Source organism: Neorhizobium sp. R1-B (assembly GCF_004368875.1).
Lineage (GTDB): Bacteria > Pseudomonadota > Alphaproteobacteria > Rhizobiales > Rhizobiaceae > Neorhizobium > Neorhizobium huautlense.
On record NZ_SOEM01000009.1, the window covers coordinates 114,263 to 171,933 of the forward strand.

Here is a 57,671-nt window from a genome sequence, read left to right on the forward strand (position 1 = left end):
ATGCTGGTCGCTGGGATCAGCGCTGGCCGGTCAGCCGAGAGACTGTGACACCATGCCGTAGACGACGGCATCGCCATCCTCTCCAGTCCCGTAGCTGGCACCTTCCTGCTTCACCATCGTCGTTACAGTATCGAAAACGGCAAGCCCAGACTGCTGGATGAAACTGGCGAACGGGCCTGCCTCGAAATGCGTGTCGAGTCGTAGGAAGCCATCGATATGCGCCGCGACATGGGGATGGGTGACCCTGATCGCGTCCTCGTCGTTGCGCGCAATAACCGGACCGACGACAAATCCCTTTCCGAAGCGGCGACGCATGGAATAGGCGCGTAGCACGTCGCCGTTATAAAGGCCATAACAGACTGAACTTCCGAACAGCCGCAGCAGATGCGCCCGGCGATCGATGCCGAAGGCCGGTGCATCCAAGGCAATGAGGGTATCCAGATCGCTGGGGTCCAACCGTCGCAGCACAGTACCCTCCTCCAGTGGCGGTGGTGCCGCAGGCGTCACGGCAGTCCCCTGACACTGATAGACTGTACGCTTTGGTTTGAAGCCCAGCGAGAAATAGAGGCGCCTGGCCTCGCGCGTCGAGTTGAGGCGGATGCAGTCATGGCCACAATCCGCCATGATGCGCTGCATCAGCCATTTGGCCGCGCCCCTTGCTTGCAGCCTCGGAGACGTAATCAACATGCCGAAGGTCGCGAAACTTGGACCATGGGGAAACCACATGGCGGACGCGCCGACACGGCCTATCTCGTCGAGTGCGACAAAGCCTTTTCCGATGTCGAGAAGATGCTGCCAGTCCGCGGCGCGATGCGGCCAGCCTACCGAAATCGACAATGCGTGAAGTTGCGAAAGTTCGACATTCGCGACGTCGGCGAAGCGCATCTCGAAATTGTCGACATTAAGGGTTCTGAGTAATTCGCTATCCATCATTCATCCAGCCGGATGGCATACCCTCTTCCCGGGCGAGCCGCTCGTTGTCCCGCGGTTATGTTAATGGACATCGCGCGAAACATTTCACTGCCAAAGCAAGGTCGAACACAAGATTTGACCGCATCACACCGACTTTCGGCAGCCATTGGTGTTCCATGCCTCTAACCTTGATCGTCAGAATTGGTTCGCATGTTCCGCAGGAACGGATGGACACATGTGTAATGACGATTTTCAGAGGCAGGAAGTATGACGACGCGCGCCGTGGACATATTAGAGAAGCTGGTCGGCTTTCGGTCGGTCGTCGGCATGCCCAATGGCGACATCGTCGAATGGGTTGTCGCCTATCTGAAGTCTCTCGGCATCTCGGCGCATGTCCTTCCCGGACCGGAAGGCGACAGGGCAAATCTCTTCGCGACGATCGGCCCGGCCGACAAGGCCGGCTATATCCTTTCCGGCCATACGGATGTCGTACCGGCAGCCGAGGCGGGCTGGAATAGCGATCCCTTCGTGGCAAGCGCGGAAGGCGACAAGCTCTATGGCCGTGGTACAAGCGACATGAAGGGGTTTCTGGCGGCGGCTCTCGCTGCCGTGCCTGCGCTGCTTTCACGCCCTTTGTCCCGGCCCATCCACCTCGCCTTCTCCTATGACGAGGAAGCCGGATGTCGCGGGGTTCCACACCTCCTCGCCCACTTGCCCGATCTCTGCGCTCCGCCGCTCGGCGCAATCATTGGCGAGCCGAGCGGTATGCGGGCCATTCTTGCCCACAAGGGTAAAGCGGCAGCGCGCCTGACGCTGAAGGGCCGATCCGGTCATTCCTCGCGGCCGGATCTCGGCCTCAACGCCGTCCACGCCATGACTGAGGTGCAGCAGGCCGCTGTCGCAGCTTCCCTTGAGCTGTCGCATGGACTGTTCGAGACCGAATTCGACCCCCCCTATTCCTCACTCTCGATCGGCACGATCAGCGGCGGTCAGGCGGTTAACATCATTCCCGAGCTCTGCACGATGGAGCTGGAGGCACGTGCCATCTCGTCAGTAGATCCCCAGGCGCTTCTCGCGCCTGTCCGGACAGCAGCCGAAGCATTGGAGCAGAAGGGGTTCGGCGTCGATTGGCAGCTCCTCAGCAGTTATCCGGCGCTGAGGCTTTCACCGACCGCTCATCTCGCCGATCTGCTGAGGGACCTCACCGGGATCGAGCCGCTTGCCGCGGTCAGCTACGGAACGGAAGCCGGCCTTTACCAGCGCGCAGGTATCGATGCGATCATATGCGGACCCGGCGATATCGGGCGTGCCCATAAACCCAATGAATTCATCGCGGCGAGCGAGCTTGCTGCCTGCCAAGCGATGATCGAGGCGCTGGGTGACAGATGCCGGGCCGAAACCTGACGAGCGAGAGACATAGCCAATCATGACATTTCTCTTCAATTCCGATGCCGCTCGCGGCCAGGTCTTTCGCGACATCCTCGCCCGTGAACTGCCAGATCTGCCATTCTCGATGGATGCAGCCAGCGTCAATCCCGATGCGGTCCGCTACATCATCACCTGGACCGTGCCCACGGACCTGTCGCGCTATCGCAATCTCGAAGTCGTTTTTTCAATCGGCGCCGGCGTCGACCAATTTCAGGCAGCAAAGATTCCGGATCACTTGAAGATCGTCCGGATGATCGAGGACGGCATTATCCGTATGATGCAGGAATATGTGACGCTTGCGGTGCTTGCGTTGCACCGCAACTGGCCGACCTATATCCGCCAGAAGCAGTCGGAATTTTGGAACTCCTTGCCGCCGGTGCAGGCCGCCGATCGCCGTATCGGCATTTTAGGCCTAGGCAGTCTCGCCCAGGCGTCCTTCGTTCGGCTGCAACCCTTCGGCTTTCCGCTTTCGGGATGGAGCCGTTCGGCTCGCGAGATCGAGGGCGTGCGCTGTTTCCATGGCGAATCCGGCTTGAAAGCCATGCTTTCGGAGACAGACATCCTGATATGTCTCCTTCCCCTTACCGACGAGACCCGCGGTTTCCTCAATGCTGAAGTCTTCCACCAACTGCCCCAAGGGGCAGCTTTGGTGCAGGTTGGCCGCGGGCAGCATCTGGACCACGAGGCGCTTATCTCGGCCCTCAACAGCGGCCACCTTTCCGGTGCGGTGATCGACGTCACCGATCCACAGCCTCTGCCGGCCGGGCATCCGCTTTGGAAGCATGAGCGGATCATCATCACGCCCTATACCGCCAGCGTCACCCAACCCCAGACGGCCGCACTCGCGGTTGCCAACAATATCAAGCTGCTGCGTTGCGGACTCGACCCCATAGGCCTGGTCGATCGCCAGCGTGGCTATTGAAGCCTCCACCCCCCCGACAACCCCGAAACAGAAGTCCCTGCACAAAAGGAACAGCCATGTCGCTTCTCAAGACCATCGAGACCTATCCTTCATTCGCACCGCGCGAGGACAAGCCGACGGCGGAGCGGCTGATTTCCGGAAATCCGGAATTCAAGACATGGGCGCAGGATATGTCCCATGGCGAACTTGTCCGAACCGGCATATGGGAAGCCACGCCCGGCCTGACGCATTCGATCAAGGGCGAAACCTTCGAGTATTGCCATATCATTTCCGGCGTCGTGGAAATCACGCCGAAGGATGGCAAGCCCGTGATCTACAAGGCGGGCGACAGCTTTGTCATGAAACCCGGCTTCGTCGGCGTCTGGAAGACGATCGAGACCGTCCGCAAGATCTACATCGTCGTCACGCCGTGAGACGCGACCCTTTGGCGGATCGGCGTGGCCGCAGAATACACCGTGAAGCGGTGTCAAAACGGATGATTGCGCCGTAGCCCTTTCGTCTACCGGATCAAGCCATGCAGTTGATCCTGTAGAATTATCGCCAAGTGACCGGAGGTAAGCCGATGAGCCTGAGTTTCGATCCTGACAGCATCGCCCTACCGATGGGACATTTCATCGGCGATCGCTTGGTGGCAGCCGAAGGCGTGATTGCCATGCGCCGCCCTTCGGACGGCAAAGCCTATGCCGATTGTCCGGTCGCCAGCGCCGATCTTGTCGATCAGGCAGTGCAGACAGCAAAAAAGGCCCTGAAGGACAGCAACTGGAGCGGAATCCGTCCGCGTGAACGCCTGAAGGCGCTGCATCGCTGGGCGGATCTCATCGAGAAGAACGCCGTTGAACTGGCAAAGCTCGAAGCCCTCTCCTCGACCCGGCCGGTCGGCCATCTGGTCGACGGCGACATTGGCATCTCGGCCGAACAGATCCGCTTCTTCGCCGAATTCGCCGACAAGGAAGGCAGCGATCTCGTGCCGACCGACGACGGTAATCTCGGCATGATCATGACCGAGCCCTATGGTGTCGTCGGCGCGATCACGCCCTGGAATTTTCCCCTCAACATGGCTGCATGGAAACTCGGCCCGGCGCTTGCGGCCGGCAATGCGGTTGTGCTGAAACCGTCTGAATTGACTCCGTTCTCGACCATTCGGCTGGCGAAGCTTGCAGTCCAGGCGGGCATACCGGCCGGTCTGATCAACATCGTGCTCGGCGACGGCATGACGACCGGCAGCGCGATCACCGGCCATCCCGATATCGCCAAGGTGAGCTTTACCGGCTCCACCCGTGCCGGCTCCGCGATCATGGAAAACATCGCCCGCAACGGCATTAAGCCGATGACGCTGGAGCTCGGCGGCAAGAGCCCGCAGTTGGTCTTCGCGGATGCCGATATTGACAAGGCGGCAGCAGCGGTGACGGCGAGCATCACCAGCAATGCGGGCCAGGCCTGCGTCGCCGGCTCGCGCCTGATCGTCGAAAAGGGCATCGCCCCGATGCTGATCGACGCAATCCGCAAGAGGATGGCAGCCATCCTTCCCGGCCCGACCTGGGATGCGGCAAGCCAGTATTCCCCGATCATTTCGGAAAAACAGCGCCAGCGTATCGACGACATCATCGCAGCCTCGGTCTCTGAGGGTGCGGAATGCCTGACCGGTGGACGCTCCATGGACATGCCGGGATACTTCTACGCGCCGACGTTGGTGGCCGGCATCGACCAGAACTCGCCTGCCATCGTCGAGGAGATTTTTGGACCTGTCCTGACGCTACAAACCTTCGAGGATGAAGAGGAGGCCATGAGCCTGGCCGATCATCCCAGCTACGGGCTGGCGGCGGGCCTCTTTACCAACGATCTTTCGCGCGCCATCCGCCTCACCCGCCGGCTGCAGGCCGGCACAATCTGGGTCAACCGCTACGGTCGCTCTCGTGACCACATCCTGCCGACCGGCGGCTACAAGCAGTCCGGCATCGGCAAGGATCTCGGCCGGGATGCTTTCCAAGCCAATCGCAAGAGCAAGAGCGTCCTTATCAGCCTCTGAGGATTTTTATGAACATGACAACATACAAGGTTGCCCTGATCCCCGGCGACGGCATCGGCCGTGACATGGTTGCCGCTGCATGGCTTGTGCTGCAAAAGGCGGCCGGTCCTCACGGCTTTGGTCTCGAGGGCGCGGATTTCCCTTGGTCCTGCGCCTTCTACAAGGAAACCGGCGCGATGATGCCGGCCGATGGCATCGAGACGCTACGCGGCTTCGACGCCATCCTCCTCGGCGCGGTCGGCTGGCCGGCGGAAGTGCCGGATTCAGTCTCGCTGCATGGCCTCCTTCTACCGATCCGCAAGAGTTTCGTGCAATATGCCAATATCCGCCCGCACCGGCTGCTCGCCGGCGTCGAGGGCCCGCTGAAGGCGACAGCCTTCGATATTCTCTGCATCCGCGAAAACACCGAGGGTGAGTATTCCGGCGCCGGCGGCCGCATCCATCAGGGCACGGCGGACGAAGTCGCTGTCGAAACCTCGATCTTCACCCGCAAGGGCGTCGAGCGCATCCTTCGCTTCGCCTTCGAACAGGCGCGCGGACGGCGCAAGAAGCTTGCTTCAGTTACCAAGTCAAACGCCCAGAAATATTCGATGGTCTTCTGGGATGATGTGACGAAACAGCTTTCGGCCGAATATCCGGATGTGGAGGTGACGAGCTACCATATCGACGCCATGGCGGCGCGGATGGTGATGGCGCCCGAGATGCTGGACGTCGTGGTCGCCTCAAACCTGTTCGGCGATATCCTGACCGATCTCGGCGCTGCCATCCAGGGCGGCCTGGGTTTTGCCGCCTCGGCCAATATCAATCCGGAGCGAAATGCGCCGTCGATGTTCGAGCCGGTACATGGCTCGGCGCCGGATATTGCCCATCTCGGTATCGCCAACCCGATCGCCACCGTCTGGTCCGGCGCCATGATGCTCGAGCATCTCGGCGAAAAGGACGCAGCGGCGGCCGTCATGAAGGCGATCGAGACGGTTACCGCAAGTGGTATCGGCACGGTCCCGGGCAAGCACAAGACGGACACCATTACCGCAGCACTGCTCGCTGCACTCTGAACCCAAGGACCGGATTCATGCAGAATTTGAAACTCCCCTCCCTGTTTCGGCAACAAGGCCTGATCGGCGGCAGTTGGGTCGCCGCAGGCTCCGGTAAGACAGTCGATGTTTTCGATCCGGCAAGCCAGGCCGTGATCGGCACCGTTCCGGACATGGGCGGCGACGAGACCCGTGCAGCGATTGAAGCTGCAAACAAGGCCTATCCGGCGTGGAAGAAAAAGACCCATGCCGAGCGCGCCACGCTGCTGGAAACCTGGTACGCCCTGATGCACGAGCATCTTGAGGATCTGGCACTGATCCTGACCACCGAGCAGGGCAAGCCACTAGACGAGGCGCGCGGCGAGATCCGCTATGGCGCATCCTTCGTGAAATGGTTCGCCGAAGAGGCGCGGCGCATCGGCGGTTCGACCATCCCCTCTCCGACGCGAGATCGCCGCATCATCGTGTTGAAGGAACCGGTCGGTGTTTGTGGTATCATCACGCCCTGGAATTTTCCGAATGCGATGATTACCCGCAAGATCGCGCCGGCACTCGCGGCCGGCTGCACGGTTGTGGTAAAGCCTTCGGAATTCACGCCCTATTCGGCGCTGGCGCTCGGCGTCCTTGCCGAAATGGCGGGTATTCCAGCGGGTGTCATCAATATCGTCACCGGCATGCCGACGGAGATCGGCAACGAAATCATGGCCAACACGACGGTGCGCAAAATCTCGTTCACCGGCTCGACTCCCGTCGGTTCGCTTCTGATGCGCGGGGCTGCCGACAGCATCAAGCGGCTCTCGCTCGAACTCGGCGGCAATGCACCCTTCATCGTCTTCGATGATGCGGATCTCGATCTCGCCGTTGAAGGCGCGATCATCTCGAAATTCCGCAATGGCGGCCAGACTTGCGTCTGCGCCAACCGCATCCTGGTGCAGTCCGGCATTTACGATCGGTTTGCCGAGAAGCTGACGGCACAGGTCGATGCGATGAAGGTCGGCCCTGGCACGGAGGCAGGCGTGTCGATCGGCCCGATGATCAACGGTGCGGCGCTCGCCAAGATCAACCGCCATGTCGAGGACGCACTTTCCAAGGGCGCCAAGATCGTGACGGCAAAGGCGAACCTGCCGGCGGGCAGGCAGTACACGGCTCCGGTGGTTCTGACCGGCGCCACCACCGACATGCAGCTTGCAAGCGAAGAGACATTCGGTCCCGTCGCCCCCCTCTTCCGCTTCGAAACCGAGGAAGAAGCGATCGCGATCGCCAACGGTACGCCGTTCGGCCTCGCCGCCTATTTTTACACGGAAAACCTAAAGCGCGCATGGCGGGTCGGCGAGGCGCTGGAATTCGGCATGGTCGGACTGAATACCGGCCTCATCTCGACCGAGGTCGCTCCGTTTGGTGGTGTCAAGCAATCCGGTCTCGGCCGAGAAGGCTCGCAGCTCGGGATCGACGAGTATCTGGAAGTAAAGACGTTCCATATGGGCGGGCTCAACTGAGCCTGCCTTCCTGATCTCAAAGCCAGCAAAAAGGGTGGCCTGCGATTGCAGCCCACCCTTTTTCCGATGCTTAGAAGGAGACGTCTTACTGGATCTTGTCCAGCATCTTGTAATACATGCCGACGAAAGGCAGGAACCATGGTTTGCCAAAATGGCCGGGGACTGCCGGCCATTCCAGCCCCTTGACCGGATTTCTGTCCGGCCGGCCGAGGATCGCATCGGCGATCGTCATTCCGAGATGAGTGGACAGCTGGGCACCATGACCGGAATATCCCATCGCGTACCATAGGCCGTCGTGGAAACCTGCACGCGGATAACGGTCCTTGGTGATATCCACCAGACCACCCCAGCAGTAGTCGATTTCGACACGGGCAAGCTGCGGGAAGATCCGGGTCAGGCTTTCACGCAGGATGGCGCCGCTCCTTGCGTCCGAACGCTGGTCCGACGTTGCCGAGAAGCGTGCCCGACCACCGAAAATCAGCCGGTTATCCGGCGAAAGACGCCAGTAGTTGCCGATATTCATGCTGTTGACGCAGGTCCGGTTGCCCGGCATCGTCGCGGCGATTTCCTGATCGGTCAGCGGCCGAGTGGCAATGATGAAACTGCCAACGGCCATGATGCGGCGGCGGAAATAGCCGAAATTCGGCGTCGTATAGGCGCCACTCGCCATCAGTACGCTGTCGGCAGTGACAATTCCGTTGGCCGTCTTGAGCACATTGCGGCCGCCCGACTTCGAAATATCGGTGACGGTTGCCTTCTCGACAATGAGGGCACCGCGACGCTTTGCAGCTTCCGCGAGGCCGACGACATAACGCCCCATATGCATCATGGCGCTCTTTTTGGACAGCATGGCGCCGTGGAAAGGCGAGCCGATCTCGCTTTTCAAGTCGTCGGGCGACAGCAAGGCCGTATCCGGATCGACTTCCGCATGAACTGCTGCAAAATTCTTCGCAAGCCCCTCGAAATGCTGGGGCTTGGAGGCAAGTTTCAGCTTGCCGGCACGGCGGAAATTGCAGTCGATGCCTTCCTCGGCGATGATCGCTTCCAGCGTGTCAATGGAAGCGTCCAGCGCCTTGTAGAGGGCGATCGCCCGCTCCTTGCCAAGCTCCTGCTTGGCCGAGAGGTAGCTGTGGGCGAGACCATTGTTCAGATGACCACCGTTGCGGCCGGAGGCGCCGTAACCCACCGTTTCCGCCTCCAGCACGATGACCTTGGCGCCGGCCATGGCGAGCTGCCTTGCTGCGCCAAGCCCGGTGAAGCCGCCGCCGACCACGGCAACATCGTAGTGACCTTCGATCGGGCCCTCCACGGCGCCTACAAAACGAGGCGCCGTATCATGCCAATAGGAGACGTATTTCATCGGCTCTCGCCTTTCCGTTAGAGGCCGACCACGCCTTGCAGGCCGGAAATGTCGGCGATTTCTGTATAACCATAGAAAGGGTTGGCCGGCTCATGGCCGCGGTTGACCCAGACCTTGTTCTTGATCCCGAGATCGTGCGCAGACATCAGATCGTAACGGAAGGACGAGGAGCAATGAAGGATATCTTCGGGGCCACAGCCAAGCATGTCGAACATGTATTCGAAGGCCTGGAAGCGCGGCTTGTAGGCATTGGCCTGCTGCGCCGTATAAACGGCGTGGAAAGGTGCGCCGAGCCTGGCGACGTTGGACGGGATCTGGTCGTCCATGGCGTTCGACAGGATGACGAGCGGGATTTCCTTGGCTACTTTGGCGAGACCTGCCGGAACATCGGCATGCGGACCCCAGGTCGGTACACGCTCATAGACCATCTTGGCGTCCTCGTCCTTGAAGGAAACGCCGTTTGCCTTGCAGCTGCGCTCCAGCGAGTTGTAGACGACGTCCGCATAGGGTTTCCAGTCACCCATGATCTCGTCCAGCCGATAGGCGGCAAAATTCTTGATGAACTTCTGCATGGCCGGCTCTGCGAGACGGTCACCGTAAAGATCGCGGGCAGCTTCGGCCATCTGGAAGTTGATAAGCGTGCCGTGGCAATCGAAGGTGATATATTTCGGGCGGAATGTCGTCATGCGCTTCGTCCTTGCGTGATGGGCCCTCGAGCCTTTCGGTTGATGACACGATCATAAGACCGCCTCCGGCATCATCGCCGACTGATTTGCCGGAATCCGAAGCAGAAAGTTCCGTATCACGGCGCTCGTTTGGCATTTGTTTGCGTATCGCGCCGTTTCCTATGGCCGTCTGAGGGAGGTGTTCCTGTCTTGCCGGCCATCGCACGGCATAAGATGCGGTCCCGCCCTGATGCTTTGGCGAAAGATACCGCCGCCGACACCGCCTTCGGATAAACGTCCGGCCTCTTCGCCTCGAAACTTGAAGCGGAAACGGAGAATATCTTCCATGCAGGCCGGTGCGATCGAAACCAGAGCTTTTGAAGTGGAACACGTGGATGGCGCGGTGCAGTTGTCGCAGCAAGCGGGTTGGCCGCATCGGATCGAGGATTGGCGGGTTGCGCAGCATCTGAGCCAAGGTGTCGTGGCTGTTGACGATACCGGCAAGGTCGTTGGCACCGCCTTGATGACCCCCTATGGAAAAGACTACGCTACGATCAATATGGTCATCGTCGACGCCAGCCTGCGCGGCCACGGTCTTGGGCGGCGGCTGATGGACGAGGCGGTGAACCTCGGAGGTGAGCGAGCTCTTCGACTTATCGCCACGGCGGACGGCCTGCCGCTCTACGAGAAAATCGGATTTCGCGAGACCGGGCAGGTATTCCAGCATCAGGGGGCCGTGGGCCAAGTTTCGGCACCGGCTGAGACTGAGGCGGCAACAGCAGCCGACCTGCTTGCGATAAGGACCATGGATCGGGATGCCTTCGGAGCAGACCGTTCCTCACTGATGACGAAGCTTGCCGAGATCGGCGAGTTTGCCGTCATTCGCCGCGACAGCAGGATCTGGGGCTTTGGCTGCATCCGAACCTTCGGCCGCGGTCAGGTCGTGGGGCCTATCGTTGCCACCACTCTCGAGGATGCGAAAGCCCTCGTCGCACATTTCATGAGCAGCAGGACCGGCGCGTTTCTCAGGGTCGACACCAGCAATGCCGACCTTGCCTCCTGGCTTTCAGAACATTCGCTCGCTCATGTCGGCGGCGGCGTCGCCATGGCGCGTCCTGCTGCAGCACGCCCAAGGACCTCGACCTTCACCACTTTCGCACTGGCCAACCAGGCCTTCGGCTGATCCGGAGAACATCAATGCTCAGCAATTCGCTTATCGAACTCGATCGCGCCCATCTGGTTCATCCCGTCTCGTCATTTCGCGGCCATGAACAGCAAGGCGTACGGGTTTTGACCTCCGCTAAGGGCGCAACCGTCACCGACGCGCAGGGGCGCCAGCTGGTCGACGGTTTTGCCGGCCTCTGGTGCGTCAATGCGGGTTACGGCCACGATTCCATTGTCGAAGCTGCGGCGCGTCAGATGCGCGAGCTTCCCTATGCGACCGCCTATTTCGGTATGGGTTCACAATCAGCCATCCGGCTTGCGGCAGAACTTGCAGAACGGGCGCCGGGCGATCTGGACCACGTCTACTTCACGCTCGGCGGCTCGGATGCCGTCGACAGCACGGTCCGTTTCATCCGCTACTATTGGTTTGCAAAAGGTCAGCCGCAACGCGATCAGTTCATTTCGGTCGAACAGGGGTATCACGGTTCGTCGACCGTCGGTGCAGGCCTGACCGCCCTGCCGAATTTCCATGCCGGCTTCGGCATTCCCTTCGACTGGCAGCACAAGATTCCGTCACCCTACCCTTACCGAAACCCGGTCGGCCAGGATCCGCAGACGATCATCAATGCTTCGCTTGCTGCACTGAAGGCTAAAATCGAAGAGGTCGGCGCAGATCGTATCGCCGCCTTCTACATGGAGCCTATCCAGGGATCCGGCGGCGTCATCGTCCCGCCCAAGGGCTGGATGAAGGCCATCCGCAATCTCTGCACGGAATATGGCATCCTGTTCGTGGCTGACGAAGTGATCACCGGATTCGGCCGCACCGGGCCACTATTTGCCTGCACCGAAGACGACGTTGTTCCTGATTTCATGACGACGGCCAAGGGCCTGACCTCGGGTTATGTGCCGATGGGCGCCGTGTTCATGGCCGACCATGTCTACCAGGTGATCGCCGATGGCGCCGGCGCTTCGGCGGTCGGCCACGGCTACACTTATTCGGCTCATCCGGTCAGCGCAGCCGTCGGTCTGGAAGTTTTGAAGCTTTACGAGGGCGGATTGCTGGAAAACGGCGTCAAGGCCGGAGCGCGGCTAATGGCAGGTCTCGAAAGCCTGAAGGACCACCCTCTTGTCGGCGAGGTGCGCGGTCGCGGCATGTTGGCGGCAGTCGAACTTGTGACCGACAAGGCCGCCAAGACGCCGCTTCCGGCCGAAGCCGCACCAGCCCGCCGGGTCTTCGACCGTGCCTGGAACAATGGTCTGATCATCCGTGCCTTTGCCAATGGTATCCTCGGTTACGCGCCACCACTCTGCTGCACGGAAGCCGATATCGACGCGATCATAGAGCGAACAAAGAAGACGCTGGACCAGACGCTGGAAGATTCAGATGTCCGCAAGGCGGTGAAGGCCTGATTTCCTGCCCCGGTGCTGCTGGCCGAAATATCGCCGGCAGCCCGATTTCGAAATTTTGTGCCGGTCCACCTACCCGATTCGGCGAAAACCGTTCCGCCGAACTGTCAGTATTCTCTCTAATAAGACCTTAAAGCCCGAAAAAAACGGGATTTTTGATAAAAGAAACCAGGGTCCGGAACAGCATATTCTTTCGCTCGCGCTCCATGGAGTCGCATGGCGATATCAACTGGGGAATATGGAATTGACGAAATCTCTACCCGAATTCAAGTACATGAGCTTCGACGTGGTCGGCACGCTGATCGATTTCGAAGGCGGTCTCACGACGTGCCTGCAAGCGATCGCCGCTGAAGCGAGTGTGACGATCGACAGCGAAGAGGCGCTTTCCCTCTATCGCGCCGCCCGTTATTCCGAAAAGGCCGACCTTTTCCCCGACGATCTGGTGCGTGTCTATCTCGCGATTGCGCCGAAGCTCGGCCTGCCGGGGGAAGAAGCCAATGGCATTCGCCTCAAGGAATCGGCCAAGGCCTGGAAGGCGTTCCCGGACAGTGCGGCCGCCATGGCCGAACTTGCAAAGAACTACCGCCTGATCGCGATGACGAATGCGCGCCGCTGGGCTTTCGACTACTTTTCGGCAGCGCTCGGCAATCCGTTTTATGCCGCTTTTACGGCCGATGATACCGGCACAGAAAAGCCCAATCCGGCCTTCTTCCACCAGGTGTTTGACTTCGTTGCCAAGGACGGCGGTGACAAGGCCGATATCCTGCATGTCGCCCAGAGCCAGTATCACGACATCGGTGTTTCCCGCGAACTCGGCATGACCAATTGCTGGATCGAGCGCCGACACGCGCAGAAGGGCTATGGCGGCACGATCGAACCGGTGCAGTTCACCAAGCCTGACTATCACTTCACCTCCATGGCCGGCCTGGCCGAAGCTGTGAGGACTGCCCGCGGGAACTGAATGAATTCGAGACTTTCAAACCATCGGGCCAAACCACTGAAGATGGGTTGCCCGCCAACCAGCGAAAAAGGGGAATGACATGAACGACAAGATCACGAACTGGACCGCGTCGGACGACGCTATGATCGAGAATGCCATTCGCCGGGGCGCAAGCCGCCGTGAACTGTTGACGATGATGTTGGCAGGCGGTGTCGCGGCTTCCATGGGCGGCCTCATCCTCGGCCGCGCCTCGAACGCAGTGGCTGCAACCCCGAAATCCGGCGGCAATCTCAAGGCGGCCGGCTGGTCGTCTTCCACTGCCGATACGCTCGACCCGGCCAAGGCATCGCTATCGACCGATTATGTCCGTTGCTGCGCCCTCTACAACCGCCTGACCTTTCTTGATCAGGCCGGCACAGTGCAGATGGAACTTGCCGAAAGCGTCAAGAGCGGCGATGCCAAGGTCTGGACCGTCAAGCTGCGCTCCGGCGTCACCTTCCACGACGGCAAGCAACTGACGGCCAAGGACGTCGTCTTCTCACTGAAGCGGCATCTCGATCCGGCCGTCGGCTCCAAGGTTAACGCAATTGCCAAGCAGATCACCGAGGTCAAGGATCTCGATTCCCTGACGGTCGAGATCACGCTCGCCAACCCGAATGCCGACCTGCCGACCATCCTGTCGCAGCATCATTTCATGATCGTCCAGGACGGCACGACAGACTTTTCAAAGGGTATCGGCACCGGTGCCTTCAAGATGGAAACCTTCCAGCCGGGCGTGAAGTCGATCTTTACCAAGAACCCGAATTACTTCAAGGGCGGCGCGCATGTGGACTCGTTTGAGTTCTTTGCCATCAGCGACGATAATGCCCGCGTCAACGCACTGCTCTCCGGTGACATCCATCTTGCTGCATCGATCAAGCCGCGCTCGATGAAGCTCGTCGAAAGCCAACCGGGCTTTGCCCTATCGCAGACCACGTCGGGCAACTATACCGACCTCAACATCCGTCTCGACCTTGCGCCGGGCGACAAGGCCGACTTCGTTACCGGCATGAAATACCTGATCAACCGCCAGCAAATCCAGAAGTCGGTCTTGCGCGGCCTTGCCGAAATCGCAAACGACCAGCCGGTTTCTCCGGCCAGCCACTATCACAATGCCGACCTGAAGCCTAAGGGCTACGATCCGGACAAGGCAAAGTTCCATTTCCAGAAGGCAGGCCTCATCGGTCAATCAATTCCGATGATCACTTCGGAGGCCCCGACCTCGGCTGTGGAAATGGCGACCATCGTCCAGCAGTCCGGTTCCGAGATCGGCATGAAGTTCGACGTCCAGCGCGTACCGTCCGATGGCTACTGGTCGAACTACTGGCTGAAGGCGCCGGTTCACTTTGGCAACATCAACCCGCGTCCGACGCCGGACATCCTTTTCTCGCTCCTCTACGCGTCCAACGCGCCGTGGAACGAAAGCCAGTACAAGTCGGAAAAATTCGATAAGATGCTGGTCGAAGCACGCGGCCTTCTCGACGAGAACAAGCGCAAGGAGATCTACAACCAGATGCAGGTGATGATTTCCGAAGAAGCCGGCACCGTCATCCCGGTCTACATATCGAACGTGGATGCGATATCGGCAAAACTGAAGGGCCTTGAGGCCAATCCGCTTGGCGGCATGATGGGTTATGCCTTCGCCGAATATGTCTGGCTCGACGCCTGAGGCTGATGCCTGGCGGCAGGGGACGTTTCCCTTGCCGCCAAGACTGCGCCTGACGACGCCAGACCGGTTCGTCCGGAAAGGGCGCTGGCATTCTTGAACTTTTCAGGCAGGGAAACTCCATTGCGCACCTATATCCTCGGACTCATCACCAACAGGCTCGGCAGCGCCGCCCTTACTCTGCTGATCGTCTCCTTCGCGGTCTTTTTCGCTACGGCCATGCTGCCGGGCGATACTGCAACGATCCTGCTCGGCCAGGCTGCGACGCCTGAAGCCGTTGCCGGTCTCAGAGCCGCCATGCACCTGGATGAGCCCGCCTTTTTCCGTTTCGCGCGCTGGCTCTTTGGCCTGCTGCAGGGCGATCTCGGAACCTCCTATGTCAACAATGTCCCGGTGGCGGAGCTGATCGGCGCGCGTTTCGTCAACACGATGCGCCTTGCCGGTATCGTCACGCTGTTTGCCGTCCCCCTGTCCCTGACGCTCGGCATCACGGCGGCCATGTTCCGCGGTTCTGTGTACGACCGCGTTGTTACGGTTCTGACGATCGGCGTCATCTCGGTGCCGGAATTCATGATCGCGACCTCGGCAGTGCTTCTGTTTTCCGTCTATCTGAAATGGCTGCCGGCCCTCTCTTTCACAACCGATGTGGCCTCCTTCTGGCAGGTGTTGAAGATCTACGCCATGCCGGTTATCACGCTGACCTTCGTCGTTTCAGCCCAGATGATCCGCATGACCCGCGCTGCGGTCATCGATACGATCAACACACCCTATGTTGAGGCCGCTATCCTCAAGGGCGCGTCGCGCCGGCGCGCTGTCCTGGTTCACGCCCTTCCGAACGCGGTCGGCCCGATCGCCAATGCGATCGCGCTCTCGCTCTCCTATCTCGTCGGCGGCGTCATCATCGTTGAGACGATCTTCAACTATCCCGGCATTGCCAAGCTGATGGTCGACGGTGTTTCCACGCGCGACCTGCCGCTGATCCAATCGTGTGCCATCATCTTCTGTGTCGGTTATCTCGCCCTTATCACCTTTGCCGATATCGTTGCAATCCTGGCCAATCCGAGGGTGCGCTGATCATGACCACATCCACGACCATGCCCCGCGGTGCCAGATACCGGTTCAGCTGGATCGGAATGATCGGTTTTGCCATCATTCTCTTCTGGGCAATCATCGCCTTCCTGGCCCCGCATATCATCCCCTATCCGGTGGGCGAGATCGTCGATGAGGACTATTTCGGCCCGATGAGCAGCAAGGTCCTGCTCGGCTCCGACTATCTCGGCCGTGACATGCTTTCCCGCATCATCATGGGCGCCCGCTATACGGTCGGCATCTCGCTTGCCGCCGTCTGCCTCGCCTGTTTTTCCGGTGCGGCACTCGGCATGGCGGCTGCCGTGATCGGCGGCTGGTTTGACACGATACTGAGCCGGTTCCTCGATGCGCTCAATTCCATTCCGAGCAAGCTGTCGGGCCTCGTGATCGCTGCCGCGGTCGGGTCGTCGTTGCCCGTGCTGATCATCATGCTGGGCGTGATCTATATTCCCGGTGCTTATCGTTTTGCCCGGGCGCTCGCCGTCAACGTCAACACGATGGACTATATTACCGTCGCCCGCACCCGGGGTGAGGGCATTCCTTATGTCGTCTTTTCGGAAATCCTGCCGAATATCATCGGCCCGCTTCTGGCTGATTTCGGTATCCGTTTCGTATTCATCGTCCTGCTTCTTTCCGGTCTCTCCTTCCTCGGGCTCGGTGTGCAGCCACCCTATGCGGACTGGGGCGCGCTGGTTCACGAAAATATCGGAGGCCTGCCTTTTGGCGCACCCGCGGTCATCGTTCCATCACTCGCCATTGCGAGCCTCACCATCAGCGTCAACCTGCTGATCGATAATCTGCCCAAGAAGATCAGAGATCGGAGCGCGTGAATGGAAAATCTCGTCGAAATCCGAAATCTCAAGGTGGAGGCAACGACCGATTCAGGCCGCAGCATCGACATTATCAAGGGTGTCGATATCGACATCGCGCCGGGAGAAATCGTCGCCCTGATCGGCGAAAGCGGATCGGGCAAGACGACGATCGCCTTGACGATCATGGGCTACGCTCGCCCCGGCTGCAAGATAACGGGCGGCAGTGTCACGGTTGCCGGCAAGGACATGGTGGCGCTCAGCGAACGCCAGCGCGCCAATGTCCGTGGTCTCGAAGTCTCCTATGTGCCGCAATCGGCGGCCGCCGCCTTCAATCCTTCCAAGCGCATCATCGAGCAGGTGATCGAGGTCACCCGCATTCACCAGCTGATGCCGCCGGCAGAGGCGCGCGAGAAGGCGGTCTCGCTGTTCAGGGCGCTGTCACTGCCAGATCCGGACGAGATCGGCAGCCGCTACCCGCATCAAGTTTCCGGTGGCCAGCTGCAACGTCTTGCTGCCGCGATGGCGCTGATCTCGGATCCGAAACTCGTCATTTTCGACGAGCCGACCACGGCGCTTGACGTCACGACCCAGATCGAAGTGCTACGTGCCTTCAAGGCAGTAATGAAGAAGAGCGGCATCGCCGGCGTCTACGTATCCCACGACCTCGCCGTCGTTGCCCAGATCGCCGATCGTATCGTCGTCTTGCGCGGTGGTGAGGTTCAGGAAGTCGCCGGCACCAACGATATCTTGGCCGATGCCAAGCACCCCTATACGCGTGAGCTGCTCTCGGCCTTCGAACCAAAACCGCGGGCCGGAAGCATTGTTGCTGCTCTCGAACGCAAGCCGCTCCTGCAGGTCGATGGCCTGATTGCCGGTTACGGCCCGGTTCAGGCCGATGGCCTGCCGCTCGTGAAGGCGGTGCAGGAAGCAAGCCTTTCGCTCGAGCGTGGCCGCAATCTCGGAATCATCGGCGAATCCGGCTGCGGCAAGTCTACACTTGCCCGCTCGATTGCCGGGATACTGCCGGCCTCTGCCGGTCAGCTGACGCTCGATGGACGCAAACTTGCTCCTTCGGCCCGCCAGAGAAGCCGCGAACAGTTGCGCGAGCTACAGATCGTTTTTCAACATGCTGATACATCCCTCAATCCGGCAAAGTCGATTGAGGAAATCCTCGGACGGCCGCTGAAGTTTTATCACGGCATGAAAGGCAAGGCGCGCGACACGCGGATCGACCAGCTCATGGATATGGTGCGCCTGCCGAAGGCGCTGCGCAGCCGCACACCGGCCGAGCTTTCAGGCGGACAGAAACAGCGCGTCAACTTTGCCCGCGCCCTCGCCGCCGAGCCGAAACTGATCGTCTGCGACGAGATCACCTCTGCCCTTGATACGGTCGTGGCGGCTGCCGTGATCGATCTCCTGAAGGAAATGCAGCGGGAGCTTTCGCTGTCCTACATCTTCATCAGCCATGATCTGTCGGTCGTGGAAGCAATCTGCGACGAGATCGTCGTGATGTATAACGGCCGCAAGATCGAAGAGATCACGCCGGCAATTTCGAAAGTGCCGCAGCATCCCTATTCGAAACTGCTGTTTTCATCCGTTCCGAAACTCGATTCCGGCTGGCTCGACCGGCTGGAACGCGATCCCGAACTGGTCAAGACCTACGTACGGGGCTGAGGCAATGCGGGCTGCCTCACGTTTCTGCCAGACAAGAGATGTCAGACCAGGAACAGGCTGGTCAGCGGCATATGCGCCTTGACGATCGGCGACTTCAAAACCACGAAGCTGAAATACTTGTCGATGCCGATATCCATGTCAGTCAGGCGTTCCATGATCGTCTGATATTCGCCAATTCCCGCGGTGACGAATTTGAGCATGTAGTCGTAACCGCCCGAAACCAAGTGGCATTCGATCACCTGATCGACCCGTTCCACCGCCGCAAGAAAGCGCGCAAAATCAATCTGCCGGTGGTTCTTGAGGGTGACTTCGGTAAAAACGGTGAGGGTCTGGCCCAGCTTGCCGATGTTGATCTGGGCCGAATACCCCTCGATATACCCCTCCTGCTGCAGCTTCTTGACACGCATCAGGCAGGGGCTCGGCGACAGGTTGACCAGCTCGGCCAGCTCGACATTGGTGATACGGCCATTCTTCTGCAATTCGTAGAGGATCTTGATGTCGATGCGATCGAGCTTCACGTCTGGACACCTTTCGCGCTATCCGGCAATCGCAGCATTTTATGCTGCTGATTTCCAGGATCAATTTTAACACCTTGGCTTTTCTTGTCTATTTCATTCTGCAAAAAGATCATCGGCACAATAAGCTGCATCCTAAACGGCGCGCAGAATCTTGTGCTGTTCGGCTGAAATGTGCGGTCACCACCGCGCAGACTGCAGCGCTATGTTGCGATATCGATCGAGTTGCGCCGAGGAGATTGGTCGTCATGCCAGCACCGCTCACGTTCATGAAAACTGATGGCGAATTGCCGCACTCCGCTGACGCGGTCGTCATCGGAGCCGGCATCGTCGGCGTCTTCACGGCCTATTATCTCGTCAGACGCGGCTGAAGGTCGCGCTGATCGAGAAGGGACGTGTCGGCGCCGAGCAATCGAGCCGCAACTGGGGCTGGTGCCGTCAGCAGAACCGCGACGCGCGCGAACTCCCGATGGCGACGAAAAGCCTCGATCTCTGGGAAAGCTTTGCCGCTGAAAGCGGCGAGGACACCGGCTTTCGGCGTTGCGGCCTGCTTTATCTCAGCGACAGCGAGGAGGAGCTGGCAGGCTGGGCGCGCTGGCGTGATTTTGCCCGAACGGTTGGCGTCACCACCCACATGCTCGACAGCGCCGAGGCAAGCGAACGCGGCAAGGCGACCCGCCGAATCTGGAAGGGTGGCGTCTTCTCGCCGACCGACGGAACGGCGGACCCCGCCAGTGCCGCTCCCGCCGTCGCCCGTGCGGTCGTGAAGCTTGGCGGAACCGTGTTGCAGAACTGCGCCGCGCGCGGCATCGAAATGGAAAGCGGCAGGCTGACGGCGATCGTTACCGAACATGGTACGATCAGGACCAAGGTCGCGATCCTTTCGGGCGGCGCTTGGGCGTCCTCTTTCTGCCGCCAGCTCGGCATTCGGTTTCCCCAGGCGTCCACCCGCTCCTCCATTCTCTCTATCGGTCCCGGTGAAGGCGATTTGCCGGATGCCCTGCATACAGCACGTGTTTCGGTGACGCGGCGCGGCGACGGCGGCCATACGCTTGCCATCAGCGGCCGTGGCCGGGTCGATGTGACCGCCCAGAACATGCGTTTTGCAACGCAGTTTCTGCCGATGTTCATGCGCCGTTGGCGCAGCCTTTCTCCAGGCGGGCTCGAAGGCATACGCAGCGGCCATGAAAGCCTTGCCCGGTGGCGGCTCGATCGCCCGACGCCAATGGAACATATGCGCATCCTCGACCCCGCCGTTGATGCTGGCACGATCAAGCTGACCTATGACCGTGCCGTTGAACTTCTGCCGGCAATCGGCAAGCGGCGCATCACAGCAAGTTGGGCCGGGTATATCGATTCCACACCAGACGGCGTTCCGGCCATCGGCGAAGTGGCAAGCGTTCCCGGCTTCATCCTTGCTGCCGGTTTCAGTGGCCACGGCTTTGGCATTGGCCCGGGCGCCGGTCACCTCATCGCCGACATCGTTACCGCCAGCACCCCGATCGTCGATCCGATCCCCTATCACCCGAAGCGGTTCGAAACCTCGTCATGGGGAAAGGTCGCCGACTTCTGAATCGTCCCGTCGCGCGATAAGATGTCTAAAACCCCAGTCACGCATTCAAAGGATTTTCAATGCAGGCACGCCAGCTCGAAGTCTTTTGCATGCTGATGCGAACCGGAACGGTGACCGGCGCCGCCGCATTGCTGAACATATCGCAGCCGGCGCTCAGCCAGATCCTTCTGCATGCCGAGGATCAACTGGGTTTCAAGCTTTTCAACCGCGTGCGCGGCAAGCTGGTTCCGACGCGGGAAGCCGAGGAGCTTTATCCGGAATGCGAACGCATCTTTTCCGAGCTCAGCGCCCTTCGCCGCCGCACGACGGACATGCGCTTCGGCCGTACCGGGCTGATCCGGGTCGCGGCTTCCGCGCCGCCAGCCATGTCGATCGTGCCGAAGGCGCTGGTCGCGTTTCGCGCCTCCCATCCGGACATCGTCGTCCGATCGCTGATCGCACCGCTCGTCAATGTCGTCGACATGATCCGCGACGGCGATGCGCCGCTCGGCATTGTCATGAACAATTTCGCCCGGCCCGGCATCGACGTTGAGACGCTCGGGCACGCGGAACTGATCTGCATCATTCCCGAACATCACCGGCTTGCCGAACTGGAACAAATCGGTTTTGCCGATCTTCAGAACGAGATGTTGATCTCCTACCGCGCCGGCACGCTTCCCGGCCGATTGCTGGTGAGCGCCGCGGCTGCCGAAAAACAGATCTTCAATCCGGCGATCGAGATCGATATTTCCATCACCGCCCTGCCCTTCGTCCGCGACGGTTTCGGTGTCGCCATTGTCGATGGACTTCTGCCCTGGGAACAATTCGCGGGCCTCGTCCGGCGCCCGCTTCAGCAGAAGATTTCCGTGCCGATCGCGTTGCTGACTAGCCGAGACCGACCGCTCACGGGAAGTCATATTGCCATGCGTGACAATCTGCGAGAGGCCTGTGCCGCGGTTTTGAATGCTGGCAATACCACCACCTGAGCCGGCTGGTCAGGCCTCGCGAACCCAGTCACCGATAGGCAGCGGCCTGACAGGCGCCTGTTCGCGCAACCGACCCGCATCGCAGACCTTTAAACCGGCCTTTTCGGCAATCAGCTCGACGCTGGCAAGCTGGCAGTAACGCCCCTGACAGCGCCCCATACCGACACGCGCAAGTGATTTGACCCGATTGGCTTCGGCACCGCCATAGACGACGCTTTCACGCAACTGACCGGCGGTCACACCTTCACAGCGACAGACAACGGTCTCGTCGGGAACGGCGCGGACGATATCACGCGGCCAGGGAAAGGCGCGGGCCATGGCGCGGGCGAAACGCTCGAGCCGCTCCAGCCGGCGCAAGTCCGGTCGCGCATCCGGGAAGGGCCAACCCATATCCGCAAGGCAGGCGATCGCGGCGAGACGGCCGGTGACCTCCGCACCATCGGCGCCGAGGATTCTCAGCCCATCGCCAGCAAGATAGAGCCTTTCGCCCGCCCGCCCCATGCGATCGGTGCGGGGCAGCCATTGCAACCAGCTTTCGTCATAGTCGAACGAGCAGCCGGCCAGACCCGCCAGCTGGGTTTCGGCACGCAGATGCCAGCCAAGACCCACCACGTCGCAGGACGCGACACGGCTTTTGCCGCGGGCATCGCGCCAGTGCATGGCGACAGGGCCCCGCTCATCGGTCTCGATCCGCTCCAGCGTCACACCGGCATGGTAAAGCCGGCCGAGCTTCGACCGCATCAAGATGCCCCTCAAAACCAGGGTGGGCCTCGCCAGCATGCCAGGCAATCCCGACACTTGGTTCCGAGACGAGGATGTGTCGAGGACTGCCGCGATATTCGCGCCAGCCTTCAGCAGCTGGGTGGCGATCAGCGTGAGCAATGGCCCCGAACCGGCAAGGACGGTCTGGCCACCAAGCGCGATCCCCTGTGCCTTCAGCGCGATCTGCGTTGCACCGAGGCTATAAACGCCTGGCGACTGCCAGCCAGGAACGGGCGCTAGGCGGTCCATGGCGCCGGTTGCAAGGATCAGGCGGGAATACGTGAAGTCCTGGCGTCCGGCAGGTGTCAGTGCCTGCAGAAGATTGCCTGCCGTCGAAAGCACGGAGCTTTGGGGGTGATAGTCGATCGCTCCGACCGCGACCATGCGGTCGAACAGGGAGTGGAGTGCGACGGCCTTGTGGGCTTCCGATCCGTAAAGCTGCTTCGGCGATCTCGTAAAACCCTCTGGCGACCGACGATAGATCTGGCCGCCGCCCTTGAGCCCCTCATCGATGACGACGGGTCTTATCCCCGCCTGAACCAGAACCTCGGCGGCGCGGATACCCGCGGGACCGGCGCCGACGATAACCACCTTTTCTCCGCTCCCGTCGGTCATGGCCAGATCTCCGGAGGCGCGGTTCGCAATTGCATGCCTTCGGCAATCAGGGTCGAACAGGCCCGAAGCCGCCGACCATCCTCCTGCCAGAGCCAGCAGTCCTGGCAGGCTCCCATCAGACAGAAGCCGGCCCGTTTTTCCGGCCCGAACTCCGATTGCCGCACGGCAGGTGCGGAGACGAGCACCGCGGTCAGCACCGTGTCCCCGGAAAGCGCCTTACAATCGACACCGTCCAGTCTGAACCGGACCTGCGGCCTGCCCTTTTCGGCAAGGCGCCTTATTCGCCCTGCAGGCCGGGCAGATTGCAATCCGGATGTCATTCCGCAGCCTCTTTCCGCTCGACGACGGGTTCCGGCATATCCTTGAAGCGTGCCTGGACATCCGCAAACGCCGCCGCCACGCCGTCTGCTCCGACACGACCCTTCATCCGGCGAAAGATCTCCGTCTTGGTGAAGAAGCGCCAGTGAATCGGAAGGCCCTGCAGGATTTCGGTCAGCAGATCATAGGCTTCTCGAGTCCATTGTGCCTCATATCCATCGCGCTCGGGGCCATAGTGGAAATGCTCATCCGGCACCGCGCGGGCGGCCCTCAGCTTTTCCGTTCCCGCCTCGTCCACCACGCCATCCTTGATGACAACGCCATAGTCACGTTCGGCAGCCTCGGCCGAGACGTAACCGCGAGCGACATCTTGTGCCACGCGCCAGACTTCGCGTTCGATCGGATTGCCGCGTCCACCGCCACCGGCAGACCGGATTTCCAGCACATCGCCGGGCTGCAGGATGGCGGTGTCGATATTGCCAAGCCGCTTGAATTCGTTGCTGCCGGGGTTCAGCACCATGTCGGAAAGGCCCGCCGCTTTGCCACCCAGTGTGCCCCAGGGGCGGAAGAAGCTGCGATCGCGGTTGCGGGCGGTGATGCGGCTATCCGGTGAAAAGACCCGGAAGGCCATTTCGGTTGCGAGACCACCGCGCCAGCGCCCCGCACCGCCGCTATCCCTGGCGAGCCCATATTTGACGAACTCGATCGGCACTTCCGTTTCAGTGATCTCTATCGGCGTGTTTTTGAGATAAGCCGCATCGGCGCCGGAACCATTGGTGCCGTCCCCATAGGGCATGCCTCCACCGCCGCCGACCACGGGATTGACTGCGGCGATAACCGTTCGGCCATTGCGTTCATCCGTTGTCATCACGTTGACGATGCAATTGTTGCCGGCCGGCGCTGCCGGCAACCTATCGGGCACCGCCTGATTGAAGGCGCCGAAGACGACGGAGCGAAGACGCGCGCAGGTGAGCGAGCGCATACCAACGGCTGCCGGCGCAATTGGGTTCAGCACGCTGCCCTTCGGTGTGATGCAGGTGAATGGCCGCGTCAGGCCGGTATTGAGCAGGATCTTCGGATTGAGCGTGTAGAGAATGTAATAGACACCGACCAGAAGCATGGTATGGCGCGGGTCGCCACCGGAGGGAACGTTGAGAGAGGAGCCGAGCTGCGGATCCGAGCCCGTGAAATCGAGGATTGCCTCGTCACCGCGGATCGTCAGCGTCAACTTCAGCCGGCAAGGATTGGCCTCGACGGAATCCTCGTCGGCATAATCGACGAATTCCCAGGTACCGTCCGGCATCGAGCGCAGAATATTGCGCGCTTGCGCCTCGGCATGGTCTAGCAAGACCTCGGTGCCTTCGAGAAAGACTTGCTTGCCAAATTTCTCGACCATAGCGAGGATCTTGCGTTCGCCCGTGTTGAGCGCCCCGACGAGAGCCTTCATGTCGCCGATATTGAGGTCGGGCTTGCGGACATTGGTCGTCATGATCCTCAGGATCTGCTCGTCGAAGACGCCTTCGTTGACCAGTTTCATCGGCGGAAATCGGATACCTTCCTGATGAACTTCCGTCAGTGCCCGCGATAGCGAGGCGGGCACGGCGCCGCCCATGTCGGTATTGTGGATATGGCCGCCCGTCCAGGCGATGATCTCGCCCTCGTAGAAGACCGGCTTCCAGAGATGCGTGTCCGGCGCATGGGTGGCGACGAAGCAGGAATAGGGATCGTTGGTGAAGGCGACGTCGCCGGGCTTGTAATCGGCGATCATGTCGATCGCACGGGTATAGGTGAGGCCAGGATACCATGTGGCGCCAAGCCCCATCGGTACGCCAAAAGTCTCGCCCTTGCGGTTGACGAGCATGACAGTGAAATCCTCCGTCTCCTTGACGAAGGCTGAATGGGCCGTACGCTGCAGCGTATAGGCCATGTTTTCGGCAGCAGCACGGGTGTGGTTGGCGAACACCTGAAGGTTCAAGGGATCGAACATGAGCTGTTACTCCGAAAAGGTGAGGTGCAGATTCAGGTGGCTGTCGACTTCGACATGCGTCCCACCCGGAATGGCGAAAGTCGTGTCCTCCTGGGCAACGACGGCCGGCCCGGAAAAATGGCTGCCGGGGCGCAGGCGGTCTCGCCGGTGGAGGCCTATCCACTCGATGGTCTTGCCGGTAAAGACCGGGATCTCACGCTCGGCATTGGCCGCTTCGCCGCCTTCACGAGTGTCGACCGGGAATTCCAGAACTGGGCCCGCGCCGATTGCCGAAAGACGCAAGTTGACGATCTCGATCGCACCATCAGGATCATCGAAATCGTAGAGCCGTGCATGCATGGCGTGAAATGCTTCCTTAATCGAAGCCAATCTGCCTTCGGCAATCCAGGCTGCCTGGATCGGCACTTCGATCTCGAAGCTCTGGCCGAGATAACGCATGTCGGCGGAGATATTCAGCGCCGCGGCCCCGGCATGGCCCTGCTTCGCCAGCCAGTTACGCCCTTCAAGGGCAAGCTCTTCAAGAGCGCCGCGCAGCTGCGGCGCGGCCTCTTCGGAAAGATGGGTAAAGACGGTGCGGATGAAATCGCCACGCAAGTCGGCGACCAGACCACCAAGCGCGGAGACGACGCCGGGCCGCGGCGGGCCGATGACCTTGGCCATCTTGAATTCGCGAGCCAGAAAGGCGCCGAGCATAGGACCACCGCCGCCAAACGGCATCAGCGTGAACTCGCGCAGATCGACGCCGGCACGCGATGCCAGCTTTTCGACTTCGACGAACATTTCCGAAATGGCGATGTCGAGAATGGCCTGGGCTGCCTCTTCTGCCGTTCGGCCGATCTTCTCTGCCAGCCGGGTTAGGGCCGCGCGAGCAAGGCCAACATCGATCTGCAGTTGCCCGTAGGCCATCTGGCTATGGCCGAGCCAGCCGCAAACGGCCATGGCGTCGGTGACGGTCGCCTGTGCTCCGCCGCGACCGTAACAGGCTGGGCCGGGTGTCGAACCCGCCGATTCCGGGCCGACACGCAGAACGCCCTGCGCATCGACACTTGCGATCGAACCACCCCCGATGCCAATCGAGCTGACGGAGACGGAGGGAATATGTAGCGGGAATTCGCCGATCAGCTCACCGGTTCCGAATTGCGGCTCGCCATCGATGATCAGCGCGAAATCCGCCGAAGTGCCGCCGATGTCGAGGGTAAGAATATGCTTTTCACCGGCGCGCCGGGCAAGCCAGGCGGCACCGATGACGCCGGACGCGGTGCCTGACAGCAGCATCTGAACGCAGGAACGCTTGCCTTCGTCGGCATTCATGACGCCGCCGTTCGACTTGGTCAGAAGTGCCGGCGCCGTCACGCCACGCGACAGCAGCTTTTCTTCGAGCGCTGTCAGATAACCGGAAACACGCGGATGGACGTAACCATTTAGGATGGCGGTCGTCGTCCGCTCGTATTCACGGATCACCGGCCAGACCTCGCAGGACGTGAATACGAAGAGCTCAGGCGCGATACGGGCGATCTCCTGCTTTACGGCCGCCTCATGCGCATCGTTACGCCAGGAATGCAGGAAGGAAATGATGATGCCAGCCGCACCATTCGCCTTTGCCCTGGCGACCGCTGTCGCGACGACCGAAAGATCCGGCGCCTGCGCTTCGCTGCCATCTGCCCGCAGGCGGGCCGGAATGCCAAAGATCATGTCGCGGGCAATCAGCTGGTCCGGGCGGGCACAAAAGAGCGAATAGACGTCGGGCATCCTGAGTCGCGCCAGCTCGATCACATCTTCGAAGCCTGCATTGGTCATCAGCGCCAGCGATACGCCACGACGCTGGATCACCGTATTGATGCCGACCGTCGTCCCATGAACGAAACGGCTGACGGAAGAAGGCTCAAGTCCTTCCCGTTCAGCAAGAAGCGACAGTCCCGTCATCAGTTCAGCACCCGGATCATCGGGCGTCGTCAGGACTTTGAGGGAGGCAACGCGGCCAGAGCGTGTTTCAAGAGCACAGAAATCGATGAAGGTGCCGCCGATATCAACGCCGATTTTCCAGTCCTGCTGGTCGAAGGCGCCTTTGCCGGGCGTGGCCGAATTGTCCATTTCCAGGGTCCTTTCCTGCTGCTTGTCATGAAGCTGACACGGATTGGCGAAGCTGGTCCAAGAGCGAAAAAGCCACGTCCCATAAGTCGAGCTTATGTTTTGGTTTCCGCTGCCCATAGGCCCGACTTATGGGAGGCCGAGAAGCTCGACTTTGACACCGTTGGCTGCTCCCGAAATGGTGAAGGGCATGGAAGAGACAATGGAAACGGCTTCATGGATGTGATCGTTCTGGGAGGCGGCTTGATGGGGGCCGCATCAACCTATTTTCTCGCCCGGCGCGGCCTGCGGGTAACGGTGATCGAGAGAAACCGGGTCGGCAGCGGCGCGACCGTCGCCTCCTTCGGCAATATTCGCCGCAGCGGCCGTTACCTGCCCCAGCTTCCCCTCGCCCGGCGTTCGCTGACACTTTGGGGAAAGGCAGCTGAAATGCTGGGGCGGGACGTCGAGTTTCGCGCGACTGGGCATGTCCGGCTCGTTTTCAGCGAAAACGGGCTCAAGGAAATGCGCAACTTCACCGAGGCTGCGAGGCCCTGGGGCCTTGATCTTGAGGAGCTTGCACCAACAGAACTCCATTCAAGGTTCCCCGGCCTTGGTCCGGAAGCGATCGCCGCATCATTTTCGCCGGAAGACGGTAGCGGCAATCCGCGGTTGATTGCACCTGCATTCGCGGATGCCGCAAGCCGGATCGGCGCCAATATCGTCGAAAATGTCGATGTGCGGGCCATTCGCAGGACAGCCTTCGGTTTCGAGGTCGAGACATCGGCTGGCACCTATTCGGCCGAAGCCCTACTCAATACGGCCGGCGCTTGGGGAGCCAGCATCTCCGCCCAATTCCGCGAACCCGTCCCGATCGTCGCAAAAGGCCCGCAAATGGGCGTGACCGAACCCTTGCCGCACCGCGTTCTGCCGGTCGTCGGTGTCTGGGCGCATGACCATGGCGGGGGCTATCTGCGGCAGGTCGAGCGGGGAAACATTATATTTGGCGGTGGCGCGGAAAGGACAGATGTTTCGCTCGACAGCGGCCACGCCAAGGCGGATCCAGCTCGCCTGCCGCCGCAATTGCGCGCGCTCCTGCCGATCTTGCCGGCGCTGGCTAATGTCTCCGTCATCCGCACATGGTCCGGCTGCGAAGGATATGTCGCCGACGGTCTTCCTGTCATGGGACCGTCGGCCACGACACCCGGGCTCTTCCATGCCTTTGGCTTTTGCGGTCACGGGTTTCAGCTGGGGCCAGGCGTCGGTGACGTCATGGCGGAACTAATCGCGACAGGTGAGACGGAAACGCCCCTGTATGAGTTCCGTATTCAACGGTTCAGCTAGCCGAACATGGCACTCCAGGGTACTGAACCAATTCGAGCCATCGACCCGTGCCGTGGATTCGCTAAGCCTCTGGAAAACGACTCACTCACACGGAAATGTCGGTCATGACCACCAAGCCTCGCAGTAAGGACCTCGTAGCGGTGGCCAGAAGCCTGGCCGCGGAGGTCGCGCCCTGCTATCCGGCATGCTGACCTGTCCGGTGCGGCCGAGGGCTGCCGGTTGTGTACGCAGGTCTCGCGCCGGGCCGTCCGGCCTCGGCGATGGTGCCCTAACACAACCGGGCGCTCTTCGTCGGCGACGAGCCGGTCTCAGCGCTCGACCTCTTGGTTCAGGCACAGGTCGTCAATCTGCTCGTGAGCTGAGGTGCGAGCGTGATCCAGCGATGCTTGTCGTCGCGCACGACCTTGCCATAGTGCGGCACGTCTTAGATCGTGGGATGGTCATGTATCTCGATAAGTTCAACGAGACTGGGCCGAAGCAACCGATCTTCGGTGTGCAGGCAAACCAAGAACTTGCCTTGGGAGGGACTGACTGATTTGGAGCCGAGTATGGGACGGCTATCCATCGGCGCGGGGTTGGTTCGGCTTTTGCGGGTGCTGGTTGGGTCCGACCGTATATCCAACTTGTAGGTGCGGCCTTATATATGCCGTTAACCATAATGTTGTTCGCGCGGCTCAAGGCCCGATCTGTGAAAAAGAAGCCGTCCTCCCTCAAGATAAAGGGGATGATAGCAAGCCTGTGAGATGCCTGGGACGGACTCAGGTCCGTTTCTCAACGCTGCCCTTGCCCCCAGTTCTGCTACCCTCTAAGCTTGTTACCGGTGGACAAGGGGACGGGCGCTATGATCAACCCCCGAGAGCAAGTTATTAGCTGCTTTAACGAGAGGGGTTCCGTGGTGACAATTATCAAAGCCACGCGTAAGCCCGATCCAGATGCTGTCGATGAGGCGCCTTTAACGGTGATTTATTATACGGTGGACGGATACCTCGTAGAGCTTCTGCCCGACGGAAACTTTGAAATCGTTCTCACCCGCGAAAAACTCACGCGCGCTAAATAGCGAAGGACGTGGGATCATTCCTGGGCACCTTGTGACCAGCTGATCTCAGTCGTTTACGGTACTGGCCCGTCCCCAGAACAGATGCCAAGAAATTGAAGGAAATTGATAGGCGATGTGCAGAATGCTGGAATCGCTAGATCGCTTCCGTGTGTTGCGGCAGCAGCGGCCGGAGACTTGGTCAATGGGTTCTTTTTGGGATAATGCATTCTGATCAGTTGAAAGCAATGCTCAAGCCATTGGCGTAAGCGCTAACTCCGGCTTGCATTGAGAATGGTCGCATAGAGGCGCCCGCGCCGCCTAGAACTGATCTCAGCCGGCCGTTATGGCACGCGGATCAATCAGGCTTGGGCTGCGTGCCGCCGCCTGAAGGCGATGGTTACCGCCATGCCCTTACCTAGCTCGGACTCCACATCGATCTCGGCGTTGGCGTTATGTTTGACTGACTGGACGATCATGGCGCTGAGCTTGCCTCGTCGAGGCCAATCGGCCTTGTTGGAAAGCCCGACCCCGTCGTCAGCCACGATGACCTTGCATCCTTCGTCGTCAACAGTGCAACGGACCTTGACCTCACCACCGTCGCGACCGGCGAAGGCATATTTCAGGGCATTGGTCATAAGCTCATTGACCACAAGACCCACGGGCATGGCGACATTGACCGAAACTGGCCAAGTGTCGACTTTCATATCCAGGCGGATGCCTTCGATCGCATGTGCCGCCATCACGGATGAAGCGATCTGGCTGACATAAGTCCCAAGATCGACAGTTTCGGTTTCGCTGCCGGCATAAAGCGAGCGATAGAGGATAGACAGGGCTTCGATCCTGCCCGCCAGTTTGTTGAAGCGATCTGTCTCTTCGAGGCGTTGCGCGTTACGTGCCTCCATCCGGATCAACGCGGTGATCATCTGCAGGTTGTTTTTGACCCGATGCTGAAGCTCTTTCAGCAGAACGTCCTTTTCAGCAAGCGCTTCCGTCAAAACTGACGCCTCGTCCGGACGTTCGCGCTCTGACATCGCCAGCAATCGAAAGAGAGGCTGCCCGGCATCTCCAACAATGGTATTTGACCAGGCATCAACGACCCGCTTCTCCGCGCCCGCCGGCAGACTGAAAGCCCCGAGATATTCTTCGTTTTCGAGCAATGCCGCAGCGAGTTCAGGTCCACCCGCCAAAGCAGGGGCCGGAGGGAGGATAGACCAGGATTTCCCTTGCAGTTGTTCTGCCGAAACACCAGTCAGACGTTCGAATTCGATATTGCCGTAGACAAGGGTTTCATCGTCCCCCAGTTCGGAGACCGCGACGGCGAAGGGGACATGGTCAAGAAATTGCCGGAAGCGATTGTCATCGAGCGCTTCTGCCAGATGCGGAAGATCGGAAACGGTTGGAGGTGGTGGCGGGTTTGGTTCTTCAGGATTTGTCATTGGACATCCGCGCTGACAGCACGCAAGAGTCCATATCATGGCATTGAAAGGGACGGCTAGCTATTTTGTCGATGGTCGATGCAGCCCTTCACGAAATCACGCGCCTGATCGCTTCAATGACAGCTTGATGAGTGTAGGGTTTCGGGAAAAACAGCGAACTGTCGGGCGCCTCGGTCCGCTCTATTCTTCGCTTGCCGGAGGTGATGATGATTTTGACAGCCGGCCATCGATCTTGGACCGTCCAAGCGAGCTTCAAACCGTCAACCTTCCCACGCAGATCAATATCGGTAAAGATCGCAGCTATCGAGGCCTCAGCAGCAAGAATTTCGAGAGCATCTTCGGCGTTGGCTGCTTCCAAGGTGTGGAAGCCTGCATCGCGCAAGTCGTCTGCCACAGCCATGCGGATCAACGGCTCATCCTCAATGACCAGAATGCTTGTCTGCGGCATGAATTGTACCGATCTCGTTTGCTCAGACGAAAAACTCGTCGGATCCCCAACATGTTCCTACCGGCGCGGCGCCGGTATCAGCTTCAACACCTACGGCCCCCCCGGAGGGCCAGATAGGGAACAATCTCGCGTACGAGGCCGGTCAACCGCGACCGGATCCACAGAACGTCTTCATGAGGATCGCCATCTTTGTAACAAACCGATCTCTCCAGTTCTCGCATCAGGGCCGATTTAGTCCAAAGGATTATAGACTAGGCGGATCAGAGTTCCGCCGCTTGCCGCGGCACTGATTGCCGTCTCGATCAGCCGAAGTGGCCCCTCGGCGACGAGTGCCTGCGGCAAGGGCCGCCGTCCTGGACCCGGATCGACAAAAGCCGAGCACTCATGATCTGAGTTCGCGATCGCCATGAAGGACGTAGCAACAACGTGCTCGCCGCAGGCGGCACATCGCAGAATGTACGAGCCAATGAACGACAGGTTCGGTATCATCCGATCCGCAAGAAGTGCAGGCCAGCATATTGTTCATGCGTCGGTTGTCCCACACTGTTCTGACGGCGAGCCTATGAGGCGATGGCCAGAACGATTGCGATGGTGAGCAGTAATGGCCCCATCCACTTGAAGTGACGGGCCATCGGCACCCGGTTCGCCGGATTTCTGGATAAGGTCAGATAACCAAAGCCGACCGAAGTCATCCATAAGCCGGCACAAAACATGATAAATTCATCAATATAAGCGGCGATCATGACTTTCCTACTTCGGAGGCATTGCCCCAGCTCTTTAATTCCGTCAGCACCGTCGTAGCGGCAATTAGCTTTAGTTATCAAGCCGGCGGCGCGCCGCCGCTTGGGCACGATCGGGCTGCTCCCGCGGCCTCATGCACGTAATTCCCATAAGCCTTTCATGATGATGCTGCTCATACCAATCAGACAGAGACCCATCAACATATCGTGGAGGCTCATAGATATCGTCCTGCTTGCGCCACCGACCGTGTGTGCTCCCTCGCCCATGTTGCCAGCGCGCGTAAGATCCGGATGATGGAACAGCATTAACAGCGCCATATTCGGCCTACGTCGGCTTTAACCACGGAAGCAATCGCTGCCTCAATGTGTGTCCTTGAGAAACTTTGTGACCCGATGAAACAATTAGCGAGTTTGCGCGTTGGGGCATGTTGCTGTTGGCTCGGTGGGATCAGCGGATGGTGGACGAGGTGGATTCTCGCTCCAAGCCGCAATTGCTTCGAACGCGACGAGAAGATTAAAAGCGTTAAGGTCGTAGATGTCGAATATCGAGGAATTCCCACTCCCCGCCCGTAGGTCAAATGAATACGATGCGCTTATTGCGGCGGCCCCGAGCTTGCTCGACGCGATCCCCGGCGCCGTCTACCTTTGCGATCACGACGGCTGGCTTGTGCGGTATAACAGGGAAGCTGCAGAACTCTGGGGAAGAACGCCGCCAATCGAAGACAGGCGCGAGCGTTTCTGCGGTTCCCAAGCTCTTTTCCTACTGGACGGCACGCCGTTGGCACACGAAGTCTGTCCGATGGCGACGGCTGTACGTACTGGCAAGGAGGCCCGCAACGAGGAGGTTGTCATTGAAAGACCGGACGGATCGCGGCTTGTCGCACTCGTGAACATCCGCCCGCTGAAAGACCATGACGGCAGGATCCAAGGAGCAATAAACTGCTTTCAGGACATCTCAGCGCATAAGGCCATTGAGGAAGAGGTCGTTCGGAAGAACGAGGACCTTGAAGATTTCTTCGAAAACAGCGCCATAGGCCTCCACATCGTTGGTGGTGACGGCATCATCCAGCGCGCCAACAAAGCAGAACTGGCTCTTCTCGGTTATACTGCCGAAGAGTATGTTGGACGGCACATCGCCGAATTTCATGCGGATGCGCCGGTGATCGGCGATATCCTCCAGAAATTGTCGTGCGGGGAGAAGCTGGATCGTTATCCCGCGCGCCTGCGCGCCAAGGACGGTTCTCTCAAGCATGTGCTGATCACGTCCAACAGTCGGTTTGAGGCTGGGAAGTTCATCAGCACACGCTGCTTCACGACTGATGTGACGGAGCTCCACGAAGCGGAGAAAGCGCGCCGAGACAGTGAGGATCGCCTGGCGGCGACATACGAAGCGGCGAACATCGGAATCGCGGAAGCTGGCTCCGCCGGGCGCCTGCTACGCGTGAACGACGCGCTGTGTCAGATGCTTGGACGCTCTCGCGAAGAGCTGCTCAACATGACCTTCCTCGATTATACCCATGCTGATGACCAAGAGAGGGATGCCGCGCTCTACGCACGACAAATCAGCGGAGAACTCGATACTTATGTGCTGCGCAAACGCGCTACAAAACCAGACGGGAGCATCGTCTATCTCGATATCCATAGCTCGTCAGTACGGGATAAGGCCGGCGGCTTCCGTTACGGCGTGCGCGTGATCCAGGATGTAACCGTTGCGAAGCAGATGGAGGACCAGATCCGCGCAAGCGAACAGCACATGCGCGATCTACTTGAAGCGCTACCAGCTGCCGTTTACACGACCGACCGGACGGGGCGGATTACATTCTATAACAAGGCAGCCGTGGAGATGTCCGGGCGAACGCCACAGCCGGGCGACATGTGGTGTGTTACCTGGCGGCTATTCAACCCCGACGGCACTCCGCTACCGCACGACCAATGTCCTATGGCGGTCGCGCTAAAGGAAGACCGTCCGATTCGAGGAGCTGAGGCGATCGCCGAGCGGCCGGATGGCAGCAGAGTTCCCTTCATACCCTATCCTACGCCGCTTCACGACGCCGATGGCCACCTCATCGGAGCCATAAACATGCTCGTCGACATCACAGAGCGCAAACAGGCCGAAAGCAGACAGAAGGCTCTCATTGATGAGCTCAATCATCGGGTGAAGAATACGCTCGCGACCGTGCAGTCATTGTCTGGACAAACCGCAAGGTACGCTGGCGATCTGGATGACTTCCTGCATCGCTTCGAAGACCGACTGCTGGCTCTCTCTCGCGCCCATGATCTTTTGACTAGGCGGCATTGGCAGGATGCTCCCCTGGATTCGCTCATCCGGGAAGTGCTGGTACCGCTCGCCGGCGAAGCAGCCGGGCGCATCAAGGTTGACGGGCCTCCTGCTGCTTTAGACTCGCGGACGGCACTCAGCCTGACAATGACTATCAATGAACTCGCTACAAATGCGATCAAATATGGAGCGCTGTCGTCGGGCGGCGGCGCGCTCTCCCTCGTCTGGCGTGTTGAAGGCGAGGCAGTGGCTAAACCGACCCTGATCCTCGAGTGGCGTGAACAGGACGGACCACCAGTCATGCCGCCGACCCGCCGCGGGTTCGGCACCCGGCTAATGGAGCGCTGCATCGAGCGCGATCTCGGGGGTGAGTTTGACCTTGCCTTTGAGCAAGCAGGCATTATCTGCCGCATCTCGGTCCCCGTAAAGTTGCTTAGGACATGAAACAAGTCGCCGGCCTGAAGGTTCTCGTCGTCGAGGATGAGGGGCTGGTGGCTCTCATGATTGAGGGCATGCTGGAGGACCTCGGTTTCGAGGTCGTCGCTTCCGTATCGCGGCTTGCTGATGCGCGAACGATCGCAGCCAAAGCGGATGTGGATCTTGCAGTGCTGGATGTCAACCTTGCTGGCGAGCCCAGCTTTTCGATCGCTGAGGTCCTCCGCGGCCGTCAAATCCCATTCATATTCAGCACAGGATATGGATTGAGTGGATTGCCTGACGAATTTGCTCACCAGCCGCTAATTGGCAAGCCCTTTTCCAAGGAAGAGCTTCAGCAGACGATCGCAGCCGCACTGAGTTCTTGAACCGGTACCCTGTTCGACTTCATTGAAAATGCAATCGACATGCTTTCGCCGACCAGGCCGTGACAGGACTGTCGGCTACTCGTAAGTTCGCCATGAACGCGGACGTTCAACCACTCCTGTGTTGTCGCTTGTTCAGAAAGCATGTCAGAATCCGGCTGAAGCCGCGCTCTGTGCCAGGCTGAATTCCGGGACGTCTCGATAAAGGCCAGGAGCGGCGCCGAGGCCTAACGGCTCGGATAATGCAGGTGCGGTCCCTCCTGCTCGGGCCAACAACCCAACCAACTCAAATCTGCGCGAAGAGCGCACAAACACAAGGCTGACGCACGGCCAAGCACCCGCCGAATGCCTGTCCCGCGAAGCCAATCATATCCCTGATACTGCCGTCTTGCCGGCAATCGGCTCATTTTAGAAAGCCGAATCATAAGGCTACAGGAACGCGCTTCCACCAGAGACACCGATTGTATGACCGTCTCTTTTGGGTCGCTCTTCAGACAGCGCCGCCGTAATTGATTTGTAAAGCGGATTGGCCGGCAAGTCCTCTATCAAGATCTTCAGCTTCAGCTGCCAATTGGGATACTCACTCGAAGTACCGGGGATGTTTGTGGGAAGACTTTCTCCCAGCAAGTCGGATAGGCGCACCGTCACCAACATGCTTGATACCCTCGCCAGTAAGCGGTGTAGACCGATCGCGACGTCTAGGACGATCGCGTCACCTTCAGCGGTGATAGCCATGTCGGGCGGTAGAAGACCGGTCTGCACCAATCCTTGAAGCAGCGCCCGTTTCCGCTTCTGCCGCTCGGAACGCAAGTGAGCGGCGGCCTCGTGATCGATACGCCCGAGGTTTAGCTCTAAGGAGATATCGTCACAGCGCCACCAGCCGACCAGCGGTGGAAGATCGTGGGTCGAGAGACAAGCAAGCGAATACCGGGGAAGAGCTTTCGGCGCAAAGCAATCATCATCGGAATCCTCGAAATAGAGAACCCGGTAGCCCAATACACCCGCTTCCTCGATTGCAGGTCGAAACCCTTCCGGTACATTTCCGAGATCTTCCCCGACGATGATCGTTTTTAGGGCTTGGGAGATTTCCGCGAGGCTTTGGATCATCTGCGGAAACGGGTAGCGCAAATAGGCCCCGACAGCTGGCCTTTCTCCCTCGGGGATAAGAAAGAGCTGCCACAGGCCCATAGCATGGTCGAGCCGCAGTGCTCCTGCATATGCCATCGAGGCGCCAATCAGTTTCTTGTAGGGGGATGTAGCCCGGTCCATCAACGGCGCAGGCGATAATGGCACCAGGCCCCAGTCTTGCCCAGCGGAGCTAAAAGCATCGGGGGGCGCGCCAATATGCACTCCTCGAAGAACCTGGTCCGGCCTCGACCAGGTCGAGGATCCGTCCGGGACTTCTCCCACGGCGAAGTCGAAATAGAGACCGATGCTGAGGCCGGCAGCCCTGGCATCGGCTGCGACTTCTTCGATCTGCAGGGTCGCCAGCCACTGAAGCCATGCGTGAAAATCGACCTGATCCTCGTTTGCCGCAGCAAAATCCTGGACCACTGAGCTTCGGGGGTCACGGAACGATGGAGGCCAGTTCAACCAGCCGCTGCCGTGACCTTGCTCCGTCATCTGCCCTGAAATGGCTTCGAACAGGCAATGTCCATAAAGGTCACTGCCGCCAGTGGCTTTGAAATGTTCAAAAGCGACGCTGCTGAAGCTGGGGCTTTGCCGATCACCCGATTTCCAGCGTTGCCAAAGGATCTTGAGCGTCGCGAGCTTGACATGGGTCACCCCCACATAGTCCACGGTTTCAGAATATCTCAGTTTTGCAATCATTTTTTGGTCGACCATATTCTCGGAAAACCCCGAAACGCGGTCGACGGCTATGTAGAGAGGGTTAAAAAACAGGCGGTTGGACGGTGAATAAGGGCTGCAGCGACTTGGATCTGACAAAAAGAGCGCATGGAGCGGGTTGAGCCCTATGAAGTCTGCGCCGGACATTGCAGCGATCTGACAAAAGTTCTTCAGATCCTCAAAGTCGCCTATTCCGTGATTGCGGGAAGACCGAAGCTCATAAAGCTGGAGAGAAATCCCCCAGACACCATTCTCCTGAAGCAGCTTCGGAATATAACATCTCGCGCCTTCCGGCACTTCCAGGCGAGGCGGTGGTCTTTTTCCAACTGATTCAAACGAGCTTCGATCTAAAAATCCCATCGCTCGTAGGAGCCGAAGCCTCGTTGTGCGCGGAACCTCCTGCACGACACCCTGAAGATCCTTATAGCTGGCCTGTATTCCGAGCGCCTCAGCCAGCTCATCAATCGCGATCTCGTTTTTTTCTGGTGTATCTATCATCCAGATGGCCCTTGCTGCCCACGCGTATGTGGCGAAGCAAACAGGCTTCTCCTCCCAAGGTTCCCGATCTTCATAAATGATGATGCGTCCGTTAGCTTGTCGCGACCTCAAGAAGCATCAGAATTTGTATCCCACAAAAAGAGAAACGGAGGGCTGCAATTGCTTCTCCACGATTGGGCTGTCAGCCGCGTCTCCGGTCAATATCCCGAGTTCAGCCTGCCCCCGCACAAGCCAATGCTCATCGAGAAGATAGGTGGCCGAAGCGGAAACATCGACGCGTTTCAGGCCCGCTTTTGCCTTGTATTCGGGCAATCCGGAGGCTGCCGACTGGGCGGCATTCACACCAAAATAGGCTTCCATGTGTTTATCGTTGGCGACAATCGCCTCGGCCTTGGCGCCGAGAATGAGTTTTTCCGTCACAGGCTGGGAATAGCCGATGCCGAACGTACCGATAAGGCTCTCGCTGCCTTCGATCGTTTGCTCCATCTCGGCGTAGAATTCAACGGGACCTAGTTCATATGCCGCTTTGACGCCGACTGTTGCCGCGAAATCGATGTCGCCCAGGCCTCGAAGCCGATCATGATCACCGTCGTCCCGGCCTGATTCATAGCCAATCTTTCCCGAGAGCGAGAAGCCGCCGTAGCGAAAGGGCGTGACGGCGACGCCTGAAGGATCAATCTCCAACCAGTCGTCATACGTGAAAAGGACCAAGGGGATGGGGCTGATCTTTAGGTCACCGCTACCCTCATATTCCGGCTCGTATTGAGCGCCACCGCCGACAATCAGGCTCCACTGCCGCTCAGGTAGCTTCTGATCGAACCTCCTTTGATCAAATTCCTCCTGGGGGACAGGTATCTGCTCTTCGGCCGCAGCGTCGGCGGCGAGCACGCCCGGCGCAATTCCGACAACGCCCATTGTGGCCCCAAGAGCCCATAAGGAAACACGCCTGCTGTCTGGCTTTGTGAAAAACATGAGGGCTCCAACGAGTTACTTTGCCGCCGGATCTGTCGCGACGACATGCGGATTCCTCTTTCCAGATCGGGCACCCTTCGAACATGTCATTGTGTTAAGGTATGTTACGGTCAGGCTCGCGAACGACTTCCGACCTGCGGCAGGACTCATAGCCAGCCTGTGACGCTCTTAACGTGTCGGTGCTTCTTGTTTTCAAGCAGGCGCTTTGGCTATGGGATAGCAATCCGGCCGCAACAAAATGTAACATCATATATGGACAGGCATTTTTTGGTTCATGTTACATGGAGACAGCCTGATTTGAGAACGGAAGATCATGAGAGTGCGTGTCCCACCGGGCCTGAGGACTATCCAAGGGCAGATCACCGCTCTTGCCATACTCGCCCTGTTGATAATCATCGTCCTGGCAGGGCCTTTGCTCGAGCGCTGGGTCCGGGACGATTACAAGATGTTGGATATCGAAGAGATAGCTGAACACGTCCAGGCCGTGAGCGGCCTTTTGGCGGTAGCCGCGCCAGGTGAGAGGCAGGTCATCCTCGACGCGGCCCGGCGCGCGGGTTGGGATTTCACGCTGCAGCCTTTGTCCTTGAGTGAAAAGTTTACAACGTGGTCCCCGGAATGGACTTTCTGGGCTCCAGTCATCGAATGGCTTTTCCCTCCCGACAATGCAATTTCACCATTAGGCGGATGGAGAACCTTTCTGAACGGGAACCGCATCGTTGCAATGCGAGTGGACGATACAACGATGTTGTTCACACCTGTCTCATCCGACCCTTTCCTGACAAGTGACTTCGTAGGGCGCGGCTCCTATATCCTGGTCGCCCTGATTACCCTCATTCTTCTTTTCTCTGCTTTTGCCGTTTGGGCAATTATGCTGCCGTTGCGGCGCATATCCGTGGCAGCGATGAATGCGGACATTTCAGATGACGGAGAAGTGTTCGAGGAACGCGGCAGCGCTGAACTCGTGGCCCTCGCCAAGGCTCTGAACAGCATGCGAAAACGGATCGCGATCATGGTGGAATCGCGGACTCGCATGTTGCGGGGCATCAGTCACGATCTTCGCACCCCTCTGACGAGGCTCCGGCTAAAGGCCGAACGTTTGCCGGCAGATCCGCTCCGGGAGGCCCTATTGTCAGATATAAATCATATCGACCGGTTGTTGGGTGAAAGTCTCGACTATCTGCGTGACAGCTACCGCAAGGAGCATGTCGAGCGGATAGACATTGCCAGCACTGTGCAGACAATCTGCAGCGAATTCGCCGATACAGGCTTCGACATCTCCTATAGGGGGCCGAACAGGCTGATAGTCAACTGCAGGCCGCTCGCCATCACCCGCGCTGTCACCAATCTCTGCGATAACGCCACCAAGTTCGCGAGCCAGGTCGTTGTCGATCTATATGCCGGTAGCGAAACGATAGCCATTGACGTCATAGACGATGGCCCGGGTATTCCCGAAACATTACGGCAGCGCGTTCTGGAACCCTTCTTTAAGATTGATAGCGCACGGAACGATGCGAATTCCGGATTTGGGCTAGGGCTGTCGATCGTCGCGGAAATCGTTCAAGCCCACGGGGGAGCGCTGGAATTCCTCGACCGCCGGCCAAACGGTTTTGTCGTCAGACTCATATTGCCTGCGCAGTGATGGTCTGTGACTTGTGGCGAAGGGGGTAGGACCTCGCTCGTGCACATACACACACCCACACAAGCGTCGCGTTATCAGAACTTGGAAATCCAAAGCATGAGCACGAGTTAGACTTGCTCGACCTTGGCGGTGAACATATATCCCCCAAGCCTTACGGTCTGAAGCAGTGCCGGCTCCCTGGGGTTGGCTTCGATTTTCTGTCGAAGACGGCTGATATGGACATCGATACTGCGCTCGATTGGACCCGCCAGACCGGAATGCGTCAGTGACAGAAGCTCCTCGCGGGTGATGACACGGCCGGGATTTCGGCAAAACGCCAACAAAAGATCCAGCTCTGTCGTGGTCAACGCCACGCGCGCATGACTTGGATCATGAAGTTGGCGGCGCATTGGATCCAGCTGCCAACCATCGAACCGGAGTTTTTGATGGCCAGAGTTCTTGATGAAGCCATACGAAGCTCTCCTCAATAGGCTTCGAACCCGCGCAACAACCTCTCGGGGGCTGAATGGCTTCGTAACGTAATCGTCAGCTCCGACCTCCAATCCTACGATCCTGTCAACCTCCTCGCCGAGTGCGGTTAACAAGATGATTGGAATTGTCTTTTCGGCGCGAACCTTCCTGCAAATGCTCAACCCGTCCTCGCCCGGCAGCATGACGTCAAGAATGATGAGATCATAAGGATTGTTGCGCAGAAGCGCCTTCATCGCGCCGCCGTCTTCGGCAACGGTGGGTGTCATACCGTTATCCTGCATGGTAAGCGCGAGGAGGTTCGCGATTTCGCGATCATCCTCCACAATCAAAATCCGCGCATTTTCCAAATTTGACTGCATGGTCTCTTGCTCCAATCCGCTAATTCTGCATGCCGCTTTAAGACCAGATATTTTGACTTGTTAAGATTTGTTGCAGCCGGGACGAAGCGATGCCTCTTAGCATATGGGTGGTTGTGGATCTCAGGCCAGAGGTTTTTCGCCGGACTACAGGAGCGGAAGGCCGAATAGCAGATCCTCGGCCTTCCGCGACCGCGCCACTTCGCCAGCAGTGGCGCTATAGCGGTGATCGGATACGCTCAGTCTCAGCCGACTGGAGGTATGGCTTGAAGATCCTGGCGATCCGATCACCGAAATCGGAAACGATGAGATGAAGCGAGGGGATTACGATCAGCGAGAGGAGTGTTGAGACCAACAGCCCGCCGATAACTGCAATAGCCATTGGCGCCCGAAATTCGCCTCCATCACCCACGCCAAGAGCCGAAGGGATCATGCCGCCGGCCATGGCGAGGGTCGTCATGACGATGGGGCGAACGCGCTCGGCACAGGCCTCGATGATCGCATCGACCCGCGAAAGGCCGTGCGCCTCCCGCTCGATGGCGAAATCGAGGAGCATGATGGCGTTCTTCGTGACGATACCCATCAGCATCAGCATTCCGATGACAACCGGCAGCGATATGGCGCTGCCGCTCAACCACAGCCCCGCGACGACACCGCCAATCGACAGAGGAAGAGACGCCAGGATCGTCCATGGCGCCAGAACGCTGCCGAACAAAAGTATCAGCACGACAAGAACGAGCATGATGCCCGATCCCATCGCCACCGCAAAGCTCTCGAAAACAGTGCTTTCCGTGTCGGAGTCTCCCGTTGCCTGAAGGCGGACGCCTTCCGGCAGGTTTTTCACACTTGGGAGTTGGAGCAGGCGCTCCATCCCCTGTCCGGATGTCAGCCCATCCGCCATATCCACGCCGATCTCGATCCGACGCTCACGATCGAGCCGCTCGATGGCTGAGATCGTCTCGTCGAAGCTGATGTCGGCCACGGACGACAGCGGGATACGAGTGCCATCGACGGCGGCGATGGTTAGCATTTCGAGCGTCGAGAGATCGTCACGGCCGTTACGGTCAAGAACCACGCGAATGGGGATTTGCCGCTCGCCATCGGTGAAGCTTGGCAACTGGCTGTCGACATCGCCGACGGTGGACAAGCGGATGGTCTGGGCAATCGCAGCCGGCGAAACGCCGAGCGTGGTGGCCTTGTCCGTTTGGACCTGGATCCTGAGCTCCGGACGCATGACGCCATTATCGATGGCTGGAGCGACAAACGCCGGATCGGCTGCCAGTTCCGCCACGATGGCATCGGCGGTCGCCAAGGCCGCATCGGTTCCCAGCAGCGCAAAGGACAGATCACGGCCACCACGCTCGTTGAGAAACCTCAGCTTCACATCGGGGATGGAGGCCAGCCTTTCTTCGATCTCGGCTTCCAGCGCAAACGAGGAGTGATCCCGCTTGGTCTTGTGGACAAGATCGATGAGAATGACCGCAAAGCGAACATCCTCCAACCCCGTGATGCTTGCACCGGCACGGGCAAAGACTCCTTCTACTCCGGGAAACTTACTGACGCGGTTAGCAATTTCGTCCGATACCGCGCGTGTCTCATCAAGGGTGGAACCGGGCGGCAGTTCGGCCGAGAGGGTGAGGCGTCCGGTATCCTCCTCCGGCAGGAAACCGGTCGGCAGCGACGAAAAGGTGAGCATTGCGAGGGCGAAGGAGCCTACAGCCAGACCAACAGTCACCCACCGCAAGTGCAGGCTCACCCGCAGCAAGTCCTGGTATGCCAGAATGAAAGTCCTCTTCTTATGCTCCACCGGAGGTGTTCCGGTCATGACATACGCTGCCAGGACAGGGGTAATCAGCCGCGCAACCAGCAGCGAGAAGAACACGGCGATCGCTACCGTCAGGCCGAATTGGCGGAAATACAGACCCACCTCGCCTTTCATGAAACCCACCGGTGCAAACACGGCGATGATGGTGGCGGAAATGGCAATGACGGCAAGCCCGATTTCGTCGGACGCGTCGAGGGACGCACGATAGGCGGACTTGCCCATGCCGCGATGGCGCACGACATTTTCTATTTCAACGATCGCGTCGTCAACGAGTATGCCGGTGACCAGCGTGATCGCCAGAAGGCTCAGGATGTTGAGGGAAAAGCCGAGAAGATCGATAACAAAGAAAGTGGGAATGATGGAGAGCGGAAGCGCTACCGCGGCGACAATCGTCGCCCGCCAATCGCGCAGGAACAGAAAAACGACGATAACAGCAAGCGCGGCACCCTCCACCAATGTGCTCATGGTCGAGGTAAAATTGCCTGCCGTATAGGTGAAGTTGTCGTCGACGAGGCTGAAGCGCACGTCGCTGTCGCGAGCGCCCATCTCCACCAGCGCTTTCGAGACCAGGTCCGCAACTGATATTTCGCTTGCGCCTTGCGACGGATAAACCGAAAAACCCACGACGTCGCCTCCCCCGAGCGTGGCGAATGTACGCGCTTCCGCCATACCGTCCTCGACCCTTGCGAGGTCTCCCAGCCGGACAGAGGCGTGGGGAGAAAGCGCAATGCGGTGATCGGCAAGTTCTGTAACGGTGTTTGCCGCCGCAACCGTCGTCAGGGCCTGCTCGCGACCGCCGAGAGAGCTCCTCCCGCCGGAGTTCTCAATCTGGCCTTGCGAGAGACTCTCATTGAGGACGCTTGCAGAGAGGGAAAGCGCCTGCAGCCGGCCGGGATCGAGTTCGACGCGAATTTCCCGATCAGCCCCGCCGACACGCTCGAGCCGCCCGACACCTGGCAAGCCCTGCAGGTTGCCCGCAACCACATCGTCTATATACCAGGAAAGATCGGCGACCGTCCTATTTGCACTCGACACCGCGTATGTCACGACCGATCGCGCTTCTTCTTCGACCCGCTCGACAACAGGCTCGTCGACGGCCGCAGGCAAGTCGGAACGAATTTTTGCCAGGGCATCTCGTACGTCCACAACCGCCCGGTCCGGAGAAACCACGCCCAACTCGAATTCGACATTGGTCACCGACCGGCCTTGGCCAATGGTTGAGGTGATTTGCTTGATGCCGGTCAGCGGCGCGACGGCGTTTTCTACCAGCCGCGTCACTTCAATCTCGAGTTCGCTCGGCCTCGCTCCGGATTGCTCGATCGTGACCTTGACCAGCGGAGTTATGACCGCGGGGAAATAGGTAACCGGCAATCGGGAGAAGCTGTAGAGTCCCGCCACCATCAGGGTGACGAAAAGCAGAACCGATGGCAGCGGATTGCGGATTGCCCAGGCCGAGAGGTTCACGTTCATCAACGCACCGTCCCTTCGGAACGGTCGAACGCGGCCGTCTCGGGAGGCTCCGACCGCAGGCTGTCTTCCTCTGACACGACAACGGGCGTCACTCGATCCTGATCCCTCAGGAAGCCGCCTGCCTTCAGCACGACCATTTCGCCGTCCTCGACACCCTCGATGATCTCGACGAAATTGCCCTGCCGCAGGCCAGTCTGGACGGCCCGTGTTTCGACGACATCGTCCTTTACGACATAGACACTGTGGGAAAGGCGCGTGCTTCTGACGGCCGTCGCCGGCAGGAAAACATTCGTCCTCGTCGAAGTATCGATGACAGCGCGTGCAAATACACCCGGAATAAGGCCTTCGCTTTCATCGAGCTCGATCCGAACCGTGCCGCTTCGCGTTTTTTGTTCTATTTGAGCCGCATTCAATCGCAGCGTGCCACCAAGCGGTTCGTCGCGACCAGGCACGGTTACTTTCGCGCGCATGCCCTTGCTCAGCCGGACAAAATTCGTTTCCGTGACTTCCGCTACGAACTCGATCTTGCCGTCCTTGGCAAGGCGAAACAGCGGGGTTCCCGAATCCGAAGTCATAATACCAACTCGGGCGTTCCGCTCCAGAACGAGACCCGATTCTGGCGCGCGTACAGTGCTCCTGCTGATTGCCAGCTCGATCTCCCTTCGTTCCTGCGCGATCAACTGCTCCTCGGCGCGCGCTAGCGCCAGTGACTGTCGCGCAAGTGCCGTCTCCACAAGGGCCCGGTCGTAAGCGTTTTGACGTTCATCCAGAACCTGATCAGCGATAATCCCCTTCGGTTGCAGCGTCAGGCTCCGGTCCAGCTGCTTTCGAGCCTCCCGCTCGGCAACAAGTGCAACCTCAATCTTGCCGCTCTCGACAGCCACGGCGGCTCTGGCGCGCAAGGCCCCTACCGCATTTTTGTCAAGCGCGAGCATTGCATCAGCTCGGTCAAACACGGCGAGCGGTTGACCCTGTTCGACCGTCTGGCCGACTTCCGCCAGGATCTGCTGTATTTCCCGGCCCGCAACCAGGGGCTGGACCATAACCTCCTCGCGAGCCGCGAGGGACCCCACGACCGATATTCGCTCGACAATATCGCCCTGTTTGGCAAAAGCGACTGTGACAGGCGCTTTGTCCCGTGCCAATGCAGCTGATCCAAGGACAGCAAACCCAAGCGCGAGAACCATGGCCCCTTTGCCGGGCAGCCAGAGAGAGCAGAACCTGCTCAACCACACTTTTATATTCATGAAGCGACCTCTCTTCTGATGCCTTGGCCATAAAAGACATCCGGCAATTCGGGCCGCACCCTAGTGATCATGGAAGATCGCAACGTTTTATCGCGTTAAGATTTGTTGCGCTTCAACAACTCACGCTCGTTCGACAGTTCCTGGCGGCTATCGCAGGGTTAGGCGCACGAGACGGCTCCGTGCGGAAAGCCAGGGCGTTCCTGCGATCTGTCGACGCCGTCGTCAGTGGTGCCTCTCATAATAGGAAAGGGCGACCTGTCCGGTAGAGCGCCCTGAGAGCGCTGCAGCTATTCATGACCGCCAGGTCGAACCGATTTGAAATTATTGGAAATCTACCGAAACCGATCGCAACAAATAGCAGCACCAACCTCGCCAATTCCCGCCTAAGCCGAACTCCTCACTTAACGGGAGTCGCACACCTTGATCACGATCGTATGCATGAAATGGGGCGCCGGATTCACGGCCATGCACGTAAATGCACTCTATGCCGGTGTCTTACGGCACATGGAGGAGCCATTCGAATTTGTCTGCCTGACCGACGACGGGTTTGGTCTTGCGTCGGGCATCGCGGTGCGGCCCATACCTGAACTTGCTCTTCCAGAGGGTGCTTGGAGGAAGGGATGTTGGCCAAAAATCGGAGTATTTTCGCCAGATCTTTTCCCGTCGGCAGAGGCGGTGCTGTTCCTTGACCTTGACGTCATCATCCAACGCTCTCTCGCTCCCTTCCTTGCCATTGTCCGAGAACGCCGGCACCTCGTCATTCAGCGGGAGTGGAATCCGGATCTTTGGAGCCTGCTTCCCATGTGGCTCAGACCAGATCGCGGAGCACAATCTTCGGTTTTTGGATTTTGCCCTTCAACGGCCGAAGCCATATTTAGCGACTTCGCCGCCCATACTGCCGAACGCATCAAGTCATTCAAAAACGACCAGACCTACCTCACACAAACGGTGAGACGGAGAAGCTACTGGCCAGCCGGCTTCTGCGTGAGCTTCAAAAGAAGCTGCACGAAATATTTCCCACTCAATTTGCTCTTCCCGAAGGTCCGGCAGCCAAGCAAGGCCAGGATTGTCGTCTTTCATGGCAGACCTCGGCCGTGGGAAACAATGGTGAGAGAGGGTGAGCGCTGGGGCTCAAAGCGACGCTTTGGTATCGGTCCGGTTCCATGGATCAGACAGTATTTCGATCAAGGGGATGCCATGCTCACGTCGTTGCACGCTATAAATAAAGGAGGACCACAGCTTGTTTCAGAGAAGGCTCCCGCGTCCTCTCCACGTCCTAGATCACACGGGAATCGTGAATCAGAGGAAGGCCAGCAAGCTCCTATCATGGCCTGCGCTTGCGGATGCGATTGTTCAACGAACAACCGATTCTTCTCCGTTTCCAAATAAGTAGGTCCTTTTGCCGTGACCAAATTACTTCATGCCGTACACCGCATTCTCCTTTACGTTCCTCATCGCGATATCGCGGGCAAACTCCTGGAGAGCCTTGCGTCCCAAGGTTATTTGGCCGCGGCGGTTGCAGATCATGAAGAATTTTTAACGTCGCTCAGACAGGATCATTATGATGTCGTCGTGACCGGAACGAGACATGTCCGCGAAGTCAGGGCCGGAGGCCATCATCCTATCATCAACTACGAGGTCTTCATTCACCGACACCAATCAGGGGAGCCCCGAACCTATTTTCATATGGATGATTTCATCAACCGTATCCGCTTCTATACAGGAGCGGCGGTTTGAGGCGGCTTTTCTTCCTTGAAACAAGACGAAGGCCAAAGTCGATCGCCGGTAGCTATAACCCCCGCCATCCCTAGCCATTGCTAGGTTGGGAACTGCGTTCCTCCCACGAGGCCCTTGCGAGTAGCGCTCTTATTCAGTTTGAAATCCGAGGCGTGCCGCCAGTCTTCGAGCATCATCCACGCGTCGGGAACGTCATTGGACTGGTGGGTCTCGTAGCGTAGGCAGCCTTCCTCCTTGCGGGAGGGAGAGACGAGCCGAAGCAGTTCATCGCGAGCGGCCCGGCTTCGCCGTGAAGTAGGCCACGTTGGTGAGGTCAGCCATTCCGGTCTCTTTGTTCGTTAGGGCGACACCCGCATGGTTACGGAATGTCCGGAAAAGATCCCTCGCGCCTTTGCGGGAGCGACGATTTGGCATTCAGCTTGCGCCACGATGATCAGTTAAACCCATGATCGTCTTGCGGGCTTCTAACTCGAAGGGCGCCTTTCCTTGCTAACCGCCTGACGAGGCTCTGACTGAAAGTCCGCTGCTCAAGGGTAATGAGAGCAGCATTCAGGACCGGCTAAGAACTCTGACCGCAGCCATTCACGCGCGATATGTTGGATTTCTCGGTCAGATTTGGATCAAACGGTCCTTACGCCATACACCTCGTGTGCAGGGATAGGCAGCAGGCGATAAGCCATCTCCGCCTTCAGCTCCTCGTGGCGGGCGATCTCGTCGGGCGTCTTGTCCCTCTTGGCGCCCAGCGTGACGAACTCTTCCTTCACATGTCCGGGCTTGATCACGGCTTCGGCGGTCCGCCCGCGATAGCTGAAGCGAAACACATAGGGACCGGGAGGATCTGAAATAATGTCCTTGCCGCCGATCGATTTGTCGATGGTCAGCCGCCCCTCGGTCAGCGCCCGGGTCACCATTTCCAGCGCGTCGCGGCCGCCGGGACCGGAAAAAGCGGTCACAATCAGCACCTCGCGCCGCTCCAGCGGCGTGTCGGACAATAGCGGAAACGCCGCTTGCATGGCCTTCAGCGCATGCGCGACGCCGCCGGGAAAGCCGCCGCCGTGATAGGCGTTGATGCTGTCAAAGGTGAAGCTTATCGGGTGTCCGTTGTCGAGGACGGTGATCTCGTTAGACATGGGCATAGGCCCTCAGATTGGGGACGAGCCGGTCGAGGAAGCGTGTCGTCGCCGGCATGAAATGCGAACCGTGATGGAACATCGGATCGAGTGAGGAGAGGATCATTGTTCCCGATGTCGTGACCTTGTCCTCGTAAAGGATCGCCCGGTCTTCGCCATCGCGAGCGAGAACGGTGGCGTCGTCCGGCGGCGTGAACCAACCATGCAGATGCCAGGTTGCTTCGTTGTCGCCGATACCCGCCATCAGCGGATGGCTGGCAGCGGCCTCGGTGACGCGCACGCCGAGATTGGCGGCCGGATCGAGCCACCACCACCAGTTCGTCGGCGTACCGGTGAAGTCGACATGCGGCAGCCAGAGATCCGACCGGCTCTCGCCGAGCGCCACCACCGTGCCTCCGTCCGTGAGATGGCGAGCGATCACGTCCTTCTGGGCGATCATGCGCTGCGCCGGCGTACGGCATGGAACCCAGAGAATATCGTCGGGGCGCAGGATGTCGGCGAGCTCTTCGGGCGCGCAGATCACGTCGAATACCTCCGTGTAGCGCGGTCCTTCCAGGCTGCGGATATGGTAATAGGTGCCGCAGGATAGCGCGACGACGCGCCGTCCCGTCCGGCTCGACATGCGCATGCCGCCATAGGTTTCGGGCGCGGCAAGCGGCAGCTCGGCGGCCGGTAACGCAGGCGCTGAAGGCCATGGGTCGAGGCAGGGTCCGCCAAGCGTCCAGTCGATCATGCGCCGTGTCAGTTCGCCCGACAGGTTCCATTCCAGCCCCATCGAGCCGAGGTCATTGCCGGCATGGGAAAAGATCCGCCCGCCTTTCGGCCGCGCCCAGACCCAGTCGACCGGCACCCGCGCCGGTCCCAGACCGTTGACCGCCACGGCACCTTCGGGTAGCGGATTGCAACCCCGGCCGTAAAAGCCCGCCACGCCCTTGTTGGTCTCGAGCTTGGAAAGCTCGATGCCGGAAAACAGCGGATGGGCATTGACGGAGGAAAGGTCGAAATCGGCGCGCTTCGGCGCCTCGATCGGCCGGTACTGGCTCATACCCTCGACCAGCGGCCGCACCATGTGGCCATTGAAGAACCAGCGTCCGCCGGCGTCGAGGAAGGCGGCGAGCGCCTCGCGCATCAGGGCCATGGCGTTCTGGTCGAGCTGGTTGCCGGTGATCAGGCCCTTGTGGGCCAGAAGCATGTCGGCGTTCAGCGCCGGCTGCTCGACGATCGTCACCAGACCCTCGGCCGCGGCCGCCTTCACCGCCTCGGACGGGGCCTCATACGCTGATTTCAGGTAGATCGTGCTCATGCGGCCTCTATTCCGGCGAAGGCCGGCAGGATTGCCCGGCGCGTCTCGCCCGTCGGTCCGGTGACGTCCACCCATCGCATCGCCACGCCGTAAAGTTCCGACAGTTTGTCGGGCTCGAGCATCTCGGCGACGGTGCCGTGCATCTCACGCCCTTCCGGCATCATCAACAGCACGTCGTCGGCCGCCGCCAGCGCATGGTTGGGATCGTGGGTGGTGAACAGGATCGCCTTGTTGCGGCGAAGTCTCAGCATGTTCAGGAGTTCCAGCGTGCGCGACTGGTTGCCGAGATCGAGTGCCGAGGTCGGCTCGTCGAAGACCAGCGCCGGCGATCCGCTGGCGATGGCCCGGGCGATCAGCACCATCTGTCGCTGGCCGCCGGACATGCGGTCGTAGCGAAGCTCGGTCAGATGGCAGGCGCCGACCTCGACCAGCGCCTCCTCGGCCGCCGCGCGGTCGTCGGCCGAGGGCTGGCCGAACAGGCCAAGCCGCGCCGCCCGGCCCATGATCACGACATCGAGGCCGGAAAGCTTGGCCTGCGAGGCGCCGTGCTGCGGCACGTAGCCAGCGATTTTCGGAGCGCTGCGGCGACCCTTCACCAGCGGCTGGAAGCCGAGCAGGGCGCGCAAAAGCGTCGTCTTGCCGCGGCCATTGGGGCCGAGCACCGCCATCGACCGGCCGACCGGCACGGTGAAGCTGATGCCGGAAAACAGCGTGCGGGCGCCAAACGAGACGGAGGCGTCTTCAAGGCCGATCATGTCCGGTTCGTCTCCTTGAAATGGCGGCGCAGCAGGTAGCCGAACACCGGCGCGCCGACCAGCGCGGTCAGCACGCCAAGCGGGATCTCCGCCGCCGTCAGAGTGCGCGCCATGGTGTCGATCAGTGTCAAGTAGGCCGCGCCCAGCAGTGCCGATGCCGGGATCAGCGCGCGGTGGTCCTCGCCGACGAGGATACGCGCGGCATGCGGCACGACGAGCCCGATCCAGCCGATGATGCCGGCGACCGCTACCGAGGTTCCGGTCATCAGCGAAATGGCGGTGAAGATGTACCAGCGCTCGCGGTCCGGATTGACGCCGAGCGACCGTGCTTCTTGCTCCTCCAGCGCCAAAAGGTTGAGCCGATAGCGCAACAGCCAGACGGCGATGAGACCAAGCCCCATGCCCGGCACGGCGAGCCACAGGCGCGGCCAGGTAGCGGTCGAGAACGAACCCATCAGCCAGTAGACGATGGCCGGCAGCGAGGTATTGGGATCGGCGACGAACTGAACGACGGACACCAACGCCGCGAACAGCGCCCCGACGATCATGCCGGCGAGGATGACCGTGATCACCTCGGTGCGGCCGTTGATACGGGCAAGAAGCCCGACCAGCACCAGCGCCGACAGGCCGAGCAGGAAGGCCATGCCGAGCAGCACGACACCGGAATAGCCAAACAGGATGGCGAGCGCTCCGCCAAAAGCGGCCCCCTGACTGATGCCGAGCACCTGCGGCGAGACCAGCGGATTGCGGAACACGCCCTGCAGGGCCGCGCCACCGACGGCGAGCGCCGCGCCTGACAGCGCCGCCAGAAGCACGCGCGGCAGGCGCACGAGCAGCACGATGCGCTCGTCCATCTGGGTCGGCGCGGCATCCGGGTTGAGGATCGCCGCCAGCAGGATCTCGCCGATCCGCGGCACGTCGACGGAAAAGCGTCCGGCGCCGATCGAAAACAGCATGGCGGCAATCAGCGCCAGCACCATAAGCCCGAACGCACCGGTCCGCAAACCGATCAGGCTTTGGCGCCCGCTCTCCGTCGCCGCCATCGCCATCCTACTTCGCCTTGAACTGGGCGTAGTCGGTGGCGTCGCCCTGCATGCCGATCCACAGGATGCCGTCGATGTCCTCGTCGGTCAGGTCGTAGGCGTAGAGCGTCTTGTAGGCCTTTTTCATCTCGCCGCGCAGGTCGTACTGGAAGACGTCGGGATGCAGGAGATTGGCGAGCCACATCCAGGTCATTGGGCTTTCCTGGTTCGGCGGATCCCAGCGATAGCCGCCAAGCGGCATCTTGTAGACGCGCTTTTCCTGGGCGGCCTTGGTCAGCGACAGGATCGGGTCGTCATAGATCCGCTCAAGGCCGAGCTTGGCCTCGAAACTGTTGAGGAGAATGACATCCGGGTTCCACTCGGCGATCTGCTCCGGGCTGATCGTCGTGCCCTGGCCCTCGAGATTGGCGGAGGCCGAAGTGGCGCCGACCAGATTGATGTAGAAGGCGTTGTAGTTCCCCTTGTCGCCAGATGCCGTCAGACTTTCGAGGGCGCGGCCGAGATAGAGGACTTTCGGCTTCTGCTCCGCCGGAATCTCCTTCGACTTCGCCGCCATTTCGGCGGCCACCTGGTCACGCCAGCCATTGATCATCTCCGCCCGTTCGGGCTTGCCCATCGCGGTCGCCACCATGGCCTGGTACTGCTTGGTCTTCTCCTCCGTGCCGTAGGAGATCAAAAGGGCGGTCAGGCCGGCATTGACGATCGGGTCGACCAGGTCCGGGCCGCGATCGGCCCACTGGATGACGAGCTCGGGATTGGTGGCGGCCAGTTCCTCGACGTTCGGAATGAAGTTCGGCGCGGTGATGTCGGAAGGAATGTCCTTGGCCTCGGGGAAGATCTTGCCGAGCACGCCCTCGACGATCGCCGACTTGGCGGTCGGGTTCATGCCGACCAGCTTCGAGGTTCCGCCGTCCATGGCGATGATGGTCGAAGCCATCGGGATCGGGATCGATGCGATCCGCTTGACCGGCTTTGGCAGTGTGACGGTGCGGTTCTCGTGGTCGATGATGGTGATCGGATCAGCGGTTGCGACCATTGGCTGCGCAAAAACGAAGGCAACTGTAATCGCTAGCTTGTTCCGTCTGAAAAGCATGAAAACCCCCTAGAAATTCTATGACGCATATCCAATCGTAAATATGATTTATTTTGTCAAGATAATTGGGGTGACTGTCATCAAACGAGTGGGTGAGGAAGGTTGAAGTGGACAGCGGCAAACGTGCGGGTTTGCCGAGTGACGTCGCGGAGAAGATGAAGGCACTGGAGCGGGAGAACCGCGAACTTCGTCAGGCCAATGAGATTTTGCGCAAGGCCTCTGCATATTTTGCCCCGGCGGAGCTCGAGCGCCCACTGAAGCGATGATCTCCTTCATCGATGCAAACCGCTCGGTGCTCGGGGTCGAGCCGATCTGCAGACTTTTGCCGATTGCCAAGAGGCCTTAGGCTGGCTTCCGTAATAGCGCGGCTACCACAACGGCAGGAACGCTGAATAGCATGTCCAAGGGAACGACGCGCTGTTTGAGATCGACGCCATAACAATAGCTTGGCTTATTTGACATTCATCTGGGGCTGCATGCAGTCGTTCAGATTTCGAACGAACTTATCCAGCGTAGAGTTCTCATCGTCCTGAGCCTCGTCGGCAAAGACTTCTGCGACCAGCAGAATTCCGACTACCGGTCGTCGACCGCGACAAGATTGCTCGTTGTGCGGAACCCACTGGGGATCCCTCCCGGAACTCCGCCAGAGAGATGCTGGCCTTTCGCTTTTCTCATCCTGATCATGGGCGCCACGCATGCTTTCGCCGCGCGAATGGAAAGACCGGTAGCGAACGGATCCCCCACCGGCCGGTGTTTATCCACGCCGTTAACTCGACCGAAACCGCGAAGACCGAGGGAGTCGCGCCGACCCTGGATGAGTGAGTTCTCACGACCTCCAAGTCGCACGCGCCTCGTTGATGGGCGATGTTGCCGAACAAACAAGCGGCCCTCTTTAGCTCCATCCGATCCGCGAAACATGCTCAAACGATTGTCACGCCGATGTCACGCGGCGGCGGCCAATGAATGCACTAAGGTATGAAAACTGTCCGTTAAGAGCATTTATCCGACGAGCAATTTTCGATGATCAAGTTATACGTCTCCTTGGCATTCTCCCTGATGGTTGCAGGAGCATCATTTGTGGCAGCCGTGAACCAGGGACCGTCTCAATCCCACTACCTACATCTGGCGAGGCAACACGAGTGAAGCGACATTTTCGCTCGAACGATCGACTGGCGCGCAGTCCTTCAACATGGCGCAAATGCAAACTGCACAGTTAAAACACTATCGGTGTTCGTCAGCCGCCGCCGCTTACCGAGAGCGCACGCGCATCTGAGGTCTCGTTTCCAGATTGGTGTATGTGGGGGAGAACCAAACCATGCCGGCAACGTCTGACTTCGTTCGGGAGCTGTTCGCAGCCGCCAACCAGATCGATATGATTACGATGTCCGAAGGCAGGAGACTTGTCGATAGGGCCGCATCGACGATCAAGGACCAGCGGGAACGGCTTGCGGAGATGGGCAAGATCCTTCCGGTGACACGAGACGTCACGGCGGATCTGCCGGGGTTTTTGGCATGTTTCGATCTGATGCCACCTCAACTGGTTTCCGTGACGCTGATGAAGTGCGCCGACGAGATCGTTCGTCTCGGACGACTGCTCGGAGATCATGAAACTTGCTGAGTTAACCGTGCGTTAACGGTGTTCGGAACGCCGTCTGGACGAAGCAGCAGCGCTGGCGGAAATCTCCAGCGCCGCAGCTCCGTCCAGACGGTACCCCACTGCGGTGAGGCTCGACACGCTTCCATAGCTTGCGTGTCGAGCCTTCCAATGCCGCGCCCCTGGAGTCCCGGGAACGGCAACCGGCTTACCCCCTAAGCCGATTACTGATAGCGATTGCCGGTCGCCGTTCGTGAAGCCACAAGCCTTGCGATGTCGACTTCGACGTCGCTGTGCAGTTCCATGCTGATTGCTTCCAAGGTTACCGAAAGTCCTGCTTCCACCTCCCGCGACTGCAGTAGACGCGCAGTATCGCGCGCGTAAACGAGCAGGCGCGCCAAAGCTTCCAGCTCGGCATTCCGATCGATGTCATGCGTCATTGAAACGTCCCTCGTTCCCTCGGTCGGACGCGCAATCTAACCCGAACCGCAAAGGACTGGCGTGACATCGGCGTGACACAACGCGCGGCTGATAACGTCAGCAATCGCGCCACAGGGATGTACGATTGAATTCGAAGGAAGGAACCGTGCGCTGCCGGACCGTCTGGCGCAGGATTTGGATGAGAGAGAGGGCGTCGAGACGTTTCTGGTCTATATATTCCGACCTCAGGATTGCCAACAGTTCCGCGGCGCGATGGAATTCGATATCCGGGCAGCCTTCGACAATGGCAGCCCAGGTCCGGACCTTGAAAAACAACGAATGGGCGCTTTGTGCCACCAACCGCTCTTCTGCAGAGGAGATGAGGTTTCGTCGGCGGCAGGGAGCGAGTGTGGCGGTCACGTTCACCAAAGGCAGGGTAAGTGCAAGATAGTTCATCTCCTTCGGCCCATGGAGCAGCGCCACGTCGGCGTCGTCGACCAAGGCTCCGCTCGCATAACCTTGAAATATCTCTCCGATGCCGACCATGCCGAAGGCCCGGCACTCAGCCGCCCGCAAGGCACCCATGCTTGCAGCACCGTAGATCGTTACCCCCTTTGCCAGGCCGTAGAGGATCTCCTTGTGCCAAACGGGAGCGACATATTCGAATGCACCATCGATCAAACCGATGACGGTTGCACCTTCATCAATCGCACGGCGCAGATCCCCCTGGACAGCCGGAGGGCGAACCTCGACCTCGGTTCCAGCGATTTCACTGGCATTCGGAAGGCTTGGCCCCGCAAACACGATCTTCATGGGATCAATGTCGCAGAAATTGCTCTTGGCCCCAATTTCTGCCGTCGTGCTCCCTCCGGATTTTCCAGGTCCGGGACCAGGATCTTTGAAACGGCAAAGGGCAGGTCCGGATGGCCAAGCGGGACCGATATTGCACGTCGAATGCCCGCCTGCGACAGACATCCGAGGATTTGGTCCAATCCGGCGGGGCCGCCACAGGGTGGGTCACGCCCTGGTCGTGCGTCAAACAGCCTTCGCAGACGATCTGAAAGGGGCCGCCGGTAACTTTCGGGAAAGATGTCGTCGCGGGCACCACTGATATGCGTGACCCGGGACTGGGCGGCCTCGGTGATTGCGCGAATTGCTGCTTGCTCGGGCCGTGGATGAGCACCGCAGCCGAAGGTCACGTCTACATAACGGGCAGAGGTTGATCGCAGTGCGCTTTTGTTCGCAAGGAAGGCGGCTATACAAGGAATTTTAAGGTCGCTGGTGATGTCGAACAGCTGCAGGGAGATGTCCTTATCCTCGATCATCGCAACGAGCTTCCTGACCCGCTGATCGGAGAAGGCTTCGGGTGCGACACATCGTGCATGCTGTCTTGGTTCGGAAAGCACCTGCCACAAAACATGGGCGTCCCGTTCGATCCGCTCGAGAAGGCCATAGAAGACCGTCTCGTCATGGTTATTCCCTGAGGCCAAACCGTCGGAAGATTGCCAGTACCGCCAGTCTGCCAATGTCCGATCGAGGCAAACAGCCTCCATCGGGACGTGGACCCGCCGCCCCGAAAGGAGATCTCGCCCCTCCACGAAAAAAAGCTCGTCATCCGGGCTCGGACCATGCTTGCCGCTCGCGACGAGCGAGGAAAGCAGGTCCGCCTCCTCGCCTTCCCGATCGAGCCTTAAGACCGATGTCAGTTTGGCTCCCAACACGGGTTCGCATGCCACGGCCCGCTCGAGAGCTTCCATGGCAGCCGAGGTTCTCGCGTCGGCGTCGGTCAAGCCCTTGCCTTGCGCGACCACGATGGATTTCGCGTTGGGGGTATAGGCGCACCAAACCGGAATTCCGATGCAGTCCAGTCCAGTTTGACGGCCGATGCGAGTGATACCGAACCGCTCCAGAAACGGAAATACCCGCTCGAAGGTCTCTGCAGGCGAGCAAATACGGTCCATGCCTCAGATCGACGTTTTGTCAGCCGTCGAATACACCGGAAGCCACCTGTTCCGAGGAGGAAACCGCGACAACCAGATTGACGCCTTTGACGATCGTTCCCCCTGCCCTTCTGAGATCATTTGCGGCAGCCAGCGGCCCGGACACCGGCGCCGCCATAGACTGGACAGTCCCCGCGTCAAGGTCGGCAAGGTAGAGCTGCTCGTCACCTGGCAACCCGATCACAACAATTCTAGCCATCAATTCCCCCTTTTTGGATCAGCGATTAGAACCCGGCCTTCAACAGGCCCTCGCGGTATACGTCCTTTTGCCACTGTTCGCGCACCGGAAGTACGGACAGCCACTTGTCGACATCAAAGTGTGGATTGAGCTCCTGGGCCTTGCGCCGATGGATCCGCGCCTTGGCCATATCGCCAGCCATTGCATGGCTGGCAGCGAGGAGCCGGCGCGCCGAAGACGGATCCTCCATGCGCTCGATGTAGCCGATCGCTGCATCAAACCGGCCAAGGAAATAGCTGGCCCCTGCGGCGATCCAGAAATAGTCGTCCGGGCAAATGGGATTGAGCGCCATGGCCTTTTCGATCTTGGCCAGGCCTTCAGACGGTTTGGAAGCGTGGACCAGAGCGTCGGCATATCCGCATACGGCATCCGCCAGGTGCGGGCTCAGCTGTTCGGCCCGGTCGAAGGCTTCGAGGCTGTGATCTACGTCGCCGATATAGAGCTTCGACAAGGCGAGTTCCCGATGCGCCGATGCCAGTTCCGGCTCCAGGGTGACTGCCCGCTGCGCTACCTG

49 protein-coding genes, 3 pseudogenes and 1 other annotated feature (1 of these 53 cut by a window edge) are annotated in these 57,671 nt (G+C 59.6%); of the genes and pseudogenes, 24 read left to right on the forward strand and 28 right to left on the reverse strand.

Going from position 1 to position 57,671, the window contains the following annotated elements:
• Positions 1 to 30 precede the first annotated feature (30 nt).
• Complete coding sequence (locus EDE05_RS14670) at positions 31 to 930, reverse strand: GNAT family N-acetyltransferase (RefSeq protein ID WP_132412319.1); 900 nt, start codon at positions 928 to 930, stop codon at positions 31 to 33.
• Between the two features lie 249 nt (positions 931 to 1,179).
• On the opposite strand from EDE05_RS14670, the gene argE reads away from it, so the two are divergent.
• The 6 genes from argE to EDE05_RS14700 all read left to right on the forward strand — a co-directional run bounded on the left by argE (position 1,180) and on the right by EDE05_RS14700 (position 7,818).
• Positions 1,180 to 2,316 (forward strand): acetylornithine deacetylase, encoded by a 1,137-nt coding sequence (argE, locus tag EDE05_RS14675; protein WP_134101817.1) that lies wholly within the window; start codon positions 1,180 to 1,182, stop codon positions 2,314 to 2,316.
• A 22-nt stretch (positions 2,317 to 2,338) separates the two neighbouring features.
• Positions 2,339 to 3,262, forward strand: coding sequence for a glyoxylate/hydroxypyruvate reductase A (locus tag EDE05_RS14680; protein ID WP_112800066.1), 924 nt, complete (start codon positions 2,339 to 2,341; stop codon positions 3,260 to 3,262).
• A 56-nt stretch (positions 3,263 to 3,318) separates the two neighbouring features.
• Positions 3,319 to 3,675 (forward strand): cupin domain-containing protein, encoded by a 357-nt coding sequence (locus EDE05_RS14685; RefSeq protein ID WP_112800068.1) that lies wholly within the window; start codon positions 3,319 to 3,321, stop codon positions 3,673 to 3,675.
• A 149-nt stretch (positions 3,676 to 3,824) separates the two neighbouring features.
• Positions 3,825 to 5,288 carry an aldehyde dehydrogenase family protein gene (locus EDE05_RS14690; protein WP_112800070.1) on the forward strand — a complete coding sequence of 488 codons (1,464 nt, stop codon included), beginning with the start codon at positions 3,825 to 3,827 and terminating at the stop codon, positions 5,286 to 5,288.
• Positions 5,289 to 5,302: 14 nt separating this feature from the next.
• A complete protein-coding gene (locus EDE05_RS14695; protein ID WP_105372430.1) occupies positions 5,303 to 6,343 on the forward strand; it encodes a tartrate dehydrogenase in 1,041 nt (346 codons plus the stop codon).
• Between the two features lie 17 nt (positions 6,344 to 6,360).
• Positions 6,361 to 7,818 carry an NAD-dependent succinate-semialdehyde dehydrogenase gene (locus EDE05_RS14700; protein WP_105372338.1) on the forward strand — a complete coding sequence of 486 codons (1,458 nt, stop codon included), beginning with the start codon at positions 6,361 to 6,363 and terminating at the stop codon, positions 7,816 to 7,818.
• An 85-nt stretch (positions 7,819 to 7,903) separates the two neighbouring features.
• On the opposite strand, the gene EDE05_RS14705 is transcribed toward EDE05_RS14700, so the two are convergent.
• Both EDE05_RS14705 and EDE05_RS14710 read right to left on the reverse strand, forming a co-directional pair.
• Positions 7,904 to 9,178 (reverse strand): FAD-binding oxidoreductase, encoded by a 1,275-nt coding sequence (locus EDE05_RS14705; protein ID WP_112800072.1) that lies wholly within the window; start codon positions 9,176 to 9,178, stop codon positions 7,904 to 7,906.
• 17 nt (positions 9,179 to 9,195) lie between these two features.
• Complete coding sequence (locus EDE05_RS14710) at positions 9,196 to 9,864, reverse strand: haloacid dehalogenase type II (protein WP_112800074.1); 669 nt, start codon at positions 9,862 to 9,864, stop codon at positions 9,196 to 9,198.
• 325 nt (positions 9,865 to 10,189) lie between these two features.
• Between EDE05_RS14710 and EDE05_RS14715 the strand changes: the two genes are divergently transcribed.
• The 7 genes from EDE05_RS14715 to EDE05_RS14745 all read left to right on the forward strand — a co-directional run bounded on the left by EDE05_RS14715 (position 10,190) and on the right by EDE05_RS14745 (position 18,634).
• On the forward strand, positions 10,190 to 11,026 hold the full coding sequence (locus EDE05_RS14715; RefSeq protein ID WP_134101820.1) for a GNAT family N-acetyltransferase: 837 nt from the start codon (positions 10,190 to 10,192) through the stop codon (positions 11,024 to 11,026).
• Between the two features lie 14 nt (positions 11,027 to 11,040).
• Positions 11,041 to 12,417 carry an aspartate aminotransferase family protein gene (locus EDE05_RS14720; RefSeq protein WP_134101823.1) on the forward strand — a complete coding sequence of 459 codons (1,377 nt, stop codon included), beginning with the start codon at positions 11,041 to 11,043 and terminating at the stop codon, positions 12,415 to 12,417.
• 241 nt (positions 12,418 to 12,658) lie between these two features.
• On the forward strand, positions 12,659 to 13,375 hold the full coding sequence (locus EDE05_RS14725; RefSeq protein ID WP_166675467.1) for an HAD-IA family hydrolase: 717 nt from the start codon (positions 12,659 to 12,661) through the stop codon (positions 13,373 to 13,375).
• Between the two features lie 79 nt (positions 13,376 to 13,454).
• The gene (locus EDE05_RS14730) at positions 13,455 to 15,062 is read left to right on the forward strand and encodes an ABC transporter substrate-binding protein (RefSeq protein WP_134101829.1); all 1,608 of its coding nucleotides are present in this window, start codon (positions 13,455 to 13,457) and stop codon (positions 15,060 to 15,062) included.
• Between the two features lie 120 nt (positions 15,063 to 15,182).
• Positions 15,183 to 16,133: an ABC transporter permease gene (locus EDE05_RS14735; protein WP_134101832.1), complete on the forward strand. Its 951-nt coding sequence runs from the start codon at positions 15,183 to 15,185 to the stop codon at positions 16,131 to 16,133.
• Positions 16,134 to 16,135: 2 nt separating this feature from the next.
• Positions 16,136 to 16,978 carry an ABC transporter permease gene (locus EDE05_RS14740; protein ID WP_134101836.1) on the forward strand — a complete coding sequence of 281 codons (843 nt, stop codon included), beginning with the start codon at positions 16,136 to 16,138 and terminating at the stop codon, positions 16,976 to 16,978.
• Positions 16,979 to 18,634, forward strand: coding sequence for an ABC transporter ATP-binding protein (locus tag EDE05_RS14745; RefSeq protein ID WP_134101839.1), 1,656 nt, complete (start codon positions 16,979 to 16,981; stop codon positions 18,632 to 18,634).
• A gap of 41 nt (positions 18,635 to 18,675) precedes the next feature.
• Here EDE05_RS14745 and EDE05_RS14750 read toward each other — a convergent pair whose 3' ends face one another.
• Positions 18,676 to 19,152, reverse strand: coding sequence for an Lrp/AsnC family transcriptional regulator (locus tag EDE05_RS14750; RefSeq protein WP_105372329.1), 477 nt, complete (start codon positions 19,150 to 19,152; stop codon positions 18,676 to 18,678).
• A 245-nt stretch (positions 19,153 to 19,397) separates the two neighbouring features.
• Here EDE05_RS14750 and EDE05_RS14755 point away from each other — a divergent pair.
• A pseudogene (locus EDE05_RS14755) lies at positions 19,398 to 20,722 on the forward strand (FAD-binding oxidoreductase).
• Positions 20,723 to 20,781: 59 nt separating this feature from the next.
• Positions 20,782 to 21,687 (forward strand): LysR family transcriptional regulator, encoded by a 906-nt coding sequence (locus tag EDE05_RS14760; RefSeq protein ID WP_112800086.1) that lies wholly within the window; start codon positions 20,782 to 20,784, stop codon positions 21,685 to 21,687.
• A 9-nt stretch (positions 21,688 to 21,696) separates the two neighbouring features.
• On the opposite strand, the gene EDE05_RS14765 is transcribed toward EDE05_RS14760, so the two are convergent.
• Genes EDE05_RS14765 through EDE05_RS14780 form a run of 4 tightly spaced genes read right to left on the reverse strand, consistent with a single transcriptional unit; the run spans position 21,697 to position 27,460 of the window.
• Positions 21,697 to 23,064: an FAD/NAD(P)-binding oxidoreductase gene (locus EDE05_RS14765; protein WP_134101842.1), complete on the reverse strand. Its 1,368-nt coding sequence runs from the start codon at positions 23,062 to 23,064 to the stop codon at positions 21,697 to 21,699.
• Positions 23,061 to 23,384 (reverse strand): (2Fe-2S)-binding protein, encoded by a 324-nt coding sequence (locus EDE05_RS14770; RefSeq protein ID WP_105372325.1) that lies wholly within the window; start codon positions 23,382 to 23,384, stop codon positions 23,061 to 23,063. The genes EDE05_RS14765 and EDE05_RS14770 overlap by 4 nt, the downstream gene beginning before the upstream one ends.
• Entirely contained in the window at positions 23,381 to 25,369 is a 1,989-nt protein-coding gene (locus EDE05_RS14775; RefSeq protein WP_134101845.1) for a hydantoinase B/oxoprolinase family protein, read from the reverse strand. Before EDE05_RS14775 ends, EDE05_RS14770 begins: the two co-directional genes overlap by 4 nt.
• A 6-nt stretch (positions 25,370 to 25,375) precedes the next feature.
• A complete protein-coding gene (locus EDE05_RS14780) occupies positions 25,376 to 27,460 on the reverse strand; it encodes a hydantoinase/oxoprolinase family protein (RefSeq protein WP_134101849.1) in 2,085 nt (694 codons plus the stop codon).
• A gap of 213 nt (positions 27,461 to 27,673) precedes the next feature.
• Here EDE05_RS14780 and EDE05_RS14785 point away from each other — a divergent pair, with 213 nt between their 5' ends.
• Entirely contained in the window at positions 27,674 to 28,780 is a 1,107-nt protein-coding gene (locus EDE05_RS14785; protein ID WP_105372322.1) for an FAD-binding oxidoreductase, read from the forward strand.
• Positions 28,781 to 29,672: 892 nt separating this feature from the next.
• Complete coding sequence (locus EDE05_RS26845) at positions 29,673 to 29,837, forward strand: hypothetical protein (protein WP_162712424.1); 165 nt, start codon at positions 29,673 to 29,675, stop codon at positions 29,835 to 29,837.
• 338 nt (positions 29,838 to 30,175) lie between these two features.
• On the opposite strand, the gene EDE05_RS14795 is transcribed toward EDE05_RS26845, so the two are convergent.
• The 4 genes and pseudogenes from EDE05_RS14795 to EDE05_RS14810 all read right to left on the reverse strand — a co-directional run bounded on the left by EDE05_RS14795 (position 30,176) and on the right by EDE05_RS14810 (position 32,443).
• A complete protein-coding gene (locus tag EDE05_RS14795; protein ID WP_134101852.1) occupies positions 30,176 to 31,252 on the reverse strand; it encodes a histidine kinase dimerization/phosphoacceptor domain -containing protein in 1,077 nt (358 codons plus the stop codon).
• Positions 31,253 to 31,340: 88 nt separating this feature from the next.
• Entirely contained in the window at positions 31,341 to 31,700 is a 360-nt protein-coding gene (locus EDE05_RS14800) for a response regulator (protein WP_134101855.1), read from the reverse strand.
• A gap of 231 nt (positions 31,701 to 31,931) precedes the next feature.
• Positions 31,932 to 32,226: pseudogene (locus EDE05_RS27200) on the reverse strand (hypothetical protein).
• 34 nt (positions 32,227 to 32,260) lie between these two features.
• Positions 32,261 to 32,443, reverse strand: coding sequence for a hypothetical protein (locus tag EDE05_RS14810; RefSeq protein ID WP_112800100.1), 183 nt, complete (start codon positions 32,441 to 32,443; stop codon positions 32,261 to 32,263).
• Between the two features lie 532 nt (positions 32,444 to 32,975).
• On the opposite strand from EDE05_RS14810, the gene EDE05_RS14815 reads away from it, so the two are divergent.
• Together EDE05_RS14815 and EDE05_RS14820 are read left to right on the forward strand one after the other, a co-directional pair.
• The gene (locus tag EDE05_RS14815) at positions 32,976 to 35,162 is read left to right on the forward strand and encodes a PAS domain S-box protein (protein WP_134101858.1); all 2,187 of its coding nucleotides are present in this window, start codon (positions 32,976 to 32,978) and stop codon (positions 35,160 to 35,162) included.
• Positions 35,159 to 35,521 carry a response regulator gene (locus EDE05_RS14820; protein WP_112800105.1) on the forward strand — a complete coding sequence of 121 codons (363 nt, stop codon included), beginning with the start codon at positions 35,159 to 35,161 and terminating at the stop codon, positions 35,519 to 35,521. Before EDE05_RS14815 ends, EDE05_RS14820 begins: the two co-directional genes overlap by 4 nt.
• Before the next feature lie 426 nt (positions 35,522 to 35,947).
• On the opposite strand, the gene malQ is transcribed toward EDE05_RS14820, so the two are convergent.
• The gene (gene malQ / locus EDE05_RS14825) at positions 35,948 to 37,864 is read right to left on the reverse strand and encodes a 4-alpha-glucanotransferase (RefSeq protein ID WP_134101861.1); all 1,917 of its coding nucleotides are present in this window, start codon (positions 37,862 to 37,864) and stop codon (positions 35,948 to 35,950) included.
• Between the two features lie 117 nt (positions 37,865 to 37,981).
• The gene (locus tag EDE05_RS14830; RefSeq protein WP_245519917.1) at positions 37,982 to 38,779 is read right to left on the reverse strand and encodes a MipA/OmpV family protein; all 798 of its coding nucleotides are present in this window, start codon (positions 38,777 to 38,779) and stop codon (positions 37,982 to 37,984) included.
• 370 nt (positions 38,780 to 39,149) lie between these two features.
• Between EDE05_RS14830 and EDE05_RS14835 the strand changes: the two genes are divergently transcribed.
• Complete coding sequence (locus EDE05_RS14835) at positions 39,150 to 40,475, forward strand: ATP-binding protein (RefSeq protein WP_112800112.1); 1,326 nt, start codon at positions 39,150 to 39,152, stop codon at positions 40,473 to 40,475.
• A gap of 107 nt (positions 40,476 to 40,582) precedes the next feature.
• On the opposite strand, the gene EDE05_RS14840 is transcribed toward EDE05_RS14835, so the two are convergent.
• From EDE05_RS14840 to EDE05_RS14850, 3 genes are all read right to left on the reverse strand, one after another.
• Positions 40,583 to 41,305 carry a response regulator transcription factor gene (locus EDE05_RS14840; RefSeq protein WP_112800201.1) on the reverse strand — a complete coding sequence of 241 codons (723 nt, stop codon included), beginning with the start codon at positions 41,303 to 41,305 and terminating at the stop codon, positions 40,583 to 40,585.
• A gap of 214 nt (positions 41,306 to 41,519) precedes the next feature.
• Positions 41,520 to 44,597, reverse strand: a complete 3,078-nt coding sequence (locus EDE05_RS14845) for an efflux RND transporter permease subunit (protein ID WP_112800114.1) — start codon at positions 44,595 to 44,597, stop codon at positions 41,520 to 41,522.
• Positions 44,597 to 45,844, reverse strand: a complete 1,248-nt coding sequence (locus EDE05_RS14850; RefSeq protein WP_134101864.1) for an efflux RND transporter periplasmic adaptor subunit — start codon at positions 45,842 to 45,844, stop codon at positions 44,597 to 44,599. The genes EDE05_RS14845 and EDE05_RS14850 overlap by 1 nt, the downstream gene beginning before the upstream one ends.
• Positions 45,845 to 46,264: 420 nt before the next feature.
• On the opposite strand from EDE05_RS14850, the gene EDE05_RS14855 reads away from it, so the two are divergent.
• Together EDE05_RS14855 and EDE05_RS14860 are read left to right on the forward strand one after the other, a co-directional pair.
• Complete coding sequence (locus tag EDE05_RS14855; protein ID WP_132412278.1) at positions 46,265 to 47,233, forward strand: glycosyltransferase; 969 nt, start codon at positions 46,265 to 46,267, stop codon at positions 47,231 to 47,233.
• A gap of 15 nt (positions 47,234 to 47,248) precedes the next feature.
• The gene (locus EDE05_RS14860; RefSeq protein ID WP_134101867.1) at positions 47,249 to 47,581 is read left to right on the forward strand and encodes a hypothetical protein; all 333 of its coding nucleotides are present in this window, start codon (positions 47,249 to 47,251) and stop codon (positions 47,579 to 47,581) included.
• A gap of 80 nt (positions 47,582 to 47,661) precedes the next feature.
• Here the strand turns inward: EDE05_RS14860 and EDE05_RS14865 are convergent, their stop codons facing one another.
• From EDE05_RS14865 to EDE05_RS14890, 6 genes are all read right to left on the reverse strand, one after another.
• A complete protein-coding gene (locus tag EDE05_RS14865; RefSeq protein WP_348631513.1) occupies positions 47,662 to 47,898 on the reverse strand; it encodes a putative quinol monooxygenase in 237 nt (78 codons plus the stop codon).
• 303 nt (positions 47,899 to 48,201) lie between these two features.
• On the reverse strand, positions 48,202 to 48,711 hold the full coding sequence (locus tag EDE05_RS14870) for a hypothetical protein (protein ID WP_105372309.1): 510 nt from the start codon (positions 48,709 to 48,711) through the stop codon (positions 48,202 to 48,204).
• Positions 48,704 to 50,014, reverse strand: a complete 1,311-nt coding sequence (locus EDE05_RS27050; RefSeq protein ID WP_134101870.1) for a hypothetical protein — start codon at positions 50,012 to 50,014, stop codon at positions 48,704 to 48,706. The genes EDE05_RS14870 and EDE05_RS27050 overlap by 8 nt, the downstream gene beginning before the upstream one ends.
• Positions 50,011 to 50,769, reverse strand: coding sequence for an ABC transporter ATP-binding protein (locus EDE05_RS14880; protein WP_112800121.1), 759 nt, complete (start codon positions 50,767 to 50,769; stop codon positions 50,011 to 50,013). The genes EDE05_RS27050 and EDE05_RS14880 overlap by 4 nt, the downstream gene beginning before the upstream one ends.
• A complete protein-coding gene (locus tag EDE05_RS14885) occupies positions 50,766 to 51,818 on the reverse strand; it encodes an iron ABC transporter permease (protein ID WP_134101874.1) in 1,053 nt (350 codons plus the stop codon). Before EDE05_RS14885 ends, EDE05_RS14880 begins: the two co-directional genes overlap by 4 nt.
• Before the next feature lies 1 nt (position 51,819).
• Positions 51,820 to 52,905 (reverse strand): ABC transporter substrate-binding protein, encoded by a 1,086-nt coding sequence (locus tag EDE05_RS14890; protein ID WP_105372305.1) that lies wholly within the window; start codon positions 52,903 to 52,905, stop codon positions 51,820 to 51,822.
• A gap of 86 nt (positions 52,906 to 52,991) precedes the next feature.
• On the opposite strand from EDE05_RS14890, the pseudogene EDE05_RS26855 reads away from it, so the two are divergent.
• Together EDE05_RS26855 and EDE05_RS14900 are read left to right on the forward strand one after the other, a co-directional pair.
• Positions 52,992 to 53,239 (forward strand): annotated as a pseudogene (locus tag EDE05_RS26855) (IS3 family transposase); the annotation flags it as partial.
• Positions 53,126 to 53,242 (forward strand) — a sequence feature (AL1L pseudoknot). It overlaps the preceding pseudogene by 114 nt.
• Positions 53,243 to 54,220: 978 nt before the next feature.
• Entirely contained in the window at positions 54,221 to 54,523 is a 303-nt protein-coding gene (locus EDE05_RS14900; protein WP_112800125.1) for a hypothetical protein, read from the forward strand.
• A 200-nt stretch (positions 54,524 to 54,723) separates the two neighbouring features.
• On the opposite strand, the gene EDE05_RS14905 is transcribed toward EDE05_RS14900, so the two are convergent.
• The 5 genes from EDE05_RS14905 to EDE05_RS14925 form a co-directional block, all read right to left on the reverse strand.
• Positions 54,724 to 54,939 carry a hypothetical protein gene (locus EDE05_RS14905; RefSeq protein ID WP_105372303.1) on the reverse strand — a complete coding sequence of 72 codons (216 nt, stop codon included), beginning with the start codon at positions 54,937 to 54,939 and terminating at the stop codon, positions 54,724 to 54,726.
• Between the two features lie 97 nt (positions 54,940 to 55,036).
• Complete coding sequence (locus tag EDE05_RS14910; protein WP_105372302.1) at positions 55,037 to 55,732, reverse strand: TfuA-like protein; 696 nt, start codon at positions 55,730 to 55,732, stop codon at positions 55,037 to 55,039.
• Positions 55,729 to 56,880: a YcaO-like family protein gene (locus EDE05_RS14915; RefSeq protein ID WP_134101878.1), complete on the reverse strand. Its 1,152-nt coding sequence runs from the start codon at positions 56,878 to 56,880 to the stop codon at positions 55,729 to 55,731. Before EDE05_RS14915 ends, EDE05_RS14910 begins: the two co-directional genes overlap by 4 nt.
• A gap of 19 nt (positions 56,881 to 56,899) precedes the next feature.
• Complete coding sequence (locus EDE05_RS14920) at positions 56,900 to 57,118, reverse strand: hypothetical protein (RefSeq protein ID WP_105372300.1); 219 nt, start codon at positions 57,116 to 57,118, stop codon at positions 56,900 to 56,902.
• Between the two features lie 25 nt (positions 57,119 to 57,143).
• Positions 57,144 to 57,671, reverse strand: partial view of a hypothetical protein gene (locus EDE05_RS14925; protein WP_112800133.1) — the 3' end only. Its footprint extends 1,287 nt past the window's final position; the window shows 528 of its 1,815 coding nt (coding positions 1,288-1,815); its start codon lies off the right edge, out of view; the stop codon is at positions 57,144 to 57,146.

Excerpts from the sequence above, each read along its gene's own strand:
- EDE05_RS14670 (WP_132412319.1), bottom strand. The coding sequence starts at position 930 with ATGGATAGCGAATTACTCAGAACCCTTAATGTCGACAATTTCGAGATG.
- argE (WP_134101817.1), top strand. The coding sequence starts at position 1,180 with ATGACGACGCGCGCCGTGGACATATTAGAGAAGCTGGTCGGCTTTCGG.
- EDE05_RS14680 (WP_112800066.1), top strand. The coding sequence starts at position 2,339 with ATGACATTTCTCTTCAATTCCGATGCCGCTCGCGGCCAGGTCTTTCGC.
- EDE05_RS14685 (WP_112800068.1), top strand. The coding sequence starts at position 3,319 with ATGTCGCTTCTCAAGACCATCGAGACCTATCCTTCATTCGCACCGCGC.
- EDE05_RS14690 (WP_112800070.1), top strand. The coding sequence starts at position 3,825 with ATGAGCCTGAGTTTCGATCCTGACAGCATCGCCCTACCGATGGGACAT.
- EDE05_RS14695 (WP_105372430.1), top strand. The coding sequence starts at position 5,303 with ATGACAACATACAAGGTTGCCCTGATCCCCGGCGACGGCATCGGCCGT.
- EDE05_RS14700 (WP_105372338.1), top strand. The coding sequence starts at position 6,361 with ATGCAGAATTTGAAACTCCCCTCCCTGTTTCGGCAACAAGGCCTGATC.
- EDE05_RS14705 (WP_112800072.1), bottom strand. The coding sequence starts at position 9,178 with ATGAAATACGTCTCCTATTGGCATGATACGGCGCCTCGTTTTGTAGGC.
- EDE05_RS14710 (WP_112800074.1), bottom strand. The coding sequence starts at position 9,864 with ATGACGACATTCCGCCCGAAATATATCACCTTCGATTGCCACGGCACG.
- EDE05_RS14715 (WP_134101820.1), top strand. The coding sequence starts at position 10,190 with ATGCAGGCCGGTGCGATCGAAACCAGAGCTTTTGAAGTGGAACACGTG.
- EDE05_RS14720 (WP_134101823.1), top strand. The coding sequence starts at position 11,041 with ATGCTCAGCAATTCGCTTATCGAACTCGATCGCGCCCATCTGGTTCAT.
- EDE05_RS14730 (WP_134101829.1), top strand. The coding sequence starts at position 13,455 with ATGAACGACAAGATCACGAACTGGACCGCGTCGGACGACGCTATGATC.
- EDE05_RS14740 (WP_134101836.1), top strand. The coding sequence starts at position 16,136 with ATGACCACATCCACGACCATGCCCCGCGGTGCCAGATACCGGTTCAGC.
- EDE05_RS14745 (WP_134101839.1), top strand. The coding sequence starts at position 16,979 with ATGGAAAATCTCGTCGAAATCCGAAATCTCAAGGTGGAGGCAACGACC.
- EDE05_RS14760 (WP_112800086.1), top strand. The coding sequence starts at position 20,782 with ATGCAGGCACGCCAGCTCGAAGTCTTTTGCATGCTGATGCGAACCGGA.
- EDE05_RS14765 (WP_134101842.1), bottom strand. The coding sequence starts at position 23,064 with ATGACCGACGGGAGCGGAGAAAAGGTGGTTATCGTCGGCGCCGGTCCC.
- EDE05_RS14770 (WP_105372325.1), bottom strand. The coding sequence starts at position 23,384 with ATGACATCCGGATTGCAATCTGCCCGGCCTGCAGGGCGAATAAGGCGC.
- EDE05_RS14775 (WP_134101845.1), bottom strand. The coding sequence starts at position 25,369 with ATGTTCGATCCCTTGAACCTTCAGGTGTTCGCCAACCACACCCGTGCT.
- EDE05_RS14780 (WP_134101849.1), bottom strand. The coding sequence starts at position 27,460 with ATGGACAATTCGGCCACGCCCGGCAAAGGCGCCTTCGACCAGCAGGAC.
- EDE05_RS14785 (WP_105372322.1), top strand. The coding sequence starts at position 27,674 with ATGGATGTGATCGTTCTGGGAGGCGGCTTGATGGGGGCCGCATCAACC.
- EDE05_RS14795 (WP_134101852.1), bottom strand. The coding sequence starts at position 31,252 with ATGACAAATCCTGAAGAACCAAACCCGCCACCACCTCCAACCGTTTCC.
- EDE05_RS14800 (WP_134101855.1), bottom strand. The coding sequence starts at position 31,700 with ATGCCGCAGACAAGCATTCTGGTCATTGAGGATGAGCCGTTGATCCGC.
- EDE05_RS14810 (WP_112800100.1), bottom strand. The coding sequence starts at position 32,443 with ATGATCGCCGCTTATATTGATGAATTTATCATGTTTTGTGCCGGCTTA.
- EDE05_RS14815 (WP_134101858.1), top strand. The coding sequence starts at position 32,976 with ATGTCGAATATCGAGGAATTCCCACTCCCCGCCCGTAGGTCAAATGAA.
- EDE05_RS14820 (WP_112800105.1), top strand. The coding sequence starts at position 35,159 with ATGAAACAAGTCGCCGGCCTGAAGGTTCTCGTCGTCGAGGATGAGGGG.
- malQ (WP_134101861.1), bottom strand. The coding sequence starts at position 37,864 with ATGATAGATACACCAGAAAAAAACGAGATCGCGATTGATGAGCTGGCT.
- EDE05_RS14830 (WP_245519917.1), bottom strand. The coding sequence starts at position 38,779 with ATGGGCGTTGTCGGAATTGCGCCGGGCGTGCTCGCCGCCGACGCTGCG.
- EDE05_RS14835 (WP_112800112.1), top strand. The coding sequence starts at position 39,150 with ATGAGAGTGCGTGTCCCACCGGGCCTGAGGACTATCCAAGGGCAGATC.
- EDE05_RS14840 (WP_112800201.1), bottom strand. The coding sequence starts at position 41,305 with ATGCAGTCAAATTTGGAAAATGCGCGGATTTTGATTGTGGAGGATGAT.
- EDE05_RS14845 (WP_112800114.1), bottom strand. The coding sequence starts at position 44,597 with ATGAACGTGAACCTCTCGGCCTGGGCAATCCGCAATCCGCTGCCATCG.
- EDE05_RS14850 (WP_134101864.1), bottom strand. The coding sequence starts at position 45,844 with ATGAATATAAAAGTGTGGTTGAGCAGGTTCTGCTCTCTCTGGCTGCCC.
- EDE05_RS14870 (WP_105372309.1), bottom strand. The coding sequence starts at position 48,711 with ATGTCTAACGAGATCACCGTCCTCGACAACGGACACCCGATAAGCTTC.
- EDE05_RS27050 (WP_134101870.1), bottom strand. The coding sequence starts at position 50,014 with ATGAGCACGATCTACCTGAAATCAGCGTATGAGGCCCCGTCCGAGGCG.
- EDE05_RS14880 (WP_112800121.1), bottom strand. The coding sequence starts at position 50,769 with ATGATCGGCCTTGAAGACGCCTCCGTCTCGTTTGGCGCCCGCACGCTG.
- EDE05_RS14885 (WP_134101874.1), bottom strand. The coding sequence starts at position 51,818 with ATGGCGATGGCGGCGACGGAGAGCGGGCGCCAAAGCCTGATCGGTTTG.
- EDE05_RS14890 (WP_105372305.1), bottom strand. The coding sequence starts at position 52,905 with ATGCTTTTCAGACGGAACAAGCTAGCGATTACAGTTGCCTTCGTTTTT.
- EDE05_RS14900 (WP_112800125.1), top strand. The coding sequence starts at position 54,221 with ATGCCGGCAACGTCTGACTTCGTTCGGGAGCTGTTCGCAGCCGCCAAC.
- EDE05_RS14905 (WP_105372303.1), bottom strand. The coding sequence starts at position 54,939 with ATGACGCATGACATCGATCGGAATGCCGAGCTGGAAGCTTTGGCGCGC.
- EDE05_RS14910 (WP_105372302.1), bottom strand. The coding sequence starts at position 55,732 with ATGAAGATCGTGTTTGCGGGGCCAAGCCTTCCGAATGCCAGTGAAATC.
- EDE05_RS14915 (WP_134101878.1), bottom strand. The coding sequence starts at position 56,880 with ATGGACCGTATTTGCTCGCCTGCAGAGACCTTCGAGCGGGTATTTCCG.
- EDE05_RS14920 (WP_105372300.1), bottom strand. The coding sequence starts at position 57,118 with ATGGCTAGAATTGTTGTGATCGGGTTGCCAGGTGACGAGCAGCTCTAC.